This is a genomic window from Rhodococcus spelaei (assembly GCF_006704125.1).
In the GTDB taxonomy this organism is placed as follows: domain Bacteria; phylum Actinomycetota; class Actinomycetes; order Mycobacteriales; family Mycobacteriaceae; genus Rhodococcus_G; species Rhodococcus_G spelaei.
In genome coordinates this window covers 57,427-114,092 of record NZ_VIGH01000004.1, presented here as the reverse complement: position 1 = coordinate 114,092, position 56,666 = coordinate 57,427, and the positions used below count along the sequence as shown (strand labels likewise).

Below are 56,666 nucleotides of genomic sequence, written 5' to 3'. Positions count from 1 at the left end.
ACCAGTCGGGGTCGAGTTCGACGTTCTACGTCCGCAACTTCCAGATCGGTAAGGGCGGCGACAACGGCACCGGCAGCGCGGGCAGCTCCGACAACGGCAGCTCCTCCGGCAGCGGGGGCAACGGCAGCTCCTTCGGCAGCACGCTCGGCACCGCTGGCAGCCTCGAGAACCTGCTCGGCAGCTCGTAGCCGACACCCCGAAACCCTTGAGCGGGGGCTCATGGTCGATATCGCACCACCGAATCGACCGTGAGCCCCCGTTCGGTCGTTGGCGCGGGCCGACGAATCCGGACGCGTCGGGCATTTGCGGGCTAGTCTGCGGGGACGATCGCTTGTCTGGTGCCCACGGTTCACGCCCGAGGAGAACTGATGACGACTCCGCCGCCCAACCCTCCCGACGAGCCCGACCGTCCCGAGGAGTCCAGGCCACCCGGGGGTCAGCCGCCGGACGGGCCACAGTTCGGTCAGCAGCCGTATCCCGGTGCCCAGCCCCCGTATCCCGGCGGCCCGCCCCAGTACCCGGCCGGGCAGCAATACCCGGGTGGGCAACCGTCGTATCCCGGCGGACCACCCCAGTACCCCGGCGGCCCGCAATATCCCGGCGGCCAGCAGTACCCCGGCGGCCAGCCTCCGTATCCGGGCGGCCAGCAGTACGCGGCTCAGCCCTATCCCGGCGCAGCGCCGATCGCACCCCGCAACGGCATGGGCATCGCGGCCCTGATCGTGGGCATCCTCGGCATCGTCACGGTGTGGACGATCATCGGCGGCTTCGTCTTCGGTGTCCTCGCACTGATCCTCGGTCTGATCGGCCGGTCGCAGTTCAAGAAGCAGACCGCCACCAACGGCGGAATGTCGTTGGCGGGCATCCTGCTCGGCATCGCCGCGATCATCATCACGATCGTGCTGATCGTGGTCGGCATCGGAATCTTCAACCGGGTGGGCGGCCGCGACTACGTGGACTGCGTGCGGGACGCAGGCAACAACCAGACCGAACTGCAGCGCTGCCAGGACGAGTTCCGACAGAACCTCGAGGACCGGTACTCCGTCACACTCGAGGTCCCGACCACCATCCCCGCCCCGCCCCGCTGACGCGGCTCCGCCGCCTGTGCGCGCCGTTCACCCTCATTGGGGTGAACGGCGCGCACAGTTGGCGGAGCTGAAGCGGACTCACAGGATCCTCGCGGGTAGATCGGAGCGTGCTCGCAGCAGCGAGAGCAAAGATCGACCCATCAACGAGATTGATCGGAGTCAAATGTGAACAGGGACATCGAGCGCAGCCGAGCCCGCGTCAGCAGGCGTCGGGCCCTCGCACTGGGCGGGACCGTCGGGCTCAGCGGCCTGATCGCCGCTTGCGCGGGCAACGACTCGACGGGCACCTCGACGACCTCGGCCGCCCCCGCGACCACGAACCCGGCGGCCGGCGACGTCATGACCCTGCTCGCCCAGGCACCGCAGTGCGTGGCGAGCAAGGAGGAGACGCAAGGCCCGTACTGGTTCGACGTCGACTCCATCCGCAGTGACATCCGTGAGGATCGACCCGGCGCCACGTTCGAGTTGGCGCTGCGCGTTCAGGATTCGGCGACGTGCACTCCGGAGGGCGGGGGTGGGGTCGCGAATGCGGTCGTCGAGGTCTGGCACTGCGATGCGGGTGGTGTGTACTCCGGTTTCGAGTCCGGGTCCATGGGCGCGAACGGCAGTCCGCCGTCCGGCGAGCAGGGCTCCGGCGGTCCGAGCGGTCAACCTCCGGCGGGTGGGCCGCCGGCCGGTGCGCAGCCGCCCCAGGGCGGGCCCGGCGGTCCGGGCGGTCCCGGCGGTCCGGGCGGTCCGGGCGGTCCGGGTGGCGCGGGATCCGGGGAGACCTCGAACGGCTCGTACAGCGTCGGCGACGCGGAGGCGACCACCACCGACGACGGCACCTACCTGCGCGGCGCGCAGACCACGGACGCCAACGGTGTCGCGACCTTCACCACCATCTTCCCCGGTTGGTACATGGGCCGGACCACGCACATCCACCTCAAGGTGCACGTGGACAAGAAGACGGTCCTGACCACCCAGCTGTTCTTCGAGGAGGCACTGCTCGACGAGATCTACGCCAACGCTCCCTACAGCGACCACACCGGGCGGGCCAACAACGTCGACAACGCGAAGGACGGCATCTTCGACGCGACCGGCATCGTCACCGTCGCGAAGACCGCCGACGGCTACCGCGGCGCGATCAACATCGGGGTGTGAGGCAACTCCGCTGCCCGTGAGTCCTTCTGGTCCGCACGGGGGCCGGAAAGACTCACGGGCACGCAGCACCTACGGCGTGGGCGCGGTAGAAAGGACGCCATGACCACGTCGCACTCCGGAATCGACCTCACCCACCTCGACGGGGGCATCCGCGCCCAGGACGACCTGTTCGTGCACGTCAACGGCAAGTGGCTGGACGACTACGACATCCCGGCCGACCGCGCGGTCGACGGCGCCTTCCGCACCCTCTACGACCAGGCCGAGGTCGACGTACGGGCCATCATCACCGAGGCCGCCGACACCGGCGGAGGCCTCGGTTCCGACGCCCAGCGGATCGGCGACCTGTACCGCTCGTTCATGGACGCCGAGGCCGTCGAACGTGCCAGGCTGGACCCGATCGCCGGCGAACTCGGCGCCGTCGACGGCGCCGCCGACCTGTCCGCGCTGGCAGGACTGCTCGGCAGCCTGCAGCGCACCGGCGTCTCGGGGGCGATCGGCAACTACGTCGACACGGACGCCAAGAACTCCGCGCGCTACCTCGTGCACCTGACGCAGTCGGGGATCAGCCTGCCCGACGAGTCGTACTACCGCGAGGACTCCTACGCCGAGATCCGCGACGCCTACCTGGCGCACGTGCAGCGGATGCTCGAGCTCGCGGGCAGGCCCGATCCCGCCGGCGCCGCGCGACGCATCCTGGACCTGGAGACGGCGATCGCCGCCGCGCACTGGGACGTGGTCAAGCGGCGCGACGCCGAGCTGAGCTACAACCTCGTCACGCTCGACGACCTCGCCCACGACAATCCCGGATTCGACTGGGCGGCATGGGTGTCCGGCCTCGGCGGCGCCAGTGAGACCTTCGCCGAGATCGTCGTCCGCCAGCCCAGCTTCCTCACCTCGTTGACCGCACTGTGGACCCAGCGCCCCCTCGACGACTGGAAGACCTGGGCGGCGTGGAAGGTGATCCATTCCCGAGCGTCGTACCTGACCGAGGCGTTGGTCGCCGAGGACTTCGCCTTCTACGGCAAGACACTGTCGGGTACCGAGGTGAACCGCGAGCGCTGGAAGCGCGGCGTCTCGCTGGTCGAGGACCTGCTCGGCGAGGCGGTCGGCAAGCTGTACGTCGAGCGGCACTTCCCGCCGCAGGCCAAGGCCCGTATGCAGGAACTGGTGGCGAACCTGCAGGAGGCGTACCGCCGCAACATCTCCGAACTCGAGTGGATGAGCCCGGACACCCGGCAGGCCGCGCTCGCCAAACTCGAGAAGTTCACCCCGAAGATCGGCTACCCCGACAAGTGGCGGGACTACAGCGGCCTCGAGATCTCGCCGGACGACCTGGTCGGCAACTACCGTCGCGGCTACGCCGCCGACCACGACCGTGACCTCGCCAAGCTCGGTGGTCCGGTCGACCGGGACGAGTGGTTCATGACCCCGCAGACCGTCAACGCCTACTACAACCCCGGCATGAACGAGATCGTCTTCCCCGCAGCGATCCTGCAGCCGCCGTTCTTCGACGCCGACGCCGACGACGCCGCGAACTACGGCGGCATCGGCGCGGTGATCGGCCACGAGATCGGCCACGGATTCGACGACCAGGGCGCCAAGTACGACGGCGACGGCAACATGGTCGACTGGTGGACCGATGCCGATCGCTCCGAATTCGGCAAGCGCACAAAGGCACTCATCGAGCAGTACAACGAGTTCGAGCCCAAGGCGTTGCCCGGACACAAGGTCAACGGCGAGTTCACCATCGGCGAGAACATCGGCGATCTCGGTGGGCTGTCCATCGCGCTGGTCGCGTACGGGATCGCGCTCGGCGCCGACTCGGCACCCGAGATCGACGGGCTCAGTGGCCTGCAGCGGGTCTTCTTCGGCTGGGCACAGGTGTGGCGCACGAAGGCCCGCAACGAGGAGGCGATCCGTCGCCTCGCGGTGGACCCGCATTCCCCGCCGGAGTTCCGCTGCAACGGCGTGGTCCGGAACCTCGACACCTTCCACGAGGCGTTCGGCGTCACGCCGGGCGATGCGCTCTACCTGGAACCCGAACTGCGCGTGCGCATCTGGTGAAATGCAGCGGAGTCGCAGTGGTGCGGTTGCGGAGTCTCAGGACTCCCTGACCGCATCACTGCGGCGGAGCCGCACCTGCTCGTAGTCGCGGCGGTTCTGCTCGGCGTAGCCGGCTGCGAACCGCTCGATCGCCTCGTCGAACACCGTTCCGGTCCCGAGGTATCCGGCAATCGCGACCGGGTCTCCGGTGCGGGCGTGCGCGCGGGCCAACGCGGTCGCGCACAACCGCGCGTACACCCTCAACCCTTCGGGCCGCATCGATCCCACGTCGAAGCCGCCCTTCTTGTCGCGCAACTGGCGTACGTAGAAGTCGCGGCCCAGTGGTCCCGTCCCGGTGAACCAGCCGAGGAACGGATCGCTCGCACTCTGGATCAACCGTTGGCCCTCGACCACCCGCTGCCCCTGATCGGTGTACGGCCTGCCCTCGACGTACGGCGCCAGTACCGACGCCTGCGCCTCCTTGACCTGCAGGAACAGCGGGTCGTGCGCGGTGTCGCCGACGAACAGCGCCATGAAGCACATGGTGCCGACCGAACCGACCCCGACCACCTTCCTCGCGATGTCCTGAAATCGGTAGCGGGTCATCAGTTGTCGACGATCACTGGCGAGCGTCTCGAGATAGCTTCCGAAAGCGTTGCGCAGCAGTTGCGTCGCCTCGACCTGCCGGTCGTAGGGCAGCCGGACGATCAGCGGCGGGTCCTCCTTGATCCGGAACCCGCCGTTCGTCGGCCGGGCGAACTTCTTGAGCGCGCCCAACTGGGTGCGAGTCTCGGCCTTCTCGAGCGCACCCTCGGCGACCGCAAACTGCCGCTTGGTCATCTCGTCCCGCAGGTCGGCGAGCACCGTGTCCGCCTCGATGCGGGCGTACCAGACGTCGAGCGCGGTCATCCCGGTGGCGCGCGCCATCGTTTCCCGGTACGACCGCGCGGCGGTGCGCGCCACCGCGCGGGCGTCGGCGGGACTGTGCCCGTTGTCCGTCGCCGCGACCGTCAGCGACACCGCGAGGCGTTTGACGTCCCACTCGAAGGGGCCGCGGTGTACCTCGTCGAAGTCGTTGAGGTCGAAGACAAGTCGCCGGTCCGGACCGGCGAAGAGCCCGAAGTTCGCCAGGTGGGCGTCACCGCACGCCGCGACCATCAGGTCGGTGCGCGGGCCGTGTGCGAGATCCCAGGCCATGATCGCCGCCGAACCACGCAGAAAGGTGAAGGGCGAGACCAGCATTCGCTCGTACCGCAGCGGCACGAGCTCGGGCACCCGGAGTGCGTTCTGCTGGTCGAGGACATCGGTCGGATCGGGACGGCCCGGTGCGGACTCCCAGTCACCGTGGGCACCGCGCGGCACCGTCGCCCGCAGCCCCTTGCCTCGCCTGCGCCGGTCGTCGGCGGGTTCCGGCTTCTCGAAGGCGACGCCTGTCATCGCCCGAGAGTACCGCCGGCCCGCCGACGCCGCAGCTATACCGCGACGGGGACGGAGGGTCCGATCCGCAGCGCGGCCACCAGTTCCCGGTAGAGCGAGTCCGAGGCCATCAGCTCGGTGTGGGTGCCGCGCGCCCTGATCTTGCCCTCGTCCATGACCAGGATCTGGTCCGCGTCGATGACGGTCGAGAGCCGGTGTGCGATGGTCAGCACCGCACCGGTCTGCGAGAGCTCGCGGATCACCTCGTGGATCGCTGCCTCGGTGCGGCCGTCGAGCTGGGCGGTCGCCTCGTCCAGCAGCAGGATGTCCGGTCGGCGAACGATGGCCCGCGCCAACGCGATCCGTTGCCGCTGTCCGCCGGAGACGCTCGTCGCGGACAGGTCGCTGTCGAGGCCGTGCTCGAGTCCGCGCACCGTCTCGTCGAGGTGCACGGCGCGCAACGCGTCCCACACCTCCTCCTCGGTCGCCTCGGGGTAGGTGAAGAGCAGGTTCGACCGGACCGTACCGGGCACCACCGGAGTGTCCTGCTCGACGTACGCGAGGTGCGAGCGCACCTGCTCGAACGAGAGGTCCGAGTACGGAGTGCCGCCGAGGAGGACCTGCCCGGACTCGGGATGCAGGAATCGCAGCAGCAGCGAGAAGATCGTGGTCTTGCCCGCACCGGACGGTCCGACGATCGCGGTGTGACCGCGCGCAGGGATGGTGGCGCTGACGCCACCCAGGGCCGGCTTCGAACCGGGCGCGTACCGCGCGGTGACGTCGACGAGTTCGATCAGCGGCACGTCCGGCTGGGTGCGCAGAGGTAGAACCTCGGCCGACTCGTCGTGATCCTCCAGGTCGAGGGCCTGCACCTCGCGGATCCGGGCGGCGGCGGCGATCCCGGACTGGATGGTCGCCACGTTGCGGGACAGTCGTGACACCGGCTCGAGCAACTGGAAGGCGTAGAGCAGGAAGGCGATCAGGCTCGAGACCGCGAGGGCCCCCGAACCGACCCGCCAGGCCCCGAAGGCCAGCATCCCGGCGAGCGCGATCTGCATTCCGCCGCTGGAGATCGCCCAGACCAACGCGCTGGCCTTGACCGCACGCACGGAGTGCAGCTGGGACTCCTTGGCGTCGACGATGATCCGCTCGACCTCGCGCGACTCGGCCCGACTGGACTTGACCGTGCGGATGGCGCGCAGTGCGCCCTCGAGACCGCCGCCGAGCTTGCCGACCGACTCCTGGGCCGCGCGCTCGGACTTCGCGATCAGCGGCATCACGGCCGCCGAGCATGCCCCGACCACGCCGAGCGCGCCCAGCATCACCCCGAGGAGGACGGGGTCGAGGAAACCCATCAGGACCAGCGTGCCGACGATCGCAACCGTCCCGTTGACGAGTTCGACCAGACTCGACGACGCGGCCTCCCGCAGCAGTACGGTGTCCGACGTGACACGGGTGACGAGTTCACCGGACGACCGCTTGGTCAGGCTGCCGACCGTGGCGCGAAAGTACCGGCGCACCATCGATTCCCGTGCGTCGTACACCACCCGCGCGGCGAGCCTGCCCAGCAGATTCAGCTCGATGTAGCCGATCACGCCGGCGACGATGAGCATGACGACCAGCGCGATGATCAGCGGCGTCATGTTCGTGCCCGCGGTGATCGAGTCGAGCAGCAGCTTGACGACCATCGGCAACGCCAGGCCCGCGGCGGTGAACACCAGGCCGAGCACGATTCCGAGCAGGAGGGTGCCACGATGCGGCCGGATGAACGACCACAACAGTCGAACGTTGACCCAGGAAGACTTCTCAGGTGAGTCGGTCATGCCCATCAGTGGAACACCACTGTCCCACTTCTGTCAATCATTGTTTCAATTCGAACGTTCACACTGCTAATGTGGGGACATGTCGTCTGAGACTGCGCCGGAGTCGGGAACCCGGGCCCGCACCCGCCGGGCGATCCTGGATGCGGCCGTCGAGGTGCTGAGCCAGAATGCCGCCGCGCCGCTGAGCGACATCGCCGCGCACGCCGAGGTGGGTCGGAGCACCCTGCACCGGTACTACCCCGAGCGCGACGACCTGATCGTGGCGCTCGGCGAGGACGCCCTCGACAAGCTCAGCGCCGCACAGATCAGGGCACGGCCCACCGAGGGCCCCGCCGACGCCGCGCTGCGCCGGATGAGCCACGAGTGCTTCGACCTCGGGCCGCTGCTGGGACTCATCTACGGCGACCCGCAGGCGCTGTCCAACGAGGCGTTCTGGGTGCGCCTGAGCACCATCGACGCACCGCTGTTCGAACTGCTCGAACGCGGTCGCGCCGACGGCACTTTCAGCAGCACCCTCAAGGTCCGCTGGGTGCGCCACATGCTGTGGTGGTGCCTGCTCACCGGCTGGGAGAGCTTCGCGCACGAGGACTACAGCCGCACCGAGGCCATCGAGGCGATCGACGAGACCGTCGCCCGCATCACCGGCGCCACCGCTGCTCACTGATCGCCGAGAAGAAGTAAACCTCCTCGGAGATCGGCCGCAGGTGCAGTTGCTCCCCGAGAGCCACCGCGCTCTTGCGATCCACTCGCACGACGATTTTTCCGGTCCGGCTGGACCAATCGGCCGTCGGGTCGACCCCGTACACGAACGACTCCGCGCCCAACTCCTCGACGAGATCCACCGTGACGTGCAGCGCGTCGTGGTCCGACGGCCCGACCAGTGCCCACGACTCGGGCCGCACACCCACCAGCACCCGATCCTGTCCGATTGCGCTCGCCGGCAGCGGGATTCGGAGAGCTCCGAGTGCGGCGCCGTCGTCGACCACCGGGGCTTCGATCAGGTTCATCCCCGGTGATCCGATGAATCCGGCTACGAACGCGTTCACCGGGTCCTCGTACAGCTCGCGCGGCGCGGCCACCTGCTGGAGCTTGCCGTCCCGCAGCACCACCACCCGATCACCCATCGTCATGGCCTCGACCTGGTCGTGGGTGACGTAGACGGTGGTGGTGCCGAGTCGCCGCTGCAGCCCGGCGATCTGCGCTCGGGTGCTCACCCGCAACTTGGCGTCGAGATTGCTCAGCGGTTCGTCCATACAGAACACCTTGGGTTGGCGCACGATCGCGCGACCCATCGCGACCCGCTGGCGCTGACCGCCGGACAGCCGACCGGGCTTTCGGTCGAGCAGGTCCTCGAGTTCGAGCATCCGCGCGGCCTCTCGAACGCGAACCTCGGTGTCGCTCTTGCTCATCCCGGCGTTGCGCAGCGCGAATCCCATGTTGCCGGCCACCGTCATGTTCGGATACAGCGCGTAGTTCTGGAACACCATAGCCACGTCGCGAGCGCGCGGCGGCAGTGCCGTCACGTCGACCGCGTCGATCGCGATCCCCCCGGACTCCACCGATTCGAGGCCGGCCAGCATCCGCAGGCTGGTCGACTTGCCGCATCCCGACGGACCGACCAACACGACGAACTCGCCGTCGGCGATGTCGAGGTCGAGCCCGTCGACGGCCATCCGGTCCGATCCCGGATAACGGTGACTGACGGTCGAATATCGCACCGTGGCCATGGTGTACCTCTTCCTACTTCAGCTTCGGCGTGATCTGGCGGTCGATGATCTGCTGCAGTTGCCCGGTGATGTTGGCGAACGTCGACGTGACATCGGCGTTCTGCAGCGCGATCTGCTCGAGACCGGTGCCGATGATCTTGTCGCCACCCGGCACGAACACCCGCGCGTAGTCCTGCGATCGGGTGTGGGCGAGCTGCGCCACCGCGGTCGCCGACCGCGGGTTCGCCGCCATGAACGCCTGCTGGCTGGGGTCGTTCACCGCCGACTTGCGCACCGGCATGTAGCCGACCTTCTGCGAGAAGTACGCGGTGTTCTCCGCGTTCGTGATGAAGTTGACGAACTTCAGCGCATTGATCTTGCGCTGATCGCTGATCTTCGACGGGATGGCGAGGCCTGCGCCTCCGGTCGGGCAGCCCGGCTTGCCCTCGGTTGCCGGCAGGAAGGCGGTCCCGAAGTCGAACGTCGCGTTCTTGGTGATTCCGGACAGGTCACCGGTCGAGGCGATCGTGGACGCGAGGATCCCCGCGCCGAACTCGTTGGCGATGTCGTTGGAGACGGCGGCGTACTTCTTGGTGTGGATCATGTCCCGCAGGAAGTTGCCGGCCCCGATGGTGTTCGGGTTGTCGAAAGTGAGGTTCCAGCCGTCCGAGTACGCACCACCAAACGTCCAGACCGGGCCCTCGTAGGTCCAGCCGAGGTAGTCCTTCGCGTTGCCCCACCCGTGCGCCAGTTTGCCGTCGCCCACGGCCTTCTGCAGTTCCGGACCCCACTGGTCGAATTCCTGCCAGGTGGCCGGGCCGCGGTCCGGCAGGCCTGCCTGCGACCAGACCTCCTTGTTGTAGTAGAACAGGGGCGTCGAGCGCGCATAGGGCAGCGCGTAGTGCGAACCCTTGAACTCGTAGTCGGCGAGCAGCGAGTCGACGAAGTCGGACTTGTCCACCTCAGCGGCGGCGAAGTGTCCGTCCAGCGGCTCGATCGCCCCGGTCAATGCGTAGTTGAACCACCACACGTCCGAGAGCACCACGACATCCGGCACGCTGCCACCAGAGAGAGCGGCGTTGAACTTCTGCGAGACCTCTTCGTAGTTCTTGCCCGCATCGATGAGGTTGACCTTCAGGTCGGGGAACTTCGCCTGGAAACGCGAGATCAGTTCCTTCTCCACGTCTTGGGACTTGCCCGGGTGGTTCGACCAGAAGTCGATCGTCTTCGCGTCGCCACTCGATGCGGTGGATTCGCCACTGCCCGAGCCCGATCCGGCACAGGCCGTGAGTGCCGCACCCGCGGCGACGGCACCGGACATTCCGAGAAATCCGCGTCGGTTGATGATCACCTGTCAGCTCCTGACTGTGTATGGAGGGAATGCACTGCGGGAAAACGCCGTAGCGGTCGTCAGCCTTTGACCGCGCCGGAGGTGAGGCCCTTGATCATGTGCCGCTGCAACACGAGGAATACCACCAGGATTGGCAGCATGGTGAGCACCGTGCCCGCCATCACCGGGCCCCAATTGGTGAGGCCGTCGTTGTTCTGCAACTGCGTCAGTCCGACCGGCAGGGGAGCCACCGACGAGTCGTCGGACATCAGGAAGGGCCAGAGGTATTCGTTCCACTCGTTGACCACGACGATGACAGCGAAGGCCACCATCGTCGGCCCCGACACCGGCAGGACCACTCGCCAGAGCAGACGCCAGTTGCCGGCGCCGTCCATCCTCGCGGCCTCGATGATCTCGGGCGGGATGGAGAGAAAGTGGTTGCGCATCAGGAACGTCCCGAAGGCGACACCTGCCAGAGGAATAATGATGCCCGCGAATGTATTTCGCCACCCGAGCTCAGCGACCAACGCATAGTTGGAGATGACGGTGATCTGGTTCGGCACCATCAACGCGGCAATGATCAGCAGGAAGAGCGCGGACTTGCCGGGGAACCGCAGAAACACCAAGCCGAATGCACTGAGCACACCGAGGCCGAACTTGACCACCGCCAGCACCGAGGTGATGACCAGCGAGTTTCGGAGGTAGGTCCAGAACGGAACCGATTGCGTTGCCTCGGTGTAGTTCTGGGGATGGAAGGGCCGCGGCCACCAGGTCGCGGGCTGGTTGTAGATGTCCGGCCGCTCCTTGAAGGAGGTGAGCAGGATCCACACCAGCGGCAGTCCGATCATCACCAGCGCCACGGCCATCGCCAGGTATCCGAGGACCCGGATCCAGCGCTCGCGTCGACTCACGGACCCGGCCACGCGCTCGACGACGGGGGCGTCGGCCTCGCTGGGCGGCCTGGTCAACACAGTCGTCACCGGTGCTCACTCCTGTCCATGACGCGGACCTGAAAGGCCGTGATCACCAGCAGAACCAGGAACAGGATGGTCGCCACGGTGGCGCCGTACCCCGCACGGAAGTTTCGGAACGACTCCTCGTACACCTGGAAAACCATCGTGGTGGTACCGGTCCCGAGCGGGCCGCCTCGAGTCATCACGTTGATGATGTCGAAGACCTGCAGTGAGTTCAGCAGCACCGTGATGGACAGGAAGAAGGTGGTCGGACGAAGCTGCGGCAGCAGGACACGACGGAAGGTGGTCCAGCGCCCCGCGCCGTCGATCTCCGCGGCCTCCATCAGCTCCTTGCGAACTCCCTGCAGCGCAGCGAGATAGATGACGAAGGCGTACCCGAGGTTCTTCCACAGGTAGGTCACGGTCACCATGAACATCGCCCAGTGCGGATCCTGATAGAAGTCGGGTACCGAGCCAAATCCGAGCCGGTGGGCCAGATCCTGGATGAGGCCGAAGTGCGGGTCGAAGACGAACTGGAATGCCACACCGACCGCCGCGCCGGAGATCACGAAGGGCGCAAACACTGCAGATCGGACCAGGTTGCGGCCCTTCATGTTTCGATCCAGCAGTAGTGCCAGAGCCAGTCCGAGCACCATGCTGCCGACGACCGCGGCGAGGGTGAAGACCACGGTGTTGGTGACGATTTGCCAGCTGTCCGACCGCCCCCACCACTCGCGGTAGTTCGAGAGGCCGACGAAGGTGGCGGTCGGCTCGGAAATGTTCCAGTCGAAGAACGACAGTCGGATGTTGTCCAGGAGCGGACGATAGGTGAACGCGATCAGCAGCGCGACGTTCGGCCCCACAAGCACCAGGAACAACGCGTAGTCACCCCACGGCCTACCGAAGAAGCTGCGCGGGCCCGTCTCGGGCAGTGTTCGTTGGGGACTCGATCTCACCGCGGAATCGTGATGTCCGCTAGCGACCGACCGGTTACGCGGAGGACGAATCCGACTTAACTCACGACAAATTCGACGCTAGAGGTTCCAGTCCCCCAAGCCGTCGTGCCCGTCGAGGGTCCCGCCGCTGGTGTTGATGACGACCACCGGGTCACCCTTGCGCGCGTTCTCGAAGAACCACTTGCCGTCCTCGGTGCTCACGTTCAGGCATCCGTGACTGGCGTTGCTGTAGCCCTGCTGGTTCTCCGACCACGGGGCGGCGTGCACGAAGATGCCGCTGTACGAGATGCGCGTCGCGTACTCGACGTAGGTGCGATACCCCTCCGGCGAGTCCACCGGAACCCCGTAGGTGGACGAGTCCATGTACATGTCGCGGAACTTCTCGCCGACGATGTAGGTGCCGTTCGGGGTCTCGTGGCCGGTCTTGCCCATCGAGGTGGGCATCGTCTTGACCACCTCACCGTTGCGAGTGACGGTGATCTGTTTGGTGACGTCGTCCGCCGTCGTGACCACCGCGTCGCCGATGTGGAAGGCCGAGCGCGAGCCGCCCGCCTCGACCACGACATCGGTGTTCGCAGGCCAGAACCCCTCCGGCCGCCAGCGCACCTGACTGTTGCTGGTCCAGTAGAAGTGACCGCCCTCCACCTTCGGGGTGGTGGTGATCTTGACGGCCCGCTCGGCCGTCGCGCGGTCCTCGATGTTCTCCTTGAACCGGATGATGATCGGCTGCGCCACTCCGACGACCTCGCCGTCGGCGGGGTTCAGGCTCGGCGCGGAGAAGTTCGCCGGCCCCACGACGGGTTCGGCCGGGGCGAGAGGTGCGGGTGCGGGCAGTCCCGGGATGGTCGGGAGCTGTAACTGCGGCAGCGTCGGGAGTTCGGGTCCGCCGGGGAACAGCGGCGCCGCCTGCGCGGGTGCCACCAGCGCCGTCGCTGCCGCGGCCGTCCCGACCAGCGCGAGCGCGATCCGCGCGGACATTCTCGTCGTACCCAAGGTGCTCTCCCCGTCCGTTCACTACGCCGCCGCGTGGACCCCCACACACGCGGACGCCGCGGACGTCACTCCGCGGCGCGTCGACGACCGTTTGCCATCGACGCCATGGTAGCGACCCGTCAGCGCGGGCCTAGATAGTCCAGCACCACCGGGCGGCGCGGGCCGGTCGCGATGTCGTGCGGCACCGCGACCGGTGGCGGCCGGCGACGGTCCCGGTCCGGCATCCGGAGGCGTGCTTCCGACATGATCGTGCCCAGCACGATCCGCATCTCGTACTCGGCGAACGCGGCACCGACGCAACGACGGTGCCCACCGCCGAACGGTGCGTACTCGTAGGGCGAGTGGTGCCGGCCCAGAAACCGGTCCGGGTCGAAGCGTCCGGGATCCGGGAAGACACTGGTGTCCGAGTGCAGCAGGCCCAGTGCCACCCCCGCGGTGTCACCCGCGTCGAGGCGCACCCCCCGCAGCACGGCGGGACCGGTCATCCGGCGGAGCACGACGGGAACGGCCGGGTGCAGCCTGAGCACCTCCTGGCAGACCGCTCCGAGGTACGGCAACGCGGCCAGGTCGCCGGGTGCGGGGTCGGGTCGCGCAGCGTCGAGTTCGGCGAGTAGTCGGGCCCGCACCCGCGGCTCGCGGTGCAGATGACACAGCGCCCAGGTGACCGAGGTGGCGGTGGTCTCGTGCCCCGCGACCAGGAGAGTGCGCAGCTCCTCGACCAGGTCGGCGCTGTCGATGCCGGTGCCGTCCTCGTAGCGCGCGTCCATCAGCATGGTGAGGATGTCGCCGCCGGTGCCGCCGCGCTCCCGGCGGCCCCGGACCTCCTCGGCGAGCAGCGCGTCGAACCGGGACCGCTGCGCGACGAACCGGGACCAGAGACCGCGCCCGCGCAGTGGTCGCCGCAGCGCGGGCGCCAGCACCAGCGGCAGTCCGTACGAAGCGAGGAATCCGGTCACCACGCGGGCGTACTCGTCGCGACGGGTCCGGTCGGTCACGCCGAACACTGCTCGCACGATCACGGTGAGGGTGACGGCCCGGGCGCATTCGCGGACCCGGATCGGGACGCCCGGCACCCAGCCGTTCATCTCCTCGCGCGCGGCGTCGACCGCGATCTGGCCGTACTCGCGCATCCGGTTCCCGTGCAGGGCGGGCAGCATGAGTCTGCGTTCGCGGCGATGCCGGTCGCCCGCGAGCAGGATGAGCGAGTTCGCGCCGACCAACGGATCGATGGGATTCGGCAGCGGCGGCGTCGACAGTCCCGGGGACAGTCGGAAGAGTTCTTCGGCGCCGTCCGCTGTGCCCGTGAACAGGGTTTCGCCGAAACTCGGGATGGCGAGCCGGAAGGGGTCGCCGTCGCGGTCCCGGCGCCAGCGCAGGTAGCGGTCCAGGTCGAGGGCGCCGACGGCCGCATGCAACGCGACCGGGCGCGGATGCGGCGGTGCCGTGCGCTGATCCATGTACGGGACACGACGCGGTGGACGGTTCGGTTCACACCTGGACTCGATCCGCTCACCCCTTCTGCGGCGGTCACAACCGTTCTGTCCGTGCAGAACGGGCGTGACGGCGACAGCTGCGGTGTGGGCGGCGAGACGGACCGGAAGCTCAGATTCGGGCCGTGATCGCCTGCGCCTTCGCGCCGAGGCGGGCCAACCGCAGATCACCGAGGGCCGTGAGCGCGTTGCCCATCCGGTTGGTGACGAACGCCAGCGACAACCCGCTGTCGGGATCGGCGTAGGCACCGGAGCCCCCGACGCCGTAGTGCCCGAACGCGCGCCGCGGCTGGACCCGGTTGGCGACGATCACCGGGTGGTAGCCCAGGCGCCAGTTCACCGGCGCACCGAGCACGTAGTCGCGTCCGCGGGTCTGCACGGTTCCCATCTGCGCGATGGTCTCCGGCGCCAGGAACTGCACGCCGTCGATCGCGCCGCCGTTGGCGATCGCCCCGTACATCCTGGCCAGCGCCCGCGCGGTGAACACCCCGTTCCAGCCCGGCATCACCGCATCGTGCACGGCGGGGTCGCGGACCAGTTCGTCGAAACCGTCCGGCATGGCCGCCTCGGCGAGCCCGCGCAACGGGCGCACCCGTGACAGCACCGATGACGTCAGTTCCCACGGCACCCCGCCGGGCGCGATGTGCGGGAACAGCTTCGCGATCCGGCCACGCTGGTCCGCGGGCACTCGATACCAGAAGTCACCGACCCCCAACGGTTTCGCGATCTCGTCGCGCACCACGTCGACGAAGTCCCTCCCGGTGGCTCGGGTGACCGTCTCGGCGACGAGCCAACCGAAGGTGACCGCGTGGTAGCCGGGAGCTCGCAGCCGACGGGTATCGGGGGCGGCGGCGGCCAGCGCGGCGACCACGGCGTCGTAGTCGAGCAGGCCGCGCCGTCCCGGTACCAGACCCCGCACCCGGTGCAAACCTGCTCGATGGGTGAGCATGTCCCGCACGGTGATTCGCTCTTTGCCTGCGGCCGCGAACTCAGGCCAGTAGCTGGCGACCGGTTCGTCGTACACCAGCACGCCACGCTCCGCGAGGCGATGCGCAGCGGTGCTCGCGACACCCTTTCCGGTGGAGAAGGACAACGCCATCGTGTCCCGCGTCCAGCGCCGGTCGCGGTCCGCCCACCCAGCCCAGATGTCGAGCACCAGTTCACCGTTCAGGTACGCCGCGAGCGCACCGCCGCCGTTGTCCCGGGTTCGGTACAGCTCGAAGAAGGCGTCCGCGAGCGGCAGGAAGCGAGGGTCGACGTGCATCTGCGTCGGCGGCCGCGAGGCATCGCCGAACGAGTGGATGCGCGCCGACCGCTCGACCATCGGCTCAGACGACGCCGGCGCGTTTGGCTGCGGACCGCACCTGGAAGGCGCTGACCAGGAAGAGGATTCCGAACAGGATGGCGAACCCACCGACGAGCCACATGAGGCCGGTGATACCGGAGCCGGGCCAGATCAACAGGACCAGGCCGAACAGGACGGCGAGGACGCCGGCCACCATCGCCCCGATCCACTGCCCACCGTTCGCCATCACCTGGAACGCGCCGATCACCTCGAGGATGCCGACGAGAATCGCCCAGAATCCCATCAGGTACGCGAAGGCCAGTGCGGTCAAGGCGGGCCAGGCGAACAGGACGATGCCCGCCGCCACCGAGACGACGGCGGCGGCCAGCCACCACACCCAGCTCTGCACGACCTTGCGGGCCTGGATCGCCCGGACCGCCGAGGTCACCCCGTCGACGATCCAGAACACACCGACCACGACGATCAACACCTTGACAGTCGCGTGCGGCCACGCGATCGCGACGATGCCGAAGATCACGGCGACGATGCCGCGCACCAGCAGCATCCACCACACGTCCTTGGCGATCCGCAGGATCGCCTCGTTGCTCTCGACGATAGGGCTCTCGGTCATCTCATCCTCCGAAGGTTCGCGCGTGAACTGCCGTGTGACGATGCCTTGCCGATGCTGAGCCTACTGTCGAAATACGGTGGACGTGGCCCGAAGACGGCTACTTCCGGTCCCGGTCCCGGCTGGGCTGCACCCGCTTCGGCTCCCCGGGCATCTTCGGGTACTGCGGCGGATACGGCATGTCCCCGAGCCCGTTCGCCGCGTCCCGCTCCGCCATCTCGAGCAGGCCGTCCAGGGTGTGCACGACCGCGTCGATGCCCGCGGCCGGGTCACCGCGGCGGGCGAGCAGGTCGGGCACCGTGGCGATGGTGAAGTCGTCCGGTTCGACGTCCGCCAACTCGGCCCAGGTGACGGGCGTCGACACCGTCGCCCGCGGGGTCTTGCGCACCGAGTAGGCCGACGCGACCGTCTTGTCCCGCGCGGTCTGGTTGAAGTCCACGAAGATCCGCTCCCCGCGTTCCTCCTTCCACCAGGCGGTGGTCACACGGGTCGGGTCGCGCCGCTCGATCTCGCGGGCCATTGCGATCACCGCGCGCCGCACCTCGATGAAGTCCCAGCGCGGCTCGATCCGCACGTACACGTGCACGCCGCGACCGCCGGAGGTCTTCGGGTAGCCGACCAGACCCAGCTCGTCGAGCAGCGGTGCCAGCAGGTCCAGCGCGACCGCCCGCGCCTGCGCGAAGCCGGTGCCGGGCTGCGGATCCAGGTCGATCCGCAGCTCATCCGGTCGGTCGGTGTCGGCGCACCGCACCGGCCACGGGTGGAAGGTGACATTGCCCATCTGCGCGGCCCACACGATGTCGGCGGGGTGACGCACCAGCAATGCGTCGGCGGTGCGTCCGTTCGGGTTCGTCACGGTGCACGTGCCGAGGTGTTCGGGCCGCTTGGCCGGCAGACGCTTCTGGTACACCTCCTCACCTTCGATGCCGTCCGGGAACCGCTGCAGGTGCGTGGGCCGTTGCCGCAGCGCGGTCATGATGCCGCCGCCGTCGAACGTCGCGACGCTGCGGTAGTACTCGGCGAGATGCCGTTTGGTGCCGCCGTCGGCGCCGAGTTGCGGGAACATCACCTTGTCCGGGCTCGACAGGCGAACCGCGATGTCGTCGACGTCCAGTTCGATCGCCGGTGCCTTCGTCGCCATGTCACTTACCCCCGGCGAGGACGTCGGTCAGGTCGTAGCGCACCGGAACCTCCAGCTGTTCGTAGGTACACGACCGCGGCTCGCGGTCCGGTCGCCAGCGCAGGAAGCGGGCGACGTGCCGCAACCTGTCGCCCTCGAGCTGGTCGTAGGCCACCTCCACCACCAGTTCGGGTCGCAGCGGCACCCATTGGCGGTCCTTGCCCGCCGCCCACCGGCTGGCCTCGCCGTCGTGCACGACGTCCTCGCCGAGACGCAACGGGTCGAGGATGTCGAGCAGTTCGACGCGTCGCGCGGCGGTGAAAGCCGAAGCGCCGCCGATGAAGTGCATGTCGTCGCCGTCGTAGAGGCCGAGCAGCATCGAGCCGATCCCCGGCTGGCTCTTGTGCGGCCGGTACCCGATCACCACGCAGTCCGCGGTGCGTGCGTGCTTCACCTTCACCATCTCGCGCTTGTTCGGAAGGTACTGTCCGGCAAGCTTCTTCGCGACCACACCGTCCAGGCCGGCGCCCTCGAACTCGCTGAACCACCGCTGAGCCAGCGCCGCATCGGTGGTCGCGGCGGTGACGTGACAGGACGGTCCGCCGGCGGTGCCGGCCAATTCAACACCGCCGACCACGTCGAGCAGGGCGGCGCGACGGTCCGCGAACGGTCGGCCGGTGAGGTCGTCGTCGCCGAGCGCGAGGAGGTCGAAGCCGACCAGCTGCGACGGCGTCTGCTCGGCGAGCAGGGTGACGCGGCTGGCCGCCGGATGGATGCGCTCGGACAGCGACTCCCAGTCCAACCGGGTGCGGCCGTCCACCTCGCGCGGGACCACCAGTTCGCCGTCGAGCACGCAGCGGTCGGGCAGTTCGGCTCGGATCGCGTCGAGCATCTCGGGGAAGTAGCGGCCCAGGTCCTTGCCGCTGCGGGAGCTGAGCACCACCTCGTCGCCGTCACGGAAGACGATGGCGCGGAAGCCGTCCCACTTCGGCTCGTACGACCATTCGGGCTCGGCGCCGTCGGGCTGTGCCGGCACGCTCGCGGCGGCCTTGGCCAGCATCGGCTGGAGGGGCGGGCTCAGCGGCAGGTCCACCCACCCATAGTCACCCACCCCGGCCCGATCGGCGCGCCGAACACGCGCCCCGCCCAGGCGCCTGCGTCGGTGTGACCGAGCCCGGAACTACTCGGTGTCGAGCCGGAACCCCAGCTTGAGGGTCACCTGCACATGCCCGACCTTCCCGTTCTCGATGTGCCCGCGGGTGTGCACGACCTCGAACCACTCCAGGTTCCGGACCGTCTCGTTCGCCCTGGCCACGGCCCCGGCGATCGCGTCGTCGATGCCTTTCTTCGAGGACCCGACCACCTCGGTGACGCTGTACACGTGATTGCTCATCGACTCATCCTCACTCTCGAGGGACGGAGTCCATCCAGCGTATGGCGGGGTCGGCGCCGGTGTACAGGCATCCGTTCGGGCGGGACCGTCCGCGGGTCGGGACTGATCCGCCGAACCGGCCTTGCGGCGAATCAGCTAACCGTATTGTGGGCCGTTGGCCGCGCGACCACCGCGCGGTCGCACATCGAAGGGACCACCGTGCAGAAGCTCCGCAACTACGGACTGCTCGTCAAGTACATCGCCGTCACCCAGTGGCGCAAGCTCCGCGGCAAGGACCAGCCGGCGGGCTGAGGCACTACAGCCAGCCGCGCCGTTTGAAGACGGTGTACAGCCCGAAACAGGTCAGCACCATCATCATCAACGCCATCGGGTAGCCGCCGGCCCAGTGCAGTTCCGGCATCGAGTCGAAGTTCATGCCGTACACGGTGCCGATCAGGGTGGGCGCGAACAGGATTGCGGCCCAGGCGGAGACCTTCTTGATCTCCTCGTTCTGCGCGTAACTGGCCTGCGTGAGCGCCGACATCTCCTCGTTCTGGGTCTGCGAGACCAGCGTGGCGTTGACGGTGAGGATGTTGCCGAGCAGTTGACGGAACCCGTCGGCCCGCTCGACGACGGTGGTCGCGTGGTCGGTGACGTCGCGCAGGTACCGCTGCAGTTCCTCGTCGGTCTTGTACTTCTCGAACCCGGCGGACAGCCCGCTGAGCATGTCCAGCAGCGGACGGGTGGCGCGCTGGAACTCGATGACCTCGCGGGTGAGTTCGTAGATGCGCCGCGACACCTTGGGGTCGCCGCTGAACACCTCGGTCTCGATCTCGTCGATGTCGTTCTGCAGGCCCGCGACCACCGGTGCGTAACCGTCGACGACTGCGTCGAGGATCGCGTACAGCACCGCCTCGGGGCCCAGTCGCAGCAGGTCGGGGTCGTTCTCCATGCGGGCGCGGACGGCGGAGAGGTCGGGCGACTCGCTGTGCCGGACGGTGAGCACGAAGGTCGGGCCGACGAACACGTGCAGTTCGCCGAAGTCGACGCGTTCGGTCTCGTCGAGGTAGCGGGCCGCCCGCAGCACCACGAACAGCGTCTCGCCGTAGCGCTCGAGCTTGGGTCGCTGGTGCGCGACGATGGCGTCCTCGACGGCGAGCTCGTGCAGTCCGAACTGCTCGGCGGCCGCGAGCAACTGCTCCGCGTCGGGCCGGTACATCCCGATCCACGCCATCGACGACGCGTCGGGCAGGCTGCGCAACGCGTCGGCCAGGTTGGACGGTGTCTCGATCCGGCAGCCGTCGCGGTAGACGGCACTGTTGACGACGCTGGCCTCGACCGGCGCGACCACGATCGGCGCGGGCGGGGTGTGGTGCGGGGCCATCGAGTGCTCGGGAGCGATCAGCTCGCGGGACGGGTCGGCGGCGCGGCTGGGCAGCAGGGCGCGGAAGGGACGCTTTTCACGCATGGGGAACAGCTTTCGCGTAAGTCGGATGCACGGGCAGCACGTCGTCTGGTGACGTGCGGTGTGGTGATCGCGAAATCGCCGCTGCGCGAAGGAGCTTGTGCGATGGAGAACTAGCGCCCGAGGGCTCAGCGACGACTTCGGCGGGTACTCGGAGGTTGGCCCTTCACGACAAGCCACACCTCCTCTTCCATCGACTCTGCTGGACCCCGACACCCTACTCTCGGCGCCGACGCCCCACCAATTGGACGAACCGGGCGGTCGGCCGCCAGTATCTGGGAATCCACCACAGGATCTTTTTCGGCCCCGCATAGTCCGTCATCGGTACCGTCACTTGTCCCGCGCGGCGCGCCCCGCGGGACACGCCGGACGGCCAGCCGAACGGCCGACACGGCATCTTTCGGGTCGCTTACGGATGCCCACACTGGACGAAGTACAAGTTTCTACAAACTGGACGCTTGGACCAATTCTTCCTTTACGCTGCCGCAATGACCCAGACCATCATCACGCAGGGCGGCTTCAAGCGGCTTGCCACTGCCATTGGCGGCGCAGCCGCAGCCCTGTCCATGACGGCCTTTGCCGCCGTGATGGTGCCCGCTGCCGCGCACGCCGACCCCACCCTCCTGCAGTACTCCACCGACCAGTCCACCTGGGGCGGGATGGACAAGATTCCCAACCTCGGCGGCGGCCTGGTCCCGGGCAGCGAGTCGACCAGCAAATTCTGGGCCAAGAACGGCACCAACCAGGGCGGCACCCTCCAGGTGTACCTCGGCAATTACACCATCGACGCCGGCATGCAGGCATACGTGCGGGCCGAGATCAACGACGCGAGCGGCGACGTCGTCGACGTCACCAACAACATGGCCACGGCCGGCACCGAGCTCAAGGCAGCCCACCTCGCTCCTGGCCAGACCGCCAAGGTGATGCTCGTCGTCGGCATGCCGAAGGACGCCGGCAACGATTCGCAGGACAAGTCCGTCAACCCGAACTTCAGCCTCGACTTCGAGCTCGACACCGCCGGCGCCCCGACCACCACCACGGTGACCGGCGCGGGCACTGCCACCACCGGAGTGCCGGTCACCCTGACCGCGACCGTCGCCCCTGCCGCGGCCACCGGCACCGTCCAGTTCAAGGACGGCGCGATCAACCTCGGCACCCCGGCCGCCGTCATCAACGGCATTGCCACGCTGAGCCAGGCGTTCAGCACCGCAGGCGCACACAGCGTCACGGCCGTGTACTCCGGTGACACCGCCAACGCGACGTCCACCTCGGTGGCCTTCCCGGTCACCGTGACGGACCCGGCCGCGGGCGCGACCACCACCGTGGTGACCGGCCCGGCCACCACCAACACCAGCGCCGGCGTCCAGCTGACCGCGACGGTCACCCCGGCCGGCGCCACCGGCCTCGTCCAGTTCAAGGACGGCACCACCAACCTCGGCCAGCCGGTGGCTCTGACCAACGGCGTCGCGAAGCTCACCCAGATCTTCACCGCGGGTGCGCATTCCATCACCGCCGTCTACGCCGGTGACGCCACCCACGCGACGTCCACCTCCGCTGTGCACACGGTGACGGCCACCGCGGGTACCGGCGGCGGCAACGGATCCATGGACACGGGTTCGCTGACCAGCATCTTCGGCAGCTGATCGACCAGTTCCACCTCGCTCAACCCGCGGTGCCCCACCGAAATACCGGTGGGGCACCGCCGCGTCTGGATGACGTTCGGTTGGGGTCGATTCTTGGACACGACAGGCGAACCAGACGTGGCGGGCCAGCTACACCCCTCGGTAGCCATGCCCTCCGGTTCTTGCAGCTCCGCCCCTTCCGTCTGTGCGGATCGGCACCCTCGGCCGCGGGAAGCTTCGACCCGAACGTTCGACTAGGCGAACCGGCCTCGTTGTCGGTCTCACAAAAGTTGCGAGCAAAGCTCCGTGGTTCGTCAGCCCTCGACCCAGACCAGGTCGAAGGGGGTCACGTACGAGGAGACTGCGGTGTCGCCGGGGCGTTCGTAGACGGCCCAGAGCGTGAATCCGTCGCCGTGTCGGGAGTCGAACTCCGGGTTAAGGCCCTGAAACCAGGTTTGCGCCACCTCGGGAGTGTCCCGTTCGGTGATCATGCGGGCTGTGCGGTAGGCGATGCGCAGGCGTTCGACCGACGAGAAGCCCGCTGCTGTGGCGATGGGCGATCTTCTCGTCGACGGTCAGTTCTCGGTACACGATGACGTAGTCGTGCGCGCATCGGGCATTGTCGCGGCCATCGACGTCATACCGCGTCAGGGGGCTCGGTGCCGCCCGTCGATGCGGGGCATGACGATGGTGTCCGCCTCGGACCACTGCGAGCCTGTCGCTGTCGGTCCGGCGTGCGCACGCACCGGAACGGGGGCGGGCGCGGGGACAGAGGCGGGCGCGGGAACGGGATCTGTCGGCGCCTGCCCGTCGGGCCGGCCCTTGCGGGTGCGTTCCCGGATCGCCCCGACGAACATGTAGCCCGCGTAGAGGAACAGGCCACCGACGACCACGACGATCATCAGTGCGCGCTGCTGACCGGTGATGACGTTGTTCACGTACCCGAGATAGGGGACGCTGTACCAGACCTTGCCCCGAACCTGCTCCGGGACAACCGGATTCTGGTCGCGGGACGGGTTGGCGTCGCCCTGGGTGACGAAGCTGCGCTCACCCTGCGAGTTCTGCCGGGACTCGATGATCCGGTGCGTGACCACCGTCGGGTTGCCGGACTCCTTCTGGAAGGTGATCGCGTCCCCGACCCGAAGCGACATCGGGTCCTGCGGCTTGACGACGATCAGCGTGCCGGGCGGGTAGGTGGGGATCATCGAGCCGGTGAGCACGGTGTAGGGCGTCGACCCCGTCAGCCGGGGGACGACGATGGTCAGCGCGAGGATCGCCACCACGGCGATCAGCACGAGCCAGGAGACGATGCTCTTGACCCATCCCCACGCGCCGAGGTCGGCGCCCTCCACCGTGTCACTCATCGGGACTGTGCCGAGAAGGTGAACGTCGCCGTCGTGCTCTGACCGGGCTGCGCGGCGGCGCCGACGGTGGCGCGCAGGCACAGTACCTCGGCGGCTCCGGGTTGCACGGACCGCTCGGCGAACGTCGACCCGACCAGCGCGCCGCTGTAGAGCTGGGTGGGCGCGGTCGGGTTGCCGGTGGCCGGGCAGGCCGCCTCGTTGACGACAGTCGAGAGGGTCAGGTCAAGCGGCACAGCGGAATTCGACTGGATTCCACTGAGCAGCTTGTACTTCATCAGCACGTTGCCGGAGTTGAAAACCTTCACCGGTGCCTGCGCGTAGCCACCGGGCATCATGTTCGCGCCGGCGAGCGCGGTGAACGGGTAGGTGCTGATCCCGCTGCCGCCGACGGACAGGTCGAGCGTGCCGGAGTGGATGGTGCCAGCATCCAGGGTCTGGCTTTGCGTCCACAGAGCGCCGGTCTGTTGCGCCGACAGCAACGCCACGCCGACGACGGCCGCGCCACCGATGGCCAACCAACGAGTCTTGTTCGACATGGTGACTACACCTGCTTCAGGGTGATGTTGAAGTTGGACAGATCGAGCCGGGCCGTCTGCGCCGTGGCGCCCGACGTGGACGGGGCGAAGGTGAAGATCACCTTCACGTCGACGACCTTGCCGTCCTGAGCCGGGGTGATCACCGTGCCCCCAGCGTTCGACGGAAGGGACGCACCGCCCGTGGTGGCGGTCACCGAGGACTTCATCGCTGCCTTGAGTGCCGCGTCACCGGTGATGGTGCCGCTGTCGGCTCCGAGATTGGCAATCAGGTTGGTGCCCTTGGCCGTCACCGTGAAGCTGGCCTTGTAGGTGAGGACGTCACCGGGGACAGCCTTGTAGTTGGTGATGTTGACCGGGCCGAACTGGTCGCTCCAGCTGGGGGTGCCGCTCTGGGCGAGCGATAGACTGCCTGCGCCGACCGCTCCGCCACCGACACTGCCGCCGCCGTTGAACGCGGCCATGGTGCCGGCGCCGCCCGCGAGCAGCACCGTCGCGGCACCGGCCGCGATCGCACCCTTCGTCTTGAGGTTCATCGCGCTCCTACTTCGCTACCAGTGCGGCCACGTCGGCGGGCACGGTGTCGGAGGACGGATCGACGGGCGTCTGCTTGCCTGTGGCCGCGTCCACCACAGACAGCTTCTTTCCGTCGACGATCCACAGCTGGTCCGAGCTCTTTGCCCACTGCGCGATGGCGCCCTTGCCGACGGCGGCGGAGAACGTCTGCGCGCCGGACTTGTCGGTGATCGTCGCGGTGGTTGCGCTCACGGCCGCGGTGTAGTTGCCCGAGGTCGAGGTGTTCGCGACCGCCAGGTCACCGGCCGGGGCCGGGGCGGCGGGCGCCTTCTGTTCGGTCGTCGTGGTGGTCGGCGGGACCGTGGTCGTGGTCGTGGTCGTGGTGGTGGTCGGCGGCACCGTCGTGGTCGTGGTCGCCGGCGCGGTCGTGGTGGTCGACGGCGCGGTGGTCGCGGAGGTGGTCGTCGTCGACGGCGTCGCGGTGGTCGTCGTCGCGGTAGGCGTTGCCGTCGTGGTCTGCGGGGCAGTGGTGGTCGGACCGGCGGCCGCCAGGTTCGCTGCTTGGGCACCCGCCCCACCACCGGGAACCGGCGCCGAGAAGAAGCCCGCGCCGGACGTGGTGCCCGACGTCTGCCCGTTGCACTTCACTGTGTTCGTGTACTGCTGCCAGACGTTGGTTCCAACCCAGTCTGCCGAGATCTGACCAGCCGGGTTCACCGTGTGAATCTCTGCGACGAAGTTCCAGTCCGTGTGTGCGCCAACGACGCCGCTGTCGACCCACCGATCTTCCTGCGTACCCGCAGACTTCGAGGGTACGTCGATGTTCCAGGTGCTGGATCCGCGTCTGACGATGATCTTGTAAGAGTACGGCGCGCCGATATGTGACCATCTGAGCACCGCGCCGCTGTAGCCGACCTTGGAGTCGTTCCAGCAGGTGTTTCCTGTGACAGCAGGCAGCAGCTTCGCCGCCGGCGCGAACGTCCCGCTGTTCGCGGTATTGGTGCCGACAAATGCGGCGCTGGTGCCGACCGCGGACCCGGCGAGCACGGTCAGGCCGACCGCGCCGAGCGCCATCGCGGTGCGGGCGGGCACGATTCGGCGCAACTGGAAGGTCGGGGCGCGGAACTGCTCGGTGGGAGCGTCGGCGTAGACAGGCGCTGCCGGCTGCTCGATCCGCTCGTGCTCGCCCGGACCGCCCGAACCATCCCCAGAACCGTTGTCGTCCTTGCGCTTCGACGCCGGGCCGAAGGCGAGCACCATCAGCCCGCCGACCAGTCCGCCGCCGAGGAAGATCGCGGCAGGCGAGGACAGCCAGGAGACGGCGTAGCCGAGGCCGGGGACGGAGAAGAACACCCGGTCCACCTCGGTGACGGTGTACGGGGAGATGTCGGCGTCCTTGTTGGCGTCGCCCTTGAGGATCAGCACCGAGGTGGTGCCGTCGGTGGAGACGACCTCCTTGATGCGGTGGGTGATTCGGGTGCCCTGCTGATCCGGGACGCTGACCACGTCGCTAACCGCGAGGTCCGCGACCGGGGTGGCCTTCGACAGCGCAAGGGCGCCGGTCGGGATGCTCGGGGACATGGAGCCGGAGCGGAAGATCAGCGGCTTGATGCCGAACAGGAATGAGGCCGCGGCGGCCAGCACGCAGATCAGGCCGGCGATCGCACCGACGTTGAGGGCGATTTCACGGCCGCGTGAGCGGCCGGATGCGGTGGGGTTTGAGTGAATTGCCATGTCGCACTCAGGCTGTCGTCGCGTTGAAGTTGAAGGAGGTGTTCACCGTCTTGCCCTGGGCGGCGGTGGTCACCATCGGATCCAGGGTGACCTGGAAGCAGAGGGACTCGCTGGCACCGCCCGCGAGCGGACGCGCGGTCGAGATCAGGTTCGCCGACCCGCCCGACACCAAGGCGACGTTCGTAGCGACCGCGGTGCCGGCACAGGTGGTGCCGTTCGAGGCGCCCGTCGTGATGGTCACCTTCAGGAACGGAGCCAGTTCCGGAGCGGTGGTCGCCGCGGCGGCCATCGTGTAAGAGAAGGCAGCGGTGCCATTGTTCTTGACCGGAAGAACCGCTGCGACACTGTCGTTCGGCATCATGCCGGTCTTGGTCAGGGTGGTGAACCCGACCGCCGGGCCGCTGCTGCCGTTGAGCTGCAGGTCCACCGAGGCGGTGGAGAACACACCCGAGGTGGCGGTCGCGGAGTCGCTCCACGCAGCGAGGGTGCCGATGGCGCCGAGGCCGAGCACGATGCCCAGCGACGCGATCGCGCGCGGCTTGCCTCCGGACATCAGCGAGCGCGCCCGGGCGCCGAACCCTGACGGGGAATTGGGAACCTCATGACGCGACATTCGCTGGGACCTTTCGTGCGTGGGTGAAGCGGTGAGGCGCGGCGCCGCGCCGGAAGTGTGAGAGCCGTTGGGCCCGAACCGAATTCCGCGAACACGCCGGCCGGACCACCCGGATCCGGGGTTCGGATGGGCCGGTCGGCGCGTTCGCGGAGTCCGCCGCGAGAGCGGCGGGCGGGTCAGCGACCTACTGCTGGGTCAGAGTGACGGCGAAGTTCGACAGGTTGACCGTGCCGTTCTGCGCCGTGGTACCCGCCACGCTGGTCGGCAGCGTGAAGTTGACGTGCACGTTGACGTTCTTGTTGTCCTGCGCGCTGGTCACCGTGGCGCCGCCCGCACCGGTCGGGAGGCTGGTGCCGTCCACGTCCGCGGTGACGACGTTGGTGAGCGCGGTGTCGAGGCCGTTCGTGCCCGTGATGCTGGCGGCGTCGGCGGTCAGCTTCGCGGACAGATTCTTACCCTGCGCGCCGATGGCGACGACCGCGTTGTAGGCGACCTGGTCGCCGGGGACGAGCAGGTCGCTCGCCGGGTTGAACGCCTGGCCGACCTGCGGGCCGTTGACCCACTTCCAGCCGGTGCTGCCGGCGACGGTGCTCAGGGTCAACTTACCCGAGCTGACGGTGCCGCCACCGAGGGACTGCGTGGAATTCCACGCGGCCATGGTGCCGGCACCACCGGCGAGGAGGAGTGCGGCCGCGCCGGCGGCGATGGCGCCCTTGGTCTGCTTGTTCATGTGCTCAGCTTTCGTCGGACCCCCGCTGGGGGTCAGGGAGAGAAACGGGTAGTCGGATCTGGTTACGTGCGCCCAGGTCGGGTGGGCTCGGTTTCGGACATCCGCGCTCGATTCAAGGGGTCGCGACGTCGTAACTGGCGTCCATCAAGCGAGTGCCCATGGCCGGAATCCGGTTCGCGATTGGATGTGTTTATCACAGAGGCGGGACAGAATCGGGAGTTTTCTGGTCAAACGTTCAAATGATCTTGGTTGGTTGTCCAGTTGTCCCTTCATCCTTCGCCTGACTAAGAGCAACAGTATCTCCTACCAGCGGGTATTCGCTACTGGAGCGGGGCGGAGGATGTCCCTCATTCGGCAGATACCGGCGCCTTGAATCGTGCCGTAGCGTCGGTTCGCCGAGTGCCGAGCCGAGAGTGGGACATCCCGCACATCGCGAATCGACCCGTCCTAGAATCTTCCCGATTCACCCGAATCCCGCCGTCCCCACCGACTGTTACGGTTTGCTGCAGTCTGCCCACACGGGACGGCTCAGGCGCCCGGTGTGCGAGGACCACAAATGACAGAAAACGCGGCGAATACAGACGACAACCGATCCGGCGCGGGCCCGCGCCGGATCGGCATCGTCGAGGACCACGAGTCGGTGGTGATCGGGCTCGAGACGATGCTCGCCGACGAGTCCGACCTCGCGATCGCCGCCTCCGCCGCGACCGTTCCCGAACTACTCGCGCAGGGCGTCGCGCTGGACCTGGTCATCCTGGACCTGCGGCTGTCGGACGGCTCGTCCCCCAAGTCGAACGTGGAACAGTTGCGGGACGCCGGCCTCGAGACCCTCGTGTTCACCGGCGCGGAGAACCCCTACCTCGTGCGGCTCGCGGCCAAGGCCGGGGTGCTCGGAGTGCTCCGCAAGTCCGAGCCCAACGCCACCGTCATCGCCGCGATCGCAGCGGCCGCCCGCGGCGAGCAGGTCGTCACCACCGAGTGGGCCGCCGCGATCGACGGCGACCCCGGACTCCTCGACGTCGGACTCAGCCCCCGACAACGAGATGTGTTGGCACTCTATGCATCCGGCGAGAAGGCCGCACGAGTCGCGAGCCTCACCGGACTCGCCCCGCACACCGTCAACGACTACCTCGCCCGCATCCGCGCGAAGTACGCGGAAGCAGGCAGGCCCGCGCGCACCAAGACCGAGCTGTACAAGCGTGCCGTGGAAGACGGCTGGCTGCCGGTCCCGCAGCACCCCGACCACGGATGACGTCGCCGGGCGCCGCGGCCGTGGCCCGCCGCGAGGCCACCGACCGGATCCTCCGGGCCTTCGCGATGTTCACCGCGGCGGGATACCTCTTCTACCTCCTGCTCCTGCTGCCCACGATCCTGTCCGAGGACACCCACCTCGCCCCGTGGTGGACCCCGGTGGCCGCGGTGACCGTGTTCGGATCCGGCATCGCCTTCGGCCTGACGTCCTTCCTGCCCGACACCCGGGTACTGCGGGTGTCGGCCGCCGCCGCCGCCGTCATCTACCTGGTCGCGGTCGCGACCTGGCCACTGGCCTGGCACGGTCCCTCGCTGACGAACGGGGAGGGAGTGTGGCTGTCCGCCTTCCCCGGAGTTGCCAGCCTCGCCGCCGTCGCGGCGTGTCGTCCGGCAGTTGCGTTCGCGCACATGATCGTTGGCTGCGCCGGCGTCCAGATCCTCAACCACATCGCCCGCGACGGAAGCATCACCAGCCCGCTGATCCCGGACATCGCGTTCACGATCATGTTCTGTACCCTGTTCGTCGGCGCGGCGGTGATGGCGCTGCGCACCGGCCGACTGCTCGACGCGACCACCGACTCCACGCACGCGGCCGCCGCCTCGGCCGCCGCCAGCCGTGCCCGCGCCGTCGAACGCGAACGGTTCGACGCCCTCATCCACGACGGCGTGATGTCGACCCTGCTGTCCGCCTCGCGGCTCGGGGCCACGACCAGCGTGAGCAGGCAGTCCCGCAGCACGATGCGACAACTCGACGCCCTGCGCACCGGAACCGGCCTGCACGAACGGTTCGACAGCGCCGAGATCCTCACCCACCTGCGCACCGCCGCGACCGATGTGGACGAGAACGTCGTCCTCAAGATCAACCGAAGGCAGCAGGCCGACTCGCTGACCATGCCCGCCGAGGCCACCCGCGCCGTCGGGGCAGCCCTGGCCGAGGCTCTGCGCAACAGCATCCGGCACGCCGGCGACGACGCGGACCGTGCCGTCGAGGTCGCGCTGACCCCCGACCTGCTGTCGGTCCGGGTCTCCGACAACGGGAAGGGGTTCGATCCGAGAACCGTTCCCCCCCACCGACTCGGCCTCGCGGTCAGCATCGTCGGCCGGATGCGGCAACTGCCCGGTGGATCCGCCCGCATCGACTCCCGCCCGTCCGACGGAACCCGGGTGCACCTTTCCTGGAGCGAGACGTGACGCCGTCCCCGAGCAGTTACGACATCAGTGGGATGGTCGGCATGCAGAGCGTCGCGGCGCGGCTTCTCGTCTCCTTCTACTCGCTGACCTTCCTCGTGGTCGCGGCGGCATCGAGCGAGGGCATCACCGCGTACGGGCCGATGCTGCTCGCCGTGGTGATCGTGACGGTCGGCGCGGTCGCGCTGGTCCGGGTACCCGGCGATCCACTCCCTCTTTACCCGACCTTGGCGATGACCGCGATCGGTCCGGTCGCCTGCGCGTTGGTGCTGGGCGTGCTGCCGATCCCGGTGTCCAGTCCGCTGCAGATGTGGCCACTCGGCGCGGTCACCGCGATCTACGCGTTCATGGGGGTGCGGGGCCGGACCGCCTTCGCCTGGCTGGGCATGGTCGCGACGATCACGACCTGCGTGGTGTGGTCGACACTGACCGGTCAGGGCGCCGCCCACGGCCTCGCCATCTCGGTAATCAACCTGGCGCCGCTGCTGATGGCGACCTTCTTCGCGTTCACCATCCGACCGTCCGCCCTGGCGGTGTTCCGTCTGCGGGAGCAGACCACCCGACGGATCGCCGCCGAGGCCGCGGACACCGCCGTGCTCGAGGAGCGCGACCGCCAGCTGAGCCGACTCGACGAGCTGGCCAGACCCCAGCTCGAGCGGATCGGCAGCGGCGACAACCTCGACGAGGACGAACGCCTCGCCTGCCGACTGCTCGAAGCACACCTGCGCGACCTGCTGCGCGCCCCGGGACTGTCCGACCCGGCGGTGGACGCCGCCGCCCGCGCCGCCCGCGGTCGCGGGGTCGAGGTGATCCTCCTCGACGACAAGGCCATGGACCACTCGTCCGCGGACACCCGCGCGCGGTTTCTCGGGTCGGTCGCGGCCGAGCTCACCTCGGCCACCGACGGAGCGGTCACCGTCCGGGTCCTGCCGCCGCGTCGGGCGTCGATGGCAACGATCCTGGTCAGCGGGGCGGACGGTGTCCGGCGCACCGAGTTCGACCATGCGGGTCGCCCGGCCGCGGTCCCGGTTGCCGGTGAGGTCGCCGCCTCCGACCCACAAGCGTGAGCGTGCCCCTATTTCTACGGGCAGGGAACTGCCGTCTCGGCAATCGTCGAGTCAACACCTACCGTCATATCGCACAGGGGACTCGCGACGTGGGGTCGAGCCCCCATTTTCGGCCGTAGCTTGGGGAGTAACGACATGACCGCTGCACTGGACCAGTACCTCCACCGATCATCCGCTCTCGCGGTCCGACCGACGCCGCACGCCATGTCACCGCAGGCCATGCGGAAGCCGTCGCTGTCGCCGCGCGAGGTCGAGGTACTGCTGCGGTGGCTGCGCTGCGACTCCAAGAACACCGTCGCCGCGGACCTGTTCCTGTCCATCGGCACCGTCAACACGCACCTGGCACGGATCCGCGCGAAGTACAGCCAGGTCGGCCGGTCGGCCCCCACGAAGGCCGCACTCGTCGCCCGCGCCGTGCAGGACGGGCTGATCTCGCTCGACGAACTGTGAGCCACTCGCCGCCGGGCGTGCGCGAATGACCGGCCGCGACAACGGGATCGGCGACGCCGAAGCGAAGGTCATCCGCACCTTCGCCCGCGTGATCGGCGTCGGCGCATTGTTCTTCGGCGTGGTGCTGATCCCCGTCCTCATCGCCCAGTCCCATGCACTCGCGCCGTGGTACACCCCGGTCGCCGCGGTCATCGTCTTCGCTCCCATGCTCGCGCTGTGGCCCGCCAGCTACGCCCGGGACCTGCGGTGGGTTCGCGGCCTCGGCACCCTCGGGGCCGCGACCTACCTCGTCGCCGCGGTCGCCTGGTTGCCCACGCTGCAGGGAAACATCCCGCCCACCCGCGAGGTGTGGCTGTTCGCGCTCCCCGGCCTGGTCGCCATGGCCACGGCGCTGAGCTGGCGGCCCATCCCGAGCTTGGTATACCTCGTGCTCAGCTCCGCAGCGGCGGAACTGATCCGGCACATCACCCGGGACGGTCCGGAAAGCACACTGGCGCCGGAGATCTTCAATGTCGTGATGACCAACAGCATGTACGTCGTCGCGACCATCGCCGCGGTCCAGTCCGGCCGAACCCTCGACGGCACGCGCGCCGCGGCGATGCGGCAGTCCACGGCAACCGCCGCCGTCGCCGCGCGGGACGTCGAGCGCAAGCGGTTCGACGCACTGATCCACGACCGCGTCATGTCGACGCTGCTCGGCCTCTCACGCCGCGGCAACACCGACCAGCTCAGCGAACAGTCGGGCGTCGCGCTGCGCGAACTCGACCGGCTACGCGCCAGCGACGTCGCCACCGAGGACCTCGACACGGAGGCCGCGGTCGGGTTGATCCGCTCCGCGCTGGTGGAGGTCGACGAACACGGCGACGTCGACACCGACGTCCGGGTGACCTCGGCCGTCACCATCCCCCGCGAGGCGTGTCGCGCGATGGCATCCGCCGCGGCCGAGGCGCTCCGAAACAGCCTCCAGCACGCGGACGGTCCGGACCTGACGGCGGACCGGATCGTCGCGATCGACGTCGACACCGATGGCCTGCAGGTGCTCGTCGCCGACAACGGCCGAGGGTTCGACCCCGACCGGGTTCCGCCGTACGGACTGGGTATCAGCGTGAGCATCCGCGCGCGCATGGCGTCCGTGCCCGGCGGCACCGCCGAGATCCGTTCCGCCGCACACCGCGGCACCCGGGTGACACTGCGCTGGACGGTGCCGTCATGACCCGGTCCTCGTCCCGCGACTTCCGGGACGTGCGCGTCCTGCTCGGCATGGACCGTCCGGCCGCGAAAGTGGCGGTGGCCCTGTTCTGCCTGAGCTTCACAGTGGCGGCCCTGGCCAATCTCGATGGGGTACACCGGATCTGGCCGACCATCCTGGCGGCGGCGCTCGTCACCGCGGGAGCGACGGTGATCATCACCGTGCCGGGTGACCCGCTGCCGACCGCCCACACGATCGCATTGACCGCCTTGGGGCCCGTCGCGTGCGCACTGGTCCTGTGGCAGCTGCCGGTGCCCGGCTGGACGCTGGACTCCGCCTGGCAGATTCGCGCCGTGACCGTGGTTCTCGTCTACATGTCGGTGCGCGGACGCGCGGCGTACGCCTTCACCGGTGCCGCTCTGATGATCCTCACCAGCGGCGCCTGGGCCGACTCCACCGGCCAAGGCTGGGGTACCGGAATCCGACTGGCCTCGATCAACCTCGCTCCCGTCCTGATGTCGGTGTTCTTCGCATACAGCATCCGGCCGCTCGGGTTCGCGGTGTTCCGGCTGCGGGAACGGGAATCCGAACGGGCCGCGGACGAGGCCATGACGCAGGCCGTGCTCCGCGAACGCGACACCCAACTCACCCGGCTGGACCACCTCGCCCGCCCGATCCTGCAGGCCTCCGCGGACGGACACGAGTTCTCGGCCGGAGAACGCGAGGAATGCGCGGTACTGGAATCCCGACTGCGCGACACCCTGCGGGCGCCGGTCTTCGCCTCCGACGAGGCGGTGTGTGCGGCCGCAGACTCGGCGCGGCGACGGGGTGCACGCGTCATCCTGCTCGACGACGGCGGCCTCGCCGACACCCCCGCCGAGACGGTGACACGGATCCGGGCGGGACTCGTCGACGAACTGGACTCCTGCTCGGACGGGACCCTCACCGCACGGTCCCTGCCGGCAGGCCGGGACGCCCTGGCCACCATCGTCTCCGAACACGGAACCCGAGTTCGACGGGTCGAGTACGACCGGGCCGGGCGGGTCACCGTGGAACTCCGCGACGACGACGATTTGCCCGAACCCGCTACACTCGCCGGTCGGGGGTAGACGCGGGGGGATTCACACCGGCCTTTCGGACGGACAACGCATCGACCAGGTCCACGGCGCTGACCGCGCACGTGGTCGCTTCGTGTGTCGGCACCAACTCACCCCCGACTGAGCAACAAACGAAAGACATCGGGGGGACATCATGGGGATGCACACATTCAAGAGCAGGCGGCGTCAGGTGGCCGAGCGGGTTGCCGTCGCCGGCACGATTCCGCTGGCCATGGCCGTCGCCTGCGCCGGCACCGCCCTGGCCGCGCCGGTGCAGCCCGGCGTGATGACGGACGAGGCCGAACAGCCGGGTGTCGGCGACTCCACACCCAAGCCCGAGGCCGCACCCGCACCTGCTCCCGAACCGGCCCCCGAGCCTGCCGAGCCGCGCCAGTACTGGGTCGCACCGCCCGTCGAGTACGACAACGTGCCGACCCGCTCAGTGCCGACCTACGACGAGGCCCCGGTCGCCCCGGCCACCGTCCAGACGTTGCACCTGCCCGAGCCCGTCGCGCCGGTCGCGCCGATCGAGGCGCCGCGGGACATGCTGCGGCTCGGTGACTTCATTGCCGCGAAGCCGAACTGGCTCAGCAAGGAAGACATGGAGAAGACCAACAACTCCGCTGCCGTGGCCGAGGCCCAGATGGCCACCTTCTGGCGCTCGATCGGAATCGAGGCCTCGCGGTCGGACAAGGTCGCCGCGGCGACGATCGCCGGTGCGACGGCGGGTGGGCTGGGCGCGGCCACGGTCGCGGGTGTGCCGGCCGCGGTCGTCGGTGGGCTGATCGGCGGAACGATCGGTGGCAACATCGGCATGGGCATGGGGACGGTCGTGTGGCCGGGCGTCGGCACCGTGACGAACGGAGCGATCGGAACCGGTATCGGTGCCGCAGCAGGCGCAGCCGTCGCCGGCATCCCCGTCGCCGTGGTGGCGGGCACTGCAGGCGCGATCGTCGGCGGTGTCGCGGGCGCCGCGTTCGGCGCCGGCGACACCAGCACCGAGCCGGTCGAGTTCGTCATCCCCGACGCCCCGGTCGTCGATCCGCCGGCGATCACCGCTGCCACCAGGCAGGCCGTGGCGCAGGTCGAGGCCATGCCCGGCGGCCACGAGGTGGTGGCGGCCGTGCGCACCGCCGCCGACGCGGCGCCGCAGCAACTCGCACAGCTGACCGCGGACACGAACGCGCAGATCGGTGTGGTCCGGACCGCCGCGGTGGCGCACCCGGTCGGCGCGAATGCGGTGGCCGAGATCGAGACCGTCGGAGCCGACCTGGGCCGCGCCTTCCAACCGGCCACCGGTGCCGTCGCCGACGTCCTGAACGCAGTGCACGCGGGGCTCGCCCCGTAGAAGGACGGCCCCGCACGAGGGGTCCGGTGAGGAGACATCGTGGCTAGCCGACCGTCGTCGCCGTACAGCAACGACGCCTGGATGACCGCCGGCGACCAGCCGTCGTCGGTCGATGTCCCGATCCCGGATCCCGAGGCGGCCGACAGGTCGAGTCCCTGGCTGAGCCCCTCGTCGACCGGCGACGACGCCGTCGGCCCCTTCGACGACCCGCAGCCGTCGGACCGCACGCCCCGCCGTCGACGCGGCGCCCTGGTCGCGACGGTCGCCACGCTGGTCGTCGTAGCGGGCGCCGCGGGAGCCGGCACGGCCGCCTTCCTCACGCTGCGGTCGGCCGAGGACACGGAAACTGTTGCGGCCGTGGAGAGTCCGTGGTGCGCTGGCCTCGCGTCGGGCGATCCGGCGAGCCTCGACTCCCCCGACGCGGGCGCCGCGACCATCGCCGGCTTCGAGGACGCCTACTACCGCGCCCGCGACGGAGTCCTGGCCCGCACCTTCGTCGCCGCCGGCGCCCGCGTCGGGTCGGCCGAGCAGATCAGCAAGGGCATCGCCCAAATTCCGGTCGGCACAACGCATTGCGTCATCGCACGGAAGGCAGGGCCCGGCGCCTACGCGGTGGACCTGTTCGAGCGTCGCCCCGACGGCTCCGCCGAGCACTACCGGCAGACGATCATGACCACCAACTCGGCGGCCTCCCCGACCGGCGAGGCGATCGCGGCGATCAGCACCCGCGACGAGTAGCGCCCGTTCGACACCGAGCCCTCGCTCAAATCCTTGTACGTTTCAAGGTTCAAACGTACAATTTGTTCATGTCTGCTCGAGCTCCCATTCCCGTCTCGGAGGCACGCCAACAGCTGTCCGAGATCATCGACCGCGTGGGCACCGAGCACTCACCGATCTACCTCGCCCGACGCGGGCGGCGGGTGGCGGCGGTCATCGACGCGGATGATCTCGACAGACTCATCGAGCTCGCCGAGGACATGATCGACATCAGGGCGGCGGAGGCCGCCCGCGCCGAGATGGACGAGACCGGTGAGACACCGATCCCGTGGGAGCAGGTCAAGGCCGATCTCGGCCTGACATGACGTACAGCATTGCCTTGGCGCCGGCTGCTGCCCGCCAACTGCGCAAGTTCGACCCCCAGGTTCGTCGCCGTATTCAGGCCGCACTCGAACTGCTCGCGGTAGAGCCACGACCGCCGGCGGCTACTCAGCTAGCGGGTGGCGCAGGCGAATGGCGGGTCCGCACCGGCGACTACCGCATCGTGTATGAAATTCACGACGACCGGCTTCTCGTGCTGGTTGTTCGCATCGGGCACCGTCGCGAGATCTACCGGCCGCGGTAGCTATCGACCAGAGCTGGTTCTACGGCAGCAGCCCTCGCCGCCGCGCCTCGAACACCGCCTGCTGCCTGCTGCTCACCTCGAGCTTGGCCATCAAGTTCCGCATGTAGGTCTTCACCGTCTCGACGCTGAGCGAGAGACGCTCGGCGATCTCCGCGTTCCGACAGCCCAATGCCACGTGGGAGAGCACGTCGAACTCCCTCGGCGACAACGTGATCGACGGATCGACATCCTCGACGGCGGCCAACGAGCGCAGCGTCCGCTCGACCGCACGCAGCCGCTCCGCCACCGACGCGTCGGCGACCTGCGCAGCCAGTTCCCGTAGTAGCAGATAACTCTCGGTGATCCGCTCGGACTCCGACGTGCTGCGCGCGACCGGTTCCGCATCGGCGCGCTCGATCAGCTGCACCCGGCGGTCCACCTCGTCGCGGATCTCGATCTCGCGGGCCAGCCTGGTCGCCGAACGCAGCACCGTGCCGGCCATCACGTCGCCGATCGGGCGCCGAGCCCGCAGCCCGCCGTAGATCGCGGCGCGGGTCACCCCGCGCACCACCACCGGGACCGCCAGGAGCGACTCGATGCCCTCGCCCGCGACCTGGACGTCGTAGTCGTGGGTGATGTGACTGGAGGCGAAGTAGTCCGGCGCCACCTCGGGCCGCTGCTCGGCGATCGCCCGACCGCCCAGCCCGCAGCGGGCGTCGATCGCCAGGCCGCGCAGTACCCGACTGCGGGTGCCCGCGAACCCGGACAGCAGCATCCGGCCGTCCGCCACCGACCCACCGAACAGCACCGGAAACGGGGTGCTCGAACGCAGCGCCCGCAGCTCACCGCGCAGCGCGTCCTCGTCGTCCGGCCTCATGTTCTCGTTCATTGCATACCCACTTCGTAGGGTAGCGGCCGCCTCCGAGTGGGCCATAACGTCGTCGGCAACCATCTGTAAGCCCCGTCACACGAGGTAGCCGCATGCCCATCACCCCGACCGCCAACCATTCCGAGCTCAGCCCCCTGCGCTTCCTGGAACGTTCGGCGGCGGTCTTCCCCGACCGCACCGCGATCATCCACGGACACCGGCACTACACCTACCGGGAGTTCGCGGCGGAGGTCGAGCAGCTCGCGCACGTGCTCCGCGAACGCATCGAGCCCGGCGCCCGGGTGGCGTACCTCTCGCCGAACACCCCGGAGCTGCTGATGGCGCACTTTGCAGTGCCGCTGGCCGGGGGCGTGCTGATCGCGCTGAACTCGCGCCTCGCCGGGCCGGAGCTCGAGTACATCCTCGACCACTCCGGCACCGGCATCCTGTTCGTCGACTCGGAGTTCCTCGGCTCGGTCACGACCGTCCGCGACGCCGTGCCGTCGGTGCGTGAGATCGTCGAGATCCCCGACTCGACGATCACCCTCACCGACCCGGTGACCGGTGTCGCGACCGCCGTCTACGACGAATTCCTGCGCAGTGTCGACGCGTCCGCTGCCGAGCCTCTGGTGTGGGGTGTGGCCGACGAGCAGCAGACGATCGCGATCAATTACACCTCCGGGACCACCGGAAAACCCAAGGGCGTCATGTACTCCCACCGCGGCGCCTACCTGAACTCGTTCGGCGAGACCTTCCACAACGGATTCACCGGGGACACCAAGTACCTGTGGACGCTGCCGATGTTCCACTGCAACGGCTGGTGCACCCCATGGGCCGTCACCGCGGCCGGCGGCACCCACGTGTGCCTGCGCGCGGTGCGTGCCGACGCGATCTGGGACGCAATCGACACGCTCGACATCACCAACCTGTGCGGCGCCCCGACCGTCTGCTCGACCATCGCCGACGCACCGCAGGCACACCCGCTGTCGACGCCGCTGCGGATCACCACCGCGGGCGCGCCGCCGTCGCCGACCGTCATCGGCCAACTCGAGTCCCTCGGCGTCACCGTCGTGCACGTCTACGGCCTCACCGAGGTGTACGGGCCGTACACGATCTGCGAGCCGCAGGAGTCGTGGGCCGCGCTCGATCCGGCCGAGCGCGCGGTGTTGATCGCCCGGCAGGGCGTCGGGATGCTGCAGGCCGAGACGGCTCGCGTGGTGGACCAGCAGATGCACGACGTGCCCGCCGACGGCGAGACGATGGGCGAGATCGTGCTCCGCGGCAACAACGTGATGCTCGCCTACTACCGCGATCCGAAGGCCACCGAGGAGGCGTTCGCGGGCGGCTGGTTCCACACCGGTGACCTCGGCGTCCTGCACCCGGACGGCTACATCCAGCTCAAGGACCGCGCCAAGGACATCATCATCTCCGGCGGCGAGAACATCTCGACGGTCGAGGTGGAGCAGGCGATCGTCGCGCATCCGGCGGTCGCGGACGTCGCGGTCGTGGGTGTACCGGACGACAGGTGGGGCGAGCGTCCGAAGGCGTTCGTGCTGGTCCGGCCGGGTGCGGAGGTGACCGCGGACGAGCTGATCGCGCACACCCGCGGCCTGCTCGCCGGGTACAAGGTGCCGCGCGAGGTGGTGTTCGCGTCGGACCTGCCGCGCACCCCGACCGGCAAGGTCCGCAAGAACGAGCTGCGGGCGGCCGACAACGTAATTACCGGTCCGTAGCAGAATGGCCCTGACAACATGACGAGCATTTCAGGTTTGGAGAGATGACTGTGCAGCTGATCGGAGTGATCGGTGGCGGCACCATGGGTGCCGGAATCGCCGAGGTGTGCGCGAAGGCCGGGAGTGAAGTCCTGGTACTCGAGACCAAGCAGGAGTACGCCGACGCCGCGACCAAGCGGATCGCGTCGTCGATCTCCCGCGGCGTCGCCAAGGGCAAGATCACCCAGGAAGAGGCCGACGCCGCGATCGCGCGGGTGCGCGTCACCCTCGACATCGACGAGTTCGCGGACCGTGACCTGGTCATCGAGGCGGCCCCCGAGATCGAGGCGCTGAAGTACGAGATCTTCGGCAAGCTCGACAAGATCGTCAAGCCGTCCGGCATCCTGGCGACCAACACCTCCTCGATCCCGGTCATCAAGGTCGCGGGCGCCACCTCGCGCCCCGAGCAGGTCGTCGGTGTGCACTTCTTCAACCCGGTGCCGGTGATGCCGCTCGTCGAGATCATCTCCACGCTGGTGACCTCGCCGGAGACCGCGAAGGCCGTCACCGACTACGCCAAGGACACCCTGCGCAAGACCACCGTGCAGGCGGGGGACCGGTCGGGCTTCATCGTCAACGCGCTGCTCATCCCGTACCTGACCTCCGCGATCCGGATGCTCGAGTCCGGCTACGCGACCGCCGAGGACATCGACGCGGCCATGAAGGGCGGCTGCGGCTACCCGATGGGCCCGCTGACGCTGCTCGACACCGTCGGCCTCGACGTCGCCCTCGCCGCCTCGGAGTCGCTGTACGCCGAGTTCGCGGAGCCGCACTTCGCGCCGCCGGCACTGCTGCGCCGGATGGTTGACGCCGGTCGCCTCGGCAAGAAGACCGGCCGCGGGTTCTACGACTACAACTAGGCAGCTCCGCTGCCCGTGAGTCCTTCTGGCCCGCACAGGGACCAGAAGGACTCACGGGCGGCGCAGCCGCCTGTAGCCTGCGGTGCATGGACTCGCCCGGCGCGACCGTCCACCTGCGCTCGTCCACCGGGCGCGCGGTGGTGCTTGCGACCGTCCTCGGCTCCGCCCTCGCGATGCTCGACGCCACCGTCGTCAACATCGCGCTCCCCCGCATCGGCGAGGACCTCGGCGCCTCCGTCGCGGGGCTGCAGTGGGTGCTCAGCGGCTACACCCTCACCCTGGCCTCACTGATCCTGCTGGCCGGTGCGCTCGGCGACCGGCTCGGCCGGCGCAAGGTGTTCGTCTGGGGCACAGTCTGGTTCGCGCTCGCCTCGGCCCTGTGCGGGCTGGCCCCGACGATCGAACTGCTCGTCGCCGCCCGCGTCCTGCAGGGCGTCGGGGCCGCGCTGCTCACCCCCGGGAGTCTGGCGCTGCTGTCGGCGACCATCGACCCCGACGACCGCGGCGCCGCCATCGGCCTGTGGTCCGGTCTCGGCGGGGTGGCCTCGGCCGCCGGACCACTACTCGGCGGTTGGATCGTCGAGGTGTCGAGCTGGCGTGCGGTGTTCTGGCTCAATCTCCCGCTCGCCGCGGCGGTGGTGTGGGTGGCGGTGCGGCACGTTCCCGAGAGCCGCGACCCGCACCAGCAGGGTCGGCTCGACCTCCCCGGGGCAGTGCTGGCCGCACTCGCGTTGGCCGCACTCACCTACGGCCTGATCGCCGGGCACTGGGTTGCCGTCGTCGCCGGTGCCGCGCTCCTCCTCGCGTTCGTACTGGTCGAGCTCCGTACCGACAATCCGCTGGTGCCGCCGTCGCTGTTCCGCTCCCGGGTCTTCGCCGCGGCAAACCTGGTCACGCTCGCCGTGTACGCGGCACTCGGCGGCGTCTTCTTCCTGCTGGTACTGCAGCTCCAGCTCGGTGCCGGGTTCACCCCGCTGGCGTCCGGCCTGGCGACGCTGCCGATCACCGTGCTGATGCTGCTGCTCTCCGCGCGGGCCGGACGATTCGCGCAACACCGCGGCCCGCGACTCCCGATGAGCGTGGGTCCGCTGATCGCGGCGGCCGGTCTGCTGCTGATGCTGCGGATCGGGCCCGGGGCGTCGTACCTGCGCGACGTGCTGCCCGGGGTGGTCGTGTTCGGTCTCGGACTGTCGGCGCTGGTGGCGCCGCTGACCGGCGCGGTGCTCGGCTCGGTGTCCACGGACCGGGCCGGCATCGCATCCGGGGTCAACAACGCGGTCGCCCGCAGCAGCCAGTTGCTCGCGGTCGCCGCGCTGCCGGGGCTGGCCGGGATCGCGGGCACGAACTACACCGACCCGCAGGTGTTCTCGCACGGATTCCGCGTTGCGATGCTGATCTGTGTGGGTCTGCTGGTGATCGGCGCGGCGATCGCGGCCGCCCTGATTCCTGCGGGTGCACCGGCCGAGGAGCCCAGGGATTCGATCGAATGCAAGTCGCGCTGCGACATCTCCGGTCCTGCCGTCGCCCCGGTACGGGAACGATCGAGCTGACGGAACCGCCGCACCGGCCTTGCCCCTTTCCAAACGGGCCGCGGACTGGAAACGTGACCGATGGGCCTCGCACAGCGAAGTCGGTGGGCAAGGCCCGAGAAGTCCGATTCCTCTCTGTGAAAGGACATCGCCATGCCCGAACGGTCGAGTTACGTGCAGGGCACCCCCTGTTGGGTGGACCTGTCGGCCACGGATCCCGCCGCCGCCAAGACCTATTACACCGCCCTGTTCGGCTGGGATTTCGAGGACATGCCCACTCCCGGCGGCGGCGTCTACTCGATGGCGCGAGTGCGCGGGAACTACGTCTCCGCCGTCGGCGGCCAACCACCGGGCGTGCCGGCCGGGACACCGTCGATGTGGAACACCTACCTCGCCACCGACGACGCCGCCGCCGCAACGGCGAAGGTCGCGGGAGCGGGCGGTCAGGTGCTGATGGGTCCCGAGGACGTCGGCGATGCCGGGCGGATGTCCTTCGTCAGCGACCCGACCGGCGCGGTGGTCGGGCTCTGGCAGGCCGGCCAGCACATCGGCGCGACGCTGGTCGGCGACGCGGGCGCCGTCGTCTGGAACGAGCTGATCACCCCCGACCCCGACAAGGCGCTCGCGTTTTACGCGGCCGTCCTCGGCCTCGGGTCCTCCGTTGCGGACATGCCGGGCGGCCCGACGTACACGCTGCTGCAAGTCGGCGACGACCAGGTCGGCGGCTGCACCACGCCGCAGATGCCTCAGGTCCCCACCCACTGGCACGTCTATTTCGCCACCGACGACACCGATGCCACGGTCGAGGCCTCGAACGCGGCGGGCGGCAGCGTGATGGCCGAACCGTTCGACATCCCGACCGTCGGACGAATGGCGGTGCTGTCCGACCCGACCGGGGCCGTGTTCAGCGTCATGACGCCGACGCCCGCGCAGCCGTAACGGAGGCGCACGTGGCACTCGAGTGGCTCGCGCTGCAGCGGCGGGCGATGCACGAGTTCGGTTCGCGGGTCGACGCCGTCACCGACTGGGCGGCGCCGACCCCGGACACCGAGTGGGACGTCGCCGACCTGGTCCGACACGTGATCGTCGAGCAGCAGTGGATTCCGCCGCTGCTCGGCGGTCTGACCCTCTCCGAGGCGGGTGCCCGGGTGCACCCACTCGGGCCCGACCTGGCGGCGGAGTGGCACCGCTTCGCCGGGCTCGCGGGCGCGGCCTGGGAGGTGGCACCCCCTGCCGCGCCGGTGCACCTGTCGTACGGCACCGTCACGGTGGAACACTATCTGCGCGAACAGGTTTCCGACATCGTGATCCACAGCTGGGATCTCGCTCGCGCAGCGGGACTCGACGAGACGCTGGACCCGGCGCTGGTCGAGGCGGTGTGGGAGTTGCTCGACGCCCAACGCGAGATGCTGAGCGCCAGTGGACTGTTCGCCGCGCCGATCGAGGTGTCCGAGGACGCCCCACTCCAGACCCGACTACTGGCTCTGACCGGCCGCGATGTCGATTCGGAGCGCCGAGCAGGCCCGACCGGAGGATGATGAACAGCGTGTCCCAGGAACCGAACGGCCCCGACATCAAGCCCCGCAGCCGCGACGTCACCGACGGCCTCGAGAAGACGGCCTCGCGCGGGATGCTCCGCGCGGTCGGAATGGGTGACGACGACTGGGGCAAGTCCCAGATCGGCGTCGCGTCCTCGTGGAACGAGATCACCCCGTGCAACCTGTCCCTCGACCGCCTCGCCAAGGCCTCGAAGGACGGCGTCCACGCGGCCGGCGGCTATCCGCTCGAATTCGGCACCATCTCGGTCTCCGACGGAATCTCGATGGGCCACGAGGGCATGCACTTCTCGCTTGTCTCGCGGGAGGTCATCGCGGACAGCGTCGAGACCGTCATGCAGGCCGAACGACTCGACGGCTCGGTACTGCTCGCCGGGTGCGACAAGTCCCTGCCCGGGATGCTGATGGCGGCCGCCCGCCTCGATCTGGCCAGCGTCTTCCTCTACGCGGGCTCGATCCTTCCGGGCATCGCGAAGATGTCCGACGGCACCGAGAAGGAGGTCACGATCATCGACGCGTTCGAGGCGGTCGGCGCCTGCTCCCGCGGGCTGATGAGCCGGGCCGACGTGGACTCCATCGAACGTGCGATCTGCCCCGGCGAGGGCGCCTGCGGCGGCATGTACACCGCCAACACCATGGCCAGCGCGGCCGAGGCACTGGGCATGTCGCTGCCCGGCAGCGCCGCACCGCCCGCGACCGACCGGCGACGCGACGGGTACGCCCGGCGCAGCGGCGAGGCCGTCGTGGAGATGCTGCGCCGCGGCATCACCACCTCGGACATCCTCACCAAGGAGGCCTTCGAGAACGCGATCGCCGTGGTGATGGCGTTCGGCGGCTCCACCAACGCGGTACTGCACCTGCTCGCCATCGCGCACGAGGCGCATGTGGAGCTGACCCTCGACGACTTCCGTCGCGTCGGGGCCCGGGTGCCGCACCTCGCCGACGTCAAGCCGTTCGGCAGCCACGTGATGGTCGATGTCGACCACATCGGCGGGGTTCCGGTGGTGATGAAGGCCCTGCTCGACGCGGGTCTGCTGCACGGCGAGTGCATGACTGTCACCGGAAAGACGATGGCCGAGAACCTCGCCCACATCGCCCCGCCCGACCCGGACGGAAAGGTGCTGCGCGCGATGAGCAATCCGATCCATCCGACCGGCGGTATCACCATCCTGTCCGGGTCGCTGGCACCGGGCGGCGCGGTGGTCAAGTCGGCGGGCTTCGAGTCCGACGTGTTCACCGGCACTGCAAGGGTTTTCGACCGGGAGCGGGCCGCCCTCGACGCGCTCGAGGACGGCACCATCACCGCGGGCGACGCGGTGGTGATCCGCTACGAGGGCCCCAAGGGCGGGCCCGGCATGCGGGAGATGCTCGCGATCACCGCAGCCATCAAGGGCGCCGGGCTCGGCAAGGACGTGCTGCTGCTGACCGACGGGAGATTCTCCGGCGGCACCACCGGCCTGTGCGTCGGGCACGTGGCGCCCGAGGCGGTGGACGGCGGGCCGATCGCGTTCGTGCACTCCGGCGACCAGATCCGGCTCGACGTCGGCACCGGAACCCTCGACCTGCTGGTCGACGCCGACGAACTGGACCGTCGGCGCCAGGGCTGGGAACCGTTGCCGCCGCGCTACACCCGCGGCGTACTGGCCAAGTACGCGAAGCTGGTCGGGTCGGCGTCGAACGGGGCGGTGTGTGGCTGAGCACGCGAGCGAACGGCGGCAGGCACGCGAGTTCGCGATGATCCAGGCGGAGGTCGAGCGGAACCTGCTCGGCGGCGAGATGAAGTACACCCGCGAACAGGTCTCGGAGTTGTCCGGCATACCCCTCGAACGGGTGCAGAAGCTATGGGTCGCCATGGGATTCGCCGCCGACGTCGGTAGCGACGCGGCAATGTTCACCGACGCCGACGTCGAGGCGCTCAGGGGCATCACCTCGCTGGTGGACCGGGGCATCATCGATCCCGATCTCGAGGTGTCCGTGACCCGGGCACTGGGACAGTCGTTCTCGCGCCTCGCGGAGTGGCAACTGGGACTGCTCAACAGTCACATCCTGGACCGACTCGAGCACCGTGATCCCGGCGAGCCCGCCGACCCGCACGCGGTCGCGGCCCAGGCCACCCTCGTCGCCGAGCAGATGCTGCCGACCCTGGAGCGCCTGCAGTCGTACGTGTGGCGAAGGCACCTGGCGTCGAATGCCGCTCGCTTCCTCGACAATCGCGGCGAGGAGGTGGACAGCCGCACCCTGGTGATCGGCTTCGCGGACATGGTCGGCTACACCAGCCTCACCCGGCGCATCGACATCACCGAACTGACCGAACTACTCGAGTACTTCGAGTCCACCGTCAACAACGTGATCAACCAGGGCCACGGCTGGGTGATCAAGAACGTCGGCGACGAGGTGATGTTCGCGGCCGAGGACCCCGCCGACGCCGCCGCGATCGCGCTCGCCCTGCAGGACGCCGCATCCAGCACGGAGGAACTGCCGAGCCTGCGGGTCGGCCTCGCCCGCGGCGAGGTTCTGGTCCGGTTCGGGGACGCGTACGGATCGGTGGTGAACATCGCTGCGCGCCTGACGAGTTCGGCTCGACCGGGAACGGTTCTCGTCGATTCCACCCTCGCCGACGCGCTCAGCGGGAATCCGAAGTTCCAGTTGCGGTCCCTGCGGTCGCTGCGGGTACGCGGCTACAGCCGGCTCAAGGCGTCCGCGCTGCGGCGGGGTTGAGGCTTACGCCCGGCCGCCCAGCCGCTCCTGTTCCGCCTCGAACCTCTCCTGATACCCCGCCGCCAGATCGCGCAGCGCCCCCACGCAGTCCCCGGTGAACGCCGGTCCGTGCATCAGTCCGAGGGTGGTCGGCTCGAGGTCGGCCAGCGACCGGATCGTCGGACCGAGGGCCGGAGTCAGTGCCGTCGCACGGCCCATCTCCTCCCCGGCCATTGCGGGGCCGACGATCTCGGTGTCCGTCACGGCCGGCGGCCTGCCGAACGCGGTGAACAGGTCACCGCACAACAGCGTCGACGTCGACTCCTCGAACACCAGGCAGGCGTCCCAGCCGTGTGGCACGTGCGGGGTGTCGATGTGACGGACGCGCCTCTCGCCGACCTCCAGCACCTCGCCGTCCTGCAGGGGTCGGGGCGGTCGGTCGGCCAGGTCCGCGACCTGAACGAAACACGACAGTGCGCCGTGCGCGACCACCGCGTTCGGGGCGGCCGCGAGCCACGAGTTCATCGACCCGCACTCGTCGGCCTCGACGTGCCCGAAGGCCAGCCATCGGAGCCGATCGAGCGGGACCACCCGCTGCACGGCGGCCGACGTGGACGGGAACAGCGCACGCTGACCCATGTGGAAGAGCAATGGCTCGTCGCCGTCGATCAGGTACTGGTTCATCACCAGGTTGGCGTCGTCGACGTAGGTCGAGAAGCGGTAGATGCCCGGTGCGATCTCGGTCGTCGTGGTGTCCATGTCCGGCTCCGCTCGCGTGACGGCCCCCTCGGTACCCAGACTGCCCCGCGGGAAGCGGTCCGCACAAGAGCGGCTACCGGAACGCGGAGGACCCGGTCAGCGCCTGACCGATCACCAGCTGGTGCATCTCCGACGTGCCCTCGTAAGTGAGCACCGACTCCAGGTTGTTCGCGTGCCGGATCACCGGATACTCCAGCGTGATGCCGTTGGCGCCCAGAATGGTTCGGCACTCGCGGGCGATCGCGATGGCCTCCCGGACACTGTTGAGCTTGCCGAGGCTCACCTGCTCGGGTCGCAGCTCGTGGCGGTCCTTGAGCCGGCCCAGGTGCAGTGCCAGCAGCTGTCCCTTGCCCAGCTCGAGCGCCATGTCCGCGAGCTTGGCCTGGGTCAGCTGGAAGGCGGCCAGCGGCTTGTCGAACACCTCGCGTGATTGCGCATAGTCGATCGCGGTCTCGAGGCAGTCGCGGGCGGCGCCGAGCGCGCCGAAAACGATGCCGAAGCGAGCCTCGTTGAGACAGCCGAGCGGACCGGACAGCCCACGGGCCTCGGGCAGCATCGCCGACGCCGGCAGCCGGACGTCGTCGAGGACGAGCTCCGCGGTGACCGAGGCCCGCAGCGAGAGCTTGTGCTTGATCTCCGGGGCGGAGAAGCCGGCGGTGTCGGTGGGCACCACGAAACCGCGGACCCCGTCGTCGGTGCGCGCCCACACCACGGCGACGTCCGCGACCGACCCGTTGGTGATCCACATCTTGGTGCCGCGCAGGATCCAGTCGTCGCCGTCGCGGCGGGCGTTGGTGCGCATCCCGGCGGGGTTGGAACCGAAGTCGGGCTCGGTCAGACCGAAGCAGCCGAGGGCCTCGCCCGCCGCCATCGACGGCAGCCACCGCTGCTTGTGCTCCTCGGAGCCGTACCGATGGATCGCGAACATTGCCAGCGACCCCTGTACCGACACCAGGCTGCGGATCCCGGAGTCGACGGCCTCGAGCTCGAGGCAGGCCAGACCGTAGGTGGTCGCGCTCATCCCGGCGCAGCCGTAGCCATCGAGGTGCATGCCGAGCACACCGAGACCGCCGAGTTCACGGGCCAGTTCGCGGACGGGGAGCACACCGGCCTCGAACCAGTCGGCGATGTGCGGACGGATCCGATCGGCCGCGAACCTCCGAACGGTGTCGCGGATCTGACGCTCCTCGTCGGAGATCAACGAGTCGAGCGCGAACAGCTCTGCGACGGTCTCGGTTTCGGTCATCGTCGGATCCTCCGGTCGATCAGGCGCCGTCCGCGCCGAGCGACTCGAGCGCGCTCTTCGCCTCGGCGAGTTGGCGGCTGAGCTCGTCGACCCGCTGCGCCGCGGCCTCGCGAGCCGCCGAGAGCACCGCCGCGACCGCCTGCTGCGCGGTGGTGTCGCCGAGTTCGGCGACGGCGCGTTCGACGGCGTCGGCCGTGACCGGCGCCGCCTTGCCGGGACGTCGCTCGCCGTGTGTCACGGTGACCGTCCACTCGTTGCCGGCCTCGGCGTGCAGGGTCACGCTCACGCTGGCCGGGTCCTTCGCGCGGCGGGCCCGCTTGGCGGGGGCCGGTGTGGTCGCGGCGGGTTCGGTGCTGGGTGCGGTCACGGGAGCCTTCGGTTGCGCGATGAGAGTGGTTGCGGTGGGCGCCTTGGCCGTTGACACCGACTTCGGTGCCGCAGGTGCCGGTGCCCCGGGTTTCGGTGTGGCAGCCTTCGGCGCCGCGGACGCCCTCGACGCCGCCGCTCGCGCCTCGACATCCTTGACGGTGCTGGGCCGCTGCGTCGCGGGCGACGTGGCCGCAGACTTCGCCGCCGCTCTTGCCGGGGCTGCCTTCGCGGGCTGCCGGGTCAGGCGCAATTCGTCTGCCTCGTAGGGCAGTTCGTCGTTGACGCCCTTCGGCCGGATCAGCACGGTGCTGCCGTCGATCGACACCACCTTGGCCGAGCAGCCGGCGGGAATGCCGAGGCTCGGGGTGGCGTCGATCAGGTAAACGGTCGCACGTTTGCCCGCGTCGAGTGCGGTGGAGAGGTCGATCAGGTCCTGCTCGGTGAGATGGTCACCGCTGCGTTTACGAGGTGGCATCTGCGGCTAGATCGGCCTGTAGCCCGCACCGACGCCGCCGTGCGCGTTGATGTCGTTCATGATGCTGTCGAGGTTGGTACCGAGTTCCGGGCCGAGGCACGCGAAACCCACGTAGGCGTTCACCATGCCGACCAGAGTAGTACCGCGTACCACGGGACTTCCCGAGTCACCCTCGATGACGCACATCTGCGTCCAGGTCTCGTGCGACTGCAGCAGGTCACCCCAGGCGACGCCGCAGGTGTTGCCGGTGCGCAGACCCTCCTTGCACACGATGTCCGGGAAGTTCGCGGGCGCACCGACATTGGTGATGGTGACCTTGCCGATGCGGTTGACCGGAGCGACCTTCGCCGGATCGAACTGGATCACCGCGTAGTCGAGGTCGGTGCTCTTGGCCACGAGGTGTCCGACCACTCCGGCGTCCTCGCGATGCTCGGGGACGATCTCGGCGCCGGGTTCTCCGCAGTGGCCGGCGGTGATACCGACCAGTCGGCCCGCGTTGTCGTGGCCGATGGTGGTCAGCGTACAGAGGGCCTCGTTGGCGAGGATGATCCCGGAGCCACCGCCGAGCACCGCCGGGGCCGCCGCGGCTGCAGGGCCGACACCGAGATATCCGAGAACGGCCGCCGCCATTGCGATCAGCACTGCAATCCTCTTGGCCATGGTTCGTCCCTCCCGGAGGGTTCGCCCTCGCAGGCGGCCGCCGTGCGCGGCGCGGATCGGACACCCACTGCGAGCGGACCTGCGATTGCGATCTTGTGGCGTGCGCTGAGTTGACGCGCTGGAACCAGTATCCGCGCCCCGGACCGTCTCGCGCATACGAACGGGTCGATTGATCGCCCGGCCGCGCGTCAACTCGCGGCGGCCCGGGCGTGCAAGAAGTCGTCGACGATCCGTGCGCACGCCTCCGGTCCGAGCGGCGGCAGCGTCGCCAGCTTGGTGAACACGATCGGTCCGAGCAGCTGGGACATGGCCAGTTCGTAGTCGACCCCGGCGAGCAGTTCCCGACCGGCCGCGCTCGCGAACACCCGGTCGAACGGCGCCTTGTACTGCTCGGCGATGTGTCGACGGAGCGAGCGCAGCTCGGGATGGCCGGGCGTGTCGTCGACCGCACCGAGGCCCGGCCCCAGGCCGAGCCAGCACATCGCGGTCAGCTGCATCGGGGCCTCCTCGATCAGGCGGGCCTGACGAGTGAGCAGCGAAACCAGCTGGTCCCGCAGGTCGAGGCCCTCCGGAACGGCCGAGGCGGGCGGGATCAACCGGCAGAACGCAGCGGCGACCAACTCGGTGCCGCTGTCGAAATGACGGTAGAGGGTCGCGCGCGCGACCTTCGCCGCCCGCGTCACGGCGTCGATGGTCACGGCCTCGGTACCGCCCTTGACCAGGAGCGCGGTCGCGGCGTCGAGTAGTCGCGCCCGGGACCGGGCCTTGCGCGGGTCCTCTCGGGATGCGGAGTCGGTCGGTTGCTCGCCCATGGCACCTCCGGTCGGGGTTGTGAAACTATCGGTCTCCAAACGATACTGACAGTCTCGTTGGCACCGGAGGCATACATGAGCAGTCAGCCCCACCCCGGCAACACCAAGATGTCCGTCCGAGAATTATGGACGCTGACCGTGGCATGTTCGGCGGTGGCAATGGTCATGGCCGCGGCCGCGGCGCTCTACTCCGCGTTGCCGGACATCGCCCTCGACACCGGAGCCACCCAAAGTCAGCTGACCTGGATCGTGGACGGCTACACCCTCACCCTGGCCGCCCTGCTGCTGCCCGCCGGTGCGCTCGGCGACCGGTACGGCCGCCGCGGTGTGCTGACCATCGGGCTGCTGATGTTTGCCGCCGCCTCCGCCGTACCGATCTTCCTCGACTCGCCGACGTGGCTGATCGGCGCGCGGGCCGCCGCCGGCGTCGGCGCCGCCCTGGTGATGCCCGCGACGCTGTCGCTACTGACCGTGAGCTTCCCGCCCGCGCAGCGGTCGCGGGCCGTCGCCATCTGGGCCGGCGTCGCCGCGTCCGGCGGAATCGCCGGACTACTGGTGTCCGGATTGCTGCTCGAACACTGGCCGTGGCAGTCGATCTTCGTCGGCTTCGTCGCCGCGGCGCTTGCGTTGTTTGCCCTGGCCTGGACCCTGCCGTCGTCCCGGGACCAGGATTCACCGGCCTTCGACATCCCCGGGGCGCTGCTGTCCAGCGCGTCGATCGGGCTGTTCGTGCTTGGCCTGCTCGAGGGCCCGATCCGCGGCTGGACCGATCCATGGGTGGCCGCCGCGCTGGCCGTCGGCATCGTGGCCGGGGTCGCATTCGCCGCCGTCGAACTACGCTGCGAACACCCGCTGCTGGACGTGCGACTGTTCGCGGTCCGCGGGTTCGGCGCGGGCGCAGCCTCCCTGACCCTGCAGTTCGTCGCGACCTTCGGCCTGTTCTTCCTGATCATCCAGTACATGCAGCTGGTGCTCGACTACACCGCCCTGCAGTCCGCGCTGGCGTTGGCACCGATGTCCGTGCCGATGATCGTCGTCTCCGTGGTCACGCCCTGGCTGATCCCGCGACTCGGCATGCGGGGGCTGACCGCCTCCGGACTCGCCCTCGCCGGACTCGGCCTGATACTGATCGGCAGGCTCGAGGCCGACGGCGGATACGGACCCGCCGTCGTCGCGCTGCTGATCTTCAGCTTCGGGCTCGGGCTGTGCACCGCGCCGGCGACCACCGGCATCGTCGAGAACACCCCGGACGGCAAGCAGGGCGTTGCATCCGCGGTCAACGACACGACCCGCGAGGTCGGCGCGGCTGTGGGGACCGCGCTCGCAGGCAGCCTGCTCGCGGCCAGCTACAGCCACAACATCGCGCCCGCGGTCGCCGCGGCGCCGGAGATCGCAAAGGAGTACGTGGGCAGTTCGCTGGCCGCGGCGCTCGAGGTGGCCCGGATAGGAGGCGGCCCGCAGGGCGAGCAGCTCGCCGAGTTCGCCCGCGGCGCGTTCATGGGCGGAATGTCGCACGCGTCGTACGTGCTGGCCGGAGTGATGTTCGGGGCCGCGGTGATCGTCGGCGCATGGGCGCCCGGCCGGCGCACCCCGGCAACTGTGGCCCCCGCCGAGGAGGCCACCCTCGTCGCCTCGGACACCGAGTGAACGGGCGCGTCCACTCGATCGGATCGACCGGTTGATCCCTCGCTACTGGGTGACGGTGAGCACCAGCAACGCGGCGTTGAGCGCCACGATGACGGCGGTCGCCGTCCAGGCCGCGAGCGTAGTGCCACGACGGTTGACGTGCTCGCCCATCAGTTCGCGGTCGGCGGTCATCCGCACCAGCGGTACCAGGGCGAACGGAATGCAGAAGCTCAACACCACCTGGCTGACGACCAAGGACATCGTCGGGTCGGCCCCGATGGACAGCACGATCAGGGCCGGAATCAGCACCACGGTTCGGCGCAGCAGCATCGGGATCCGCATGTGCAGCAGACCGTGCATGATCTCCGCGCCCGCCGCACAGCCGACCGACGTCGACGCGAGCCCCGAGGCGAGCAGACCGATCGCGAACACCACCCCGACCGCCGGGCCGAGCGCCGAGGAGATCGCGGCGTGCGCCCCCTCGATGGTGTCCGTCCCGTCGACGCCACGCAGCGCCGAGGCGGCGAGCAGGAGCATCGCGATGTTCACCGTGCCCGCGACCAGCAGCGCAGCGCCGACGTCGAGCTTGGTGGCCTTGAGAAGTCGCGGTAGGAGGGCGGGCCGGATCCCGCGACCGTGCCGGTCCCGCGCCAGCGCCGAGTGCACGTAGATCGCGTGCGGCATCACAGTGGCCCCGAGCATGCTGGCCGCGAGCAGAACCGTCTCGGCCCCGTCGAAGCGCGGCACCAGTCCCGCCATCGCCTCGCTCGTCGAGACATCCGTGAACGCGAGCCCGCTGACGAAACCGAGGGTGATGATCGCGAGCAGGCCCATGACCACGAACTCGAACGTCCGCTGGCCCCTGGCCTGCGTGGACAGGATGGCCATCGACACCGCGCCGGTGATCAGGCCCCCGAGCGGGAGCGGCACCCCGAACAGCAGGTTCAACGCGATCGCGCCGCCGATCACCTCCGCGAGGTCGGTCGCGACCGCGGCCAGTTCGGCCTGCAACCAGAAGGCCTTGCGTCGGCGTCGACCGAGCTGTTCGCCGAGCAACTCCGGCAGCGACCGCCCGGTGACCAGGCCGAGCTTCGCGGACAGGTACTGCACGAGCACCGCCATCGCATTGGCCATCACCAGCACCCACACCAGCAGGTAGCCGTATTTGGCGCCCGCGGTCAGGTTGGACGCGACGTTGCCGGGATCCACGTAGGCGATGGCCGCGACGAACGCCGGACCCAGGAGCGCGATGAGCCGCCCGAGCCCGGCCCCCCGGCGGACCGGCGGGCTCGCGAGGTCGACCGTGCGAACACTTTCCACGCCTCGACCTCCGCAGCTCGGACCACTATTTGATTCACCATATCAAGAAGTTCGGGACGCCTAACTTTTCTCGGATAAAAGGGGCGTGCGGTGACAGTTGTCACAGGGAGCGGACGGAGGTACAGTCCCATTACCTGTTACCTGTTGTTACATAAACGGCTTGTCACATCAATGCCTCGTCAGGTGAATGCCCCGTCAGGTGAACGCCTCGTCAGGTGAACGCCTCGTCAGACGAACGAAGGGTCGACATGACTACCGCTCTCCCCGCGCAGCGTCCCGCGGTCTCCGATCGCGAAGAGACCGCCCGCCGACTGCTGGCGTCCTCGGCCCGCAAGTCCTACGACCCGATGATCGAGGTCGACTGGGAGGCGCCGGTGCCCGCGGACAAGTTCGGGCTGACCCCCGAGTGGAGCACCCTCTACGGGACGAAGCTGTGGGACGAGATGACTCTGGAACAGAAGGTCGAGCTCACCAAGCACGAGGCCGCCAGCGTCTCCAGCGTCGGCCTGTGGTTCGAGATCCTGCTCATGCAGATGCTGCTGCGCGATGTCTACGGGCGCGACAAGCACTCCCGCCACGTCCAGTTCGCCCTCACCGAGGTCGCCGACGAGTGCCGCCACTCGGTGATGTTCGCCCGTGCCGGTGAACGCTTCGGCATGCCGAGCTACGGTCCGCACCCGGTCATCCACAAGCTCGGCCGGATCTGGGGCAACTTCTTCCGGGGCGCGAACGCCTACGCCAGCGTGATGGCCGCCGAGGAGATCCTCGACATGATGCAGCGCGACTTCATGAAGGACGAGCGCGTCCAGCCGATCACCCGCACGGTCAGCAAGATCCACGTGCTCGAGGAGGCCCGGCACATCCGCTTCGCGCGCGAGGAGGTCGGCCGGCGCCTGCAGGATGCGAGCCGCGCCCGGCTGGCCGTCGAGCGTGTCAGCACCGCCGCCGTCGTCTATTTCGTCATGAAGTCGATGATTCGCAAGGACGTCTACGCGAACGCCGGACTCGACACCGAGCGCGCGATCGCCGAGGCCAAGAACAACCAGCACTACAAGGACACGGTCCGCAAGTCAGGCGCCAAGCTGATGCATTTCCTCACCGAGTCCGGCCTGGTCGGCGGCCCCAGCAAGATCCTCTACAAGAAGGTCAACCTGCTCTGACGGCCAACGCCGTCCCGCATATCCCAGCTTCCGCATCGAGGACATTCTTCCCATGGCTTACGTGATCACCCAGGCGTGCTGCAACGACGCCTCTTGCGTCGCAACGTGTCCGGTGAACTGCATTCACCCGACGCCGGAAGAAGCACAGTTCGCGACCACCGAGATGCTGTACATCGAACCCGATACCTGCATCGACTGTGGCGCCTGCGTGGATGCCTGCCCGGTCGCCGCGATCTTCCCGGACGACCAGCTCAGCGAATCCGACGCCCGGTATGCCGACATCAACGCGGGCTACTACGACAAGTACCCGCTGCAGGAGGGTTGGAAGCCCCTGAAGCCGACCGAGGCCAAGCGGACGGACCTCGGGACGCTGCGGGTGGCCATCGTGGGCGCAGGCCCGGCCGCCTGTTACGCGGCGGAAGAACTGCTCATCCACTCGGACGTCGAGGTGGAGATGTTCGAGAAGCTGCCGACGCCGTGGGGCCTGATCCGGGCGGGGGTCGCGCCGGATCACCCGGGCACCAAGGTGATTGCGGAAGCGTTCGACTGGACCGCGGCGAAGGACGTCTTCCAGTTCCACCTGGGCGTGGAGATCGGCGAGCACCTGTCCCACGAGGACTTGATGGCGAACCATCATGCGGTGATCTACGCGGTCGGCGCATCCAGCGACCGCCGGCTGGGCATCCCCGGCGAGGACCTGCCCGGCAGCCACGCGGCGACCGAGTTCGTCGCCTGGTACAACGGGCACCCCGACCACGCACACACGCAGTTCGACCTGTCCGGGGAGCGCGCCGTCATCGTCGGCAACGGCAACGTCGCACTCGACGTGGCGCGGGTCCTCACCATGGACGTCGACGAGCTGGCGAAGACCGACATCGCAGATCACGCACTGGAGGCACTGCGCCACAGCAATATTCGCGAAGTGGTCCTGCTCGGCCGTCGCGGTCCCGCCCAGGCGGCGTACAGCACCCCGGAATTCCTCGCGCTCGGCGACCTGGCCGGAGTCGACGTCGTCGTCGACCCCGCGGAACTCGCACTCGACGAAGCCACCGACAGTCAGCTGGCGAGGGGTGAGCTGGAACCGTCGACGGCCTTCAAGGTGCAGCTGGCACGTGAATTCTCCGAGCGGACAGCGGATCCCACTCACAAGCGGATCGTGTTCCGGTACCTGGCGTCACCGACCGCGGTGCTCGGGACCGACCACGTCGAGGCCGTCACCGTGGTCCGCAACGATCTCGTGGCGGGCGAGAACGGCGTCCTCGGTGCACGACCGACCGGCGACACCGAGAACGTGCCGACCTCGCTGGTACTGCGCTCCATCGGCTACCGCGGCGTCCCGGTGCCGGGTGTCCCGTTCGACGAGCGGCGCGGCACCATTCCCAACGACCACGGACGGGTACTCGCCCATCCCGACGGCGCGGTTGTCGACGGGGTGTACGCCACCGGCTGGATCAAGCGCGGGCCCTCCGGCGTGATCGGCACCAACAAGTCCTGCGCCAAGGACACCGTCGCCCGACTGTTCGAGGACTTCCAGGCCGGCCGCCTGGTCCGCCCGGTGGGCAGTCGCAAGGAGCTCACCAAGCTGGTCGGACAGCGGCAGCCGGGCCGCATCGACTACCGCGGCTGGCAGGCCATCGACGCGGTCGAGCGGGCTCGCGGCGCGGCCACCGGCAGGCCCCGCGTCAAGATCACCGACGTCGCCGAGATGCTGGCCGCGGCGAAGACCCGCCGCCGGCTCCCGCTCGTCTCCCGCTGACCCCACACCCGCCCACCGCCCATGCGGCGCCCTCCTCCTCAGGGTGATGGGAACCATCATTCGGTCCAACTGGCTGTTGGTTCCCATCACCGTGTGGCGGCGGGCAACGGCTGATCTTCGAATGGCGGACGACAATGACGGTTATGCCCGCGCCGGTCCCCGACTCAGCGTCCACCCGCGAGCGGATGCGGATCCAGCGCCGCCGCGACACCGCACCCGAGCTGGCTCTGCGCCGCGAGCTGCATCGGCGTGGCCGCCGCTACTGGGTGGACCGGGCGCCGCTGTCGGGGATGCGTCGGCGCGCCGACCTGGTGTTCCCGACCGCCCGGGTCGCCGTCTTCGTGGACGGCTGCTTCTGGCACCGCTG

At 69.0% G+C, this 56,666-nt stretch carries 55 protein-coding genes (2 of these 55 only partly in view); 27 read left to right on the top strand and 28 right to left on the bottom strand.

Going from position 1 to position 56,666, the window contains the following annotated elements:
• From FK531_RS09945 to FK531_RS09925, 4 genes are all read left to right on the top strand, one after another.
• A protein-coding gene (locus FK531_RS09945; protein ID WP_142098560.1) for a hypothetical protein crosses the window boundary here: on the top strand, window positions 1-188 show its end. 499 nt of this gene lie to the left of the window's left edge; the window shows 188 of its 687 coding nt (coding positions 500-687); the start codon falls outside the window, past its left edge; its stop codon occupies window positions 186-188.
• Window positions 189-368: 180 nt separating this feature from the next.
• On the top strand, window positions 369-1,088 hold the full coding sequence (locus tag FK531_RS09940) for a DUF4190 domain-containing protein (RefSeq protein WP_142098557.1): 720 nt from the start codon (window positions 369-371) through the stop codon (window positions 1,086-1,088).
• A gap of 165 nt (window positions 1,089-1,253) precedes the next feature.
• Entirely contained in the window at window positions 1,254-2,231 is a 978-nt protein-coding gene (locus FK531_RS22335; protein ID WP_181762895.1) for a peptidase associated/transthyretin-like domain-containing protein, read from the top strand.
• Window positions 2,232-2,330: 99 nt separating this feature from the next.
• Complete coding sequence (locus FK531_RS09925) at window positions 2,331-4,295, top strand: M13 family metallopeptidase (protein ID WP_142098547.1); 1,965 nt, start codon at window positions 2,331-2,333, stop codon at window positions 4,293-4,295.
• Window positions 4,296-4,331: 36 nt separating this feature from the next.
• Here the strand turns inward: FK531_RS09925 and FK531_RS09920 are convergent, their stop codons facing one another.
• Both FK531_RS09920 and FK531_RS09915 read right to left on the bottom strand, forming a co-directional pair.
• Window positions 4,332-5,711, bottom strand: coding sequence for a DUF2252 domain-containing protein (locus tag FK531_RS09920; RefSeq protein WP_142098545.1), 1,380 nt, complete (start codon window positions 5,709-5,711; stop codon window positions 4,332-4,334).
• 35 nt (window positions 5,712-5,746) lie between these two features.
• On the bottom strand, window positions 5,747-7,513 hold the full coding sequence (locus FK531_RS09915; protein ID WP_246098079.1) for an ABC transporter ATP-binding protein: 1,767 nt from the start codon (window positions 7,511-7,513) through the stop codon (window positions 5,747-5,749).
• Between the two features lie 79 nt (window positions 7,514-7,592).
• Between FK531_RS09915 and FK531_RS09910 the strand changes: the two genes are divergently transcribed.
• Window positions 7,593-8,177 carry a TetR/AcrR family transcriptional regulator gene (locus FK531_RS09910; protein ID WP_142098540.1) on the top strand — a complete coding sequence of 195 codons (585 nt, stop codon included), beginning with the start codon at window positions 7,593-7,595 and terminating at the stop codon, window positions 8,175-8,177.
• Here FK531_RS09910 and FK531_RS09905 read toward each other — a convergent pair.
• From FK531_RS09905 to FK531_RS09850, 12 genes are all read right to left on the bottom strand, one after another.
• On the bottom strand, window positions 8,152-9,240 hold the full coding sequence (locus FK531_RS09905; RefSeq protein ID WP_142098537.1) for an ABC transporter ATP-binding protein: 1,089 nt from the start codon (window positions 9,238-9,240) through the stop codon (window positions 8,152-8,154). The genes FK531_RS09910 and FK531_RS09905 overlap by 26 nt on opposite strands.
• Window positions 9,241-9,253: 13 nt before the next feature.
• Window positions 9,254-10,540 (bottom strand): ABC transporter substrate-binding protein, encoded by a 1,287-nt coding sequence (locus FK531_RS09900; RefSeq protein WP_142099532.1) that lies wholly within the window; start codon window positions 10,538-10,540, stop codon window positions 9,254-9,256.
• 89 nt (window positions 10,541-10,629) lie between these two features.
• Window positions 10,630-11,472 (bottom strand): carbohydrate ABC transporter permease, encoded by an 843-nt coding sequence (locus tag FK531_RS09895; protein ID WP_246098110.1) that lies wholly within the window; start codon window positions 11,470-11,472, stop codon window positions 10,630-10,632.
• 53 nt (window positions 11,473-11,525) lie between these two features.
• Window positions 11,526-12,458 carry a carbohydrate ABC transporter permease gene (locus FK531_RS09890; RefSeq protein WP_142098533.1) on the bottom strand — a complete coding sequence of 311 codons (933 nt, stop codon included), beginning with the start codon at window positions 12,456-12,458 and terminating at the stop codon, window positions 11,526-11,528.
• 78 nt (window positions 12,459-12,536) lie between these two features.
• The gene (locus tag FK531_RS09885) at window positions 12,537-13,436 is read right to left on the bottom strand and encodes a L,D-transpeptidase (RefSeq protein ID WP_142099528.1); all 900 of its coding nucleotides are present in this window, start codon (window positions 13,434-13,436) and stop codon (window positions 12,537-12,539) included.
• Window positions 13,437-13,570: 134 nt separating this feature from the next.
• A complete protein-coding gene (locus FK531_RS09880; protein WP_142098530.1) occupies window positions 13,571-14,908 on the bottom strand; it encodes a cytochrome P450 in 1,338 nt (445 codons plus the stop codon).
• Window positions 14,909-15,053: 145 nt separating this feature from the next.
• Entirely contained in the window at window positions 15,054-16,265 is a 1,212-nt protein-coding gene (locus tag FK531_RS09875) for a serine hydrolase domain-containing protein (protein WP_142098527.1), read from the bottom strand.
• Between the two features lie 4 nt (window positions 16,266-16,269).
• The gene (locus tag FK531_RS09870) at window positions 16,270-16,857 is read right to left on the bottom strand and encodes an HdeD family acid-resistance protein (protein ID WP_142098523.1); all 588 of its coding nucleotides are present in this window, start codon (window positions 16,855-16,857) and stop codon (window positions 16,270-16,272) included.
• A gap of 97 nt (window positions 16,858-16,954) precedes the next feature.
• Window positions 16,955-17,995: a non-homologous end-joining DNA ligase gene (ligD, locus tag FK531_RS09865; RefSeq protein ID WP_142098520.1), complete on the bottom strand. Its 1,041-nt coding sequence runs from the start codon at window positions 17,993-17,995 to the stop codon at window positions 16,955-16,957.
• 1 nt (window position 17,996) lies between these two features.
• The gene (locus tag FK531_RS09860; RefSeq protein WP_142098517.1) at window positions 17,997-19,067 is read right to left on the bottom strand and encodes an ATP-dependent DNA ligase; all 1,071 of its coding nucleotides are present in this window, start codon (window positions 19,065-19,067) and stop codon (window positions 17,997-17,999) included.
• 87 nt (window positions 19,068-19,154) lie between these two features.
• Window positions 19,155-19,367, bottom strand: a complete 213-nt coding sequence (locus FK531_RS09855; protein ID WP_142098513.1) for a dodecin — start codon at window positions 19,365-19,367, stop codon at window positions 19,155-19,157.
• Between the two features lie 295 nt (window positions 19,368-19,662).
• Entirely contained in the window at window positions 19,663-20,730 is a 1,068-nt protein-coding gene (locus FK531_RS09850; protein WP_435531044.1) for a magnesium and cobalt transport protein CorA, read from the bottom strand.
• 569 nt (window positions 20,731-21,299) lie between these two features.
• Here FK531_RS09850 and FK531_RS09845 point away from each other — a divergent pair.
• The gene (locus tag FK531_RS09845) at window positions 21,300-22,454 is read left to right on the top strand and encodes an Ig-like domain-containing protein (protein ID WP_142098507.1); all 1,155 of its coding nucleotides are present in this window, start codon (window positions 21,300-21,302) and stop codon (window positions 22,452-22,454) included.
• Between the two features lie 293 nt (window positions 22,455-22,747).
• Here FK531_RS09845 and FK531_RS22330 read toward each other — a convergent pair whose 3' ends face one another.
• The 7 genes from FK531_RS22330 to FK531_RS09810 form a co-directional block, all read right to left on the bottom strand.
• Window positions 22,748-22,924 (bottom strand): hypothetical protein, encoded by a 177-nt coding sequence (locus FK531_RS22330; RefSeq protein ID WP_181762930.1) that lies wholly within the window; start codon window positions 22,922-22,924, stop codon window positions 22,748-22,750.
• Window positions 22,925-23,080: 156 nt separating this feature from the next.
• Complete coding sequence (locus FK531_RS09840; protein WP_142098503.1) at window positions 23,081-23,797, bottom strand: signal peptidase I; 717 nt, start codon at window positions 23,795-23,797, stop codon at window positions 23,081-23,083.
• Window positions 23,794-24,333: a hypothetical protein gene (locus FK531_RS09835; RefSeq protein ID WP_142098500.1), complete on the bottom strand. Its 540-nt coding sequence runs from the start codon at window positions 24,331-24,333 to the stop codon at window positions 23,794-23,796. Before FK531_RS09835 ends, FK531_RS09840 begins: the two co-directional genes overlap by 4 nt.
• Window positions 24,334-24,338: 5 nt before the next feature.
• Window positions 24,339-24,866 (bottom strand): alternate-type signal peptide domain-containing protein, encoded by a 528-nt coding sequence (locus FK531_RS09830; RefSeq protein ID WP_142098497.1) that lies wholly within the window; start codon window positions 24,864-24,866, stop codon window positions 24,339-24,341.
• A 7-nt stretch (window positions 24,867-24,873) separates the two neighbouring features.
• On the bottom strand, window positions 24,874-26,580 hold the full coding sequence (locus FK531_RS22325; protein WP_181762894.1) for a S24/S26 family peptidase: 1,707 nt from the start codon (window positions 26,578-26,580) through the stop codon (window positions 24,874-24,876).
• A 7-nt stretch (window positions 26,581-26,587) separates the two neighbouring features.
• On the bottom strand, window positions 26,588-27,193 hold the full coding sequence (locus tag FK531_RS09815) for a SipW-dependent-type signal peptide-containing protein (RefSeq protein ID WP_142098494.1): 606 nt from the start codon (window positions 27,191-27,193) through the stop codon (window positions 26,588-26,590).
• A 184-nt stretch (window positions 27,194-27,377) separates the two neighbouring features.
• Window positions 27,378-27,923 carry an alternate-type signal peptide domain-containing protein gene (locus FK531_RS09810; RefSeq protein ID WP_142098491.1) on the bottom strand — a complete coding sequence of 182 codons (546 nt, stop codon included), beginning with the start codon at window positions 27,921-27,923 and terminating at the stop codon, window positions 27,378-27,380.
• 556 nt (window positions 27,924-28,479) lie between these two features.
• Between FK531_RS09810 and FK531_RS09805 the strand changes: the two genes are divergently transcribed.
• The 10 genes from FK531_RS09805 to FK531_RS09760 all read left to right on the top strand — a co-directional run bounded on the left by FK531_RS09805 (window position 28,480) and on the right by FK531_RS09760 (window position 36,855).
• Complete coding sequence (locus tag FK531_RS09805; protein ID WP_142098488.1) at window positions 28,480-29,175, top strand: response regulator transcription factor; 696 nt, start codon at window positions 28,480-28,482, stop codon at window positions 29,173-29,175.
• The gene (locus tag FK531_RS09800) at window positions 29,172-30,365 is read left to right on the top strand and encodes a sensor histidine kinase (RefSeq protein ID WP_181762893.1); all 1,194 of its coding nucleotides are present in this window, start codon (window positions 29,172-29,174) and stop codon (window positions 30,363-30,365) included. The genes FK531_RS09805 and FK531_RS09800 overlap by 4 nt, the downstream gene beginning before the upstream one ends.
• Window positions 30,362-31,429 (top strand): DUF8320 family protein, encoded by a 1,068-nt coding sequence (locus tag FK531_RS09795; RefSeq protein ID WP_246098077.1) that lies wholly within the window; start codon window positions 30,362-30,364, stop codon window positions 31,427-31,429. The genes FK531_RS09800 and FK531_RS09795 overlap by 4 nt, the downstream gene beginning before the upstream one ends.
• Before the next feature lie 135 nt (window positions 31,430-31,564).
• On the top strand, window positions 31,565-31,879 hold the full coding sequence (locus FK531_RS09790) for a response regulator transcription factor (RefSeq protein WP_181762892.1): 315 nt from the start codon (window positions 31,565-31,567) through the stop codon (window positions 31,877-31,879).
• Window positions 31,880-31,904: 25 nt separating this feature from the next.
• Window positions 31,905-33,092 (top strand): sensor histidine kinase, encoded by a 1,188-nt coding sequence (locus FK531_RS09785; protein ID WP_142098484.1) that lies wholly within the window; start codon window positions 31,905-31,907, stop codon window positions 33,090-33,092.
• Entirely contained in the window at window positions 33,089-34,177 is a 1,089-nt protein-coding gene (locus tag FK531_RS09780; protein ID WP_142098481.1) for a DUF8320 family protein, read from the top strand. Before FK531_RS09785 ends, FK531_RS09780 begins: the two co-directional genes overlap by 4 nt.
• A 142-nt stretch (window positions 34,178-34,319) precedes the next feature.
• On the top strand, window positions 34,320-35,513 hold the full coding sequence (locus FK531_RS09775; protein ID WP_142098478.1) for an insoluble domain protein: 1,194 nt from the start codon (window positions 34,320-34,322) through the stop codon (window positions 35,511-35,513).
• A gap of 39 nt (window positions 35,514-35,552) precedes the next feature.
• Window positions 35,553-36,251 carry a DUF8176 domain-containing protein gene (locus FK531_RS09770; RefSeq protein WP_142098475.1) on the top strand — a complete coding sequence of 233 codons (699 nt, stop codon included), beginning with the start codon at window positions 35,553-35,555 and terminating at the stop codon, window positions 36,249-36,251.
• A 68-nt stretch (window positions 36,252-36,319) separates the two neighbouring features.
• Window positions 36,320-36,595, top strand: coding sequence for a type II toxin-antitoxin system Phd/YefM family antitoxin (locus tag FK531_RS09765; protein ID WP_142098472.1), 276 nt, complete (start codon window positions 36,320-36,322; stop codon window positions 36,593-36,595).
• Window positions 36,592-36,855: a type II toxin-antitoxin system RelE family toxin gene (locus tag FK531_RS09760; RefSeq protein WP_142098469.1), complete on the top strand. Its 264-nt coding sequence runs from the start codon at window positions 36,592-36,594 to the stop codon at window positions 36,853-36,855. Before FK531_RS09765 ends, FK531_RS09760 begins: the two co-directional genes overlap by 4 nt.
• 19 nt (window positions 36,856-36,874) lie before the next feature.
• Here the strand turns inward: FK531_RS09760 and FK531_RS09755 are convergent, their stop codons facing one another.
• Window positions 36,875-37,723, bottom strand: coding sequence for a helix-turn-helix transcriptional regulator (locus tag FK531_RS09755; RefSeq protein ID WP_142098466.1), 849 nt, complete (start codon window positions 37,721-37,723; stop codon window positions 36,875-36,877).
• 92 nt (window positions 37,724-37,815) lie between these two features.
• Between FK531_RS09755 and FK531_RS09750 the strand changes: the two genes are divergently transcribed.
• The 7 genes from FK531_RS09750 to FK531_RS09720 all read left to right on the top strand — a co-directional run bounded on the left by FK531_RS09750 (window position 37,816) and on the right by FK531_RS09720 (window position 46,137).
• Window positions 37,816-39,435 (top strand): AMP-binding protein, encoded by a 1,620-nt coding sequence (locus FK531_RS09750; protein WP_142098463.1) that lies wholly within the window; start codon window positions 37,816-37,818, stop codon window positions 39,433-39,435.
• Window positions 39,436-39,485: 50 nt separating this feature from the next.
• Entirely contained in the window at window positions 39,486-40,334 is an 849-nt protein-coding gene (locus FK531_RS09745) for a 3-hydroxybutyryl-CoA dehydrogenase (RefSeq protein ID WP_142099521.1), read from the top strand.
• A gap of 86 nt (window positions 40,335-40,420) precedes the next feature.
• The gene (locus FK531_RS09740) at window positions 40,421-41,884 is read left to right on the top strand and encodes an MFS transporter (RefSeq protein ID WP_142098460.1); all 1,464 of its coding nucleotides are present in this window, start codon (window positions 40,421-40,423) and stop codon (window positions 41,882-41,884) included.
• A 132-nt stretch (window positions 41,885-42,016) separates the two neighbouring features.
• Window positions 42,017-42,802, top strand: coding sequence for a VOC family protein (locus FK531_RS09735; protein ID WP_142098457.1), 786 nt, complete (start codon window positions 42,017-42,019; stop codon window positions 42,800-42,802).
• 11 nt (window positions 42,803-42,813) lie between these two features.
• Window positions 42,814-43,401 carry a TIGR03086 family metal-binding protein gene (locus FK531_RS09730; protein ID WP_142098454.1) on the top strand — a complete coding sequence of 196 codons (588 nt, stop codon included), beginning with the start codon at window positions 42,814-42,816 and terminating at the stop codon, window positions 43,399-43,401.
• An 8-nt stretch (window positions 43,402-43,409) separates the two neighbouring features.
• Window positions 43,410-45,116: a dihydroxy-acid dehydratase gene (ilvD, locus tag FK531_RS09725; protein WP_435531040.1), complete on the top strand. Its 1,707-nt coding sequence runs from the start codon at window positions 43,410-43,412 to the stop codon at window positions 45,114-45,116.
• On the top strand, window positions 45,109-46,137 hold the full coding sequence (locus tag FK531_RS09720) for an adenylate/guanylate cyclase domain-containing protein (protein WP_246098075.1): 1,029 nt from the start codon (window positions 45,109-45,111) through the stop codon (window positions 46,135-46,137). The genes ilvD and FK531_RS09720 overlap by 8 nt, the downstream gene beginning before the upstream one ends.
• 3 nt (window positions 46,138-46,140) lie before the next feature.
• Here FK531_RS09720 and FK531_RS09715 read toward each other — a convergent pair whose 3' ends face one another.
• From FK531_RS09715 to FK531_RS09695, 5 genes are all read right to left on the bottom strand, one after another.
• On the bottom strand, window positions 46,141-46,875 hold the full coding sequence (locus FK531_RS09715) for an oxygen-binding di-iron domain-containing protein (RefSeq protein WP_142098448.1): 735 nt from the start codon (window positions 46,873-46,875) through the stop codon (window positions 46,141-46,143).
• Window positions 46,876-46,948: 73 nt separating this feature from the next.
• Window positions 46,949-48,121, bottom strand: coding sequence for an acyl-CoA dehydrogenase family protein (locus FK531_RS09710; protein WP_142098445.1), 1,173 nt, complete (start codon window positions 48,119-48,121; stop codon window positions 46,949-46,951).
• Window positions 48,122-48,140: 19 nt separating this feature from the next.
• Window positions 48,141-48,965 carry a translation initiation factor gene (locus FK531_RS09705; protein ID WP_142098442.1) on the bottom strand — a complete coding sequence of 275 codons (825 nt, stop codon included), beginning with the start codon at window positions 48,963-48,965 and terminating at the stop codon, window positions 48,141-48,143.
• Window positions 48,966-48,971: 6 nt separating this feature from the next.
• Entirely contained in the window at window positions 48,972-49,625 is a 654-nt protein-coding gene (locus FK531_RS09700) for a chymotrypsin family serine protease (RefSeq protein WP_142098439.1), read from the bottom strand.
• Between the two features lie 188 nt (window positions 49,626-49,813).
• Complete coding sequence (locus FK531_RS09695; protein WP_142098436.1) at window positions 49,814-50,437, bottom strand: TetR/AcrR family transcriptional regulator; 624 nt, start codon at window positions 50,435-50,437, stop codon at window positions 49,814-49,816.
• Window positions 50,438-50,512: 75 nt separating this feature from the next.
• On the opposite strand from FK531_RS09695, the gene FK531_RS09690 reads away from it, so the two are divergent.
• The gene (locus FK531_RS09690; protein ID WP_142098433.1) at window positions 50,513-52,084 is read left to right on the top strand and encodes an MFS transporter; all 1,572 of its coding nucleotides are present in this window, start codon (window positions 50,513-50,515) and stop codon (window positions 52,082-52,084) included.
• Window positions 52,085-52,126: 42 nt separating this feature from the next.
• On the opposite strand, the gene FK531_RS09685 is transcribed toward FK531_RS09690, so the two are convergent.
• The gene (locus FK531_RS09685) at window positions 52,127-53,383 is read right to left on the bottom strand and encodes an Nramp family divalent metal transporter (protein ID WP_142098430.1); all 1,257 of its coding nucleotides are present in this window, start codon (window positions 53,381-53,383) and stop codon (window positions 52,127-52,129) included.
• A 248-nt stretch (window positions 53,384-53,631) separates the two neighbouring features.
• Here FK531_RS09685 and FK531_RS09680 point away from each other — a divergent pair, with 248 nt between their 5' ends.
• The 3 genes from FK531_RS09680 to FK531_RS09670 all read left to right on the top strand — a co-directional run.
• A complete protein-coding gene (locus tag FK531_RS09680; RefSeq protein ID WP_142098427.1) occupies window positions 53,632-54,543 on the top strand; it encodes an AurF N-oxygenase family protein in 912 nt (303 codons plus the stop codon).
• Between the two features lie 52 nt (window positions 54,544-54,595).
• Window positions 54,596-56,299, top strand: a complete 1,704-nt coding sequence (locus FK531_RS09675) for an FAD-dependent oxidoreductase (RefSeq protein WP_142098424.1) — start codon at window positions 54,596-54,598, stop codon at window positions 56,297-56,299.
• 143 nt (window positions 56,300-56,442) lie between these two features.
• Window positions 56,443-56,666 carry the 5' portion of a very short patch repair endonuclease gene (locus FK531_RS09670; RefSeq protein ID WP_142098421.1) on the top strand. 193 nt of this gene lie beyond the right edge of the window, so only the first 224 of its 417 coding nucleotides appear in the window; the start codon lies at window positions 56,443-56,445; its stop codon lies off the right edge, out of view.

What these genes read in the sequence shown, in the direction of transcription:
- FK531_RS09765 (WP_142098472.1), top strand. Translation starts at nt 36,320, where the DNA reads ATGTCTGCTCGAGCTCCCATTCCCGTCTCGGAGGCACGCCAACAGCTG.
- FK531_RS09940 (WP_142098557.1), top strand. Translation starts at nt 369, where the DNA reads ATGACGACTCCGCCGCCCAACCCTCCCGACGAGCCCGACCGTCCCGAG.
- FK531_RS09855 (WP_142098513.1), bottom strand. Translation starts at nt 19,367, where the DNA reads ATGAGCAATCACGTGTACAGCGTCACCGAGGTGGTCGGGTCCTCGAAG.
- FK531_RS09885 (WP_142099528.1), bottom strand. Translation starts at nt 13,436, where the DNA reads ATGTCCGCGCGGATCGCGCTCGCGCTGGTCGGGACGGCCGCGGCAGCG.
- FK531_RS09700 (WP_142098439.1), bottom strand. Translation starts at nt 49,625, where the DNA reads ATGGCCAAGAGGATTGCAGTGCTGATCGCAATGGCGGCGGCCGTTCTC.
- FK531_RS09915 (WP_246098079.1), bottom strand. Translation starts at nt 7,513, where the DNA reads ATGACCGACTCACCTGAGAAGTCTTCCTGGGTCAACGTTCGACTGTTG.
- FK531_RS09790 (WP_181762892.1), top strand. Translation starts at nt 31,565, where the DNA reads ATGACCGCTGCACTGGACCAGTACCTCCACCGATCATCCGCTCTCGCG.
- ligD (WP_142098520.1), bottom strand. Translation starts at nt 17,995, where the DNA reads ATGGCGACGAAGGCACCGGCGATCGAACTGGACGTCGACGACATCGCG.
- FK531_RS09810 (WP_142098491.1), bottom strand. Translation starts at nt 27,923, where the DNA reads ATGAACAAGCAGACCAAGGGCGCCATCGCCGCCGGCGCGGCCGCACTC.
- FK531_RS09830 (WP_142098497.1), bottom strand. Translation starts at nt 24,866, where the DNA reads ATGAACCTCAAGACGAAGGGTGCGATCGCGGCCGGTGCCGCGACGGTG.
- FK531_RS09705 (WP_142098442.1), bottom strand. Translation starts at nt 48,965, where the DNA reads ATGCCACCTCGTAAACGCAGCGGTGACCATCTCACCGAGCAGGACCTG.
- FK531_RS09680 (WP_142098427.1), top strand. Translation starts at nt 53,632, where the DNA reads ATGACTACCGCTCTCCCCGCGCAGCGTCCCGCGGTCTCCGATCGCGAA.
- FK531_RS09715 (WP_142098448.1), bottom strand. Translation starts at nt 46,875, where the DNA reads ATGGACACCACGACGACCGAGATCGCACCGGGCATCTACCGCTTCTCG.
- FK531_RS09835 (WP_142098500.1), bottom strand. Translation starts at nt 24,333, where the DNA reads ATGTCGAACAAGACTCGTTGGTTGGCCATCGGTGGCGCGGCCGTCGTC.
- FK531_RS22330 (WP_181762930.1), bottom strand. Translation starts at nt 22,924, where the DNA reads ATGATCACCGAACGGGACACTCCCGAGGTGGCGCAAACCTGGTTTCAG.
- FK531_RS09785 (WP_142098484.1), top strand. Translation starts at nt 31,905, where the DNA reads ATGACCGGCCGCGACAACGGGATCGGCGACGCCGAAGCGAAGGTCATC.
- FK531_RS09880 (WP_142098530.1), bottom strand. Translation starts at nt 14,908, where the DNA reads ATGGATCAGCGCACGGCACCGCCGCATCCGCGCCCGGTCGCGTTGCAT.
- FK531_RS09845 (WP_142098507.1), top strand. Translation starts at nt 21,300, where the DNA reads ATGACCCAGACCATCATCACGCAGGGCGGCTTCAAGCGGCTTGCCACT.
- FK531_RS09690 (WP_142098433.1), top strand. Translation starts at nt 50,513, where the DNA reads ATGAGCAGTCAGCCCCACCCCGGCAACACCAAGATGTCCGTCCGAGAA.
- FK531_RS09840 (WP_142098503.1), bottom strand. Translation starts at nt 23,797, where the DNA reads ATGAGTGACACGGTGGAGGGCGCCGACCTCGGCGCGTGGGGATGGGTC.
- FK531_RS09740 (WP_142098460.1), top strand. Translation starts at nt 40,421, where the DNA reads ATGGACTCGCCCGGCGCGACCGTCCACCTGCGCTCGTCCACCGGGCGC.
- FK531_RS22325 (WP_181762894.1), bottom strand. Translation starts at nt 26,580, where the DNA reads ATGGCAATTCACTCAAACCCCACCGCATCCGGCCGCTCACGCGGCCGT.
- FK531_RS09900 (WP_142099532.1), bottom strand. Translation starts at nt 10,540, where the DNA reads ATGTCCGGTGCCGTCGCCGCGGGTGCGGCACTCACGGCCTGTGCCGGA.
- FK531_RS09850 (WP_435531044.1), bottom strand. Translation starts at nt 20,730, where the DNA reads ATGGCCCCGCACCACACCCCGCCCGCGCCGATCGTGGTCGCGCCGGTC.
- FK531_RS09910 (WP_142098540.1), top strand. Translation starts at nt 7,593, where the DNA reads ATGTCGTCTGAGACTGCGCCGGAGTCGGGAACCCGGGCCCGCACCCGC.
- FK531_RS09905 (WP_142098537.1), bottom strand. Translation starts at nt 9,240, where the DNA reads ATGGCCACGGTGCGATATTCGACCGTCAGTCACCGTTATCCGGGATCG.
- FK531_RS09695 (WP_142098436.1), bottom strand. Translation starts at nt 50,437, where the DNA reads ATGGGCGAGCAACCGACCGACTCCGCATCCCGAGAGGACCCGCGCAAG.
- FK531_RS09920 (WP_142098545.1), bottom strand. Translation starts at nt 5,711, where the DNA reads ATGACAGGCGTCGCCTTCGAGAAGCCGGAACCCGCCGACGACCGGCGC.
- FK531_RS09675 (WP_142098424.1), top strand. Translation starts at nt 54,596, where the DNA reads ATGGCTTACGTGATCACCCAGGCGTGCTGCAACGACGCCTCTTGCGTC.
- FK531_RS09780 (WP_142098481.1), top strand. Translation starts at nt 33,089, where the DNA reads ATGACCCGGTCCTCGTCCCGCGACTTCCGGGACGTGCGCGTCCTGCTC.
- FK531_RS09870 (WP_142098523.1), bottom strand. Translation starts at nt 16,857, where the DNA reads ATGACCGAGAGCCCTATCGTCGAGAGCAACGAGGCGATCCTGCGGATC.
- FK531_RS09760 (WP_142098469.1), top strand. Translation starts at nt 36,592, where the DNA reads ATGACGTACAGCATTGCCTTGGCGCCGGCTGCTGCCCGCCAACTGCGC.
- FK531_RS09735 (WP_142098457.1), top strand. Translation starts at nt 42,017, where the DNA reads ATGCCCGAACGGTCGAGTTACGTGCAGGGCACCCCCTGTTGGGTGGAC.
- FK531_RS09925 (WP_142098547.1), top strand. Translation starts at nt 2,331, where the DNA reads ATGACCACGTCGCACTCCGGAATCGACCTCACCCACCTCGACGGGGGC.
- FK531_RS09805 (WP_142098488.1), top strand. Translation starts at nt 28,480, where the DNA reads ATGACAGAAAACGCGGCGAATACAGACGACAACCGATCCGGCGCGGGC.
- FK531_RS09750 (WP_142098463.1), top strand. Translation starts at nt 37,816, where the DNA reads ATGCCCATCACCCCGACCGCCAACCATTCCGAGCTCAGCCCCCTGCGC.
- FK531_RS09800 (WP_181762893.1), top strand. Translation starts at nt 29,172, where the DNA reads ATGACGTCGCCGGGCGCCGCGGCCGTGGCCCGCCGCGAGGCCACCGAC.
- FK531_RS09775 (WP_142098478.1), top strand. Translation starts at nt 34,320, where the DNA reads ATGGGGATGCACACATTCAAGAGCAGGCGGCGTCAGGTGGCCGAGCGG.
- FK531_RS09875 (WP_142098527.1), bottom strand. Translation starts at nt 16,265, where the DNA reads ATGGTCGAGCGGTCGGCGCGCATCCACTCGTTCGGCGATGCCTCGCGG.
- FK531_RS09710 (WP_142098445.1), bottom strand. Translation starts at nt 48,121, where the DNA reads ATGACCGAAACCGAGACCGTCGCAGAGCTGTTCGCGCTCGACTCGTTG.
- FK531_RS09755 (WP_142098466.1), bottom strand. Translation starts at nt 37,723, where the DNA reads ATGAACGAGAACATGAGGCCGGACGACGAGGACGCGCTGCGCGGTGAG.
- FK531_RS09815 (WP_142098494.1), bottom strand. Translation starts at nt 27,193, where the DNA reads ATGTCGCGTCATGAGGTTCCCAATTCCCCGTCAGGGTTCGGCGCCCGG.